We start from the raw sequence: 57,671 nt of genomic DNA, 5'->3' as shown, positions 1-57,671 counted from the left end.
CACCCCGTGGGGAGAAACTCTGTACACCGTTTATGAGCGCATGGTAATGGCGGCAAAGACGGAAACAAAAAATATGTACAGACGCTACGAGCTCTTTGCCAATGCCGAGGCCTACCTGATTGACAACGCGTTTGTCATACCCTATGGCCGGGGAGGCGGCGGTTATATCGCCTCGTGGCTGGATCCTTTTGAAACGGCCCACTCGCCCTTTGGTGTTGCCTCGGATCGGTTCAAAGGTCGGCGCATTCTCCCAAAACCGATGGGGATGGATGAATATCAGGAACAGTTGGCCAAATGGGAAGAAGAACGCAAACGGGCATTACAAGCTGAATAATTACTGATTTCTAGCAACAAAAGGATTTAACGCCCCCCAGTTCGAATAGTAATACATACCAGACTGGGAGGTGCTGAAGTGATTAAGAAATCCTTGATAATTGCCCTGCTCTTTGGCATGATGTTAGTTATAAGCGGGTGTATGCCCGGCAACGCGGGCTATGCAGAAAAACCCGCCGGCTTTTTCTGGGGTGTATGGCACGGCTGGATTGCTCCCCTTTCTCTGATTGTGCAGCTTTTTAATCCACTGGTCCGTGTGTATGAGGTCAATAACACGGGATGGTGGTACGATTTTGGGTTCTACATTGCCATCCTTGGCGGTTTCGGGGGAATCTCCCTGACAAGAAAGAAAAACCAACATGATTGACTCTCGCATCCGGGTTCTTCCCGGATGTTTTTATTAATAGAATATGAAAAGACACGGACATTGGGGGGATGGCCATGCTCAGCTATGTTCTCAAGCGGTTGCTGATGTCATTGGCAACTCTTTTTATTGTGGTGACAATTGTCTTTTGTCTGCTGCGCCTGATGCCGGTGGAGGGTTTTCTTGGCCCTGACTTCGAAAAGCTTGACCCGGCGCAACAACAGGCGATTCTCGATTCGGCGGGGCTTTTGGACCCGCTTCCAGTCCAGTTGCGTAACTTTTTCGCCGGACTGCTGCAGGGTGACCTGGGTACATCCACCCTCTACCGCCCCCAGGTCCCGGTGCGGGATATCATTGGGCCGAAAATCCCCTACTCACTGGCCCTGGGTCTTGTTTCAGTGATGATCTCGGTGCTGGCCGGAATCTCCCTGGCAGTGCTGATGGTACGCTTCAAAGGTGGCATCTGGGACAAGGTGGGAACTACATATATCGTGGTAATTAACGCGGTGCCGGCAGCGGTTTACTATTTGTTTCTTCAGCTCTACGCCACCGAATGGATTAATGTCCCGGTGCTCTTTGATGTGAGCCGACCGGCAAGTTGGATTCTGCCTGTGTTTTCCATGGCCCTGGGCAGCACCGCCGGCTATGCCCTGTGGATGCGGCGATATATGGTTGATGAATTGAGCAAAGACTATATCCGCCTGGCCCGGGCCAAGGGCTTTTCTTCCGGGAAGATAATGGTCAAACATGTGCTCCGCAACGCGTTTGTGCCCATGGCCCAGTACTTGCCAATGTCGATTCTGCTTGTAATCGGGGGCTCGCTGTACATTGAATCCCTCTATTCGATTCCCGGCATGGGGGGGCTTCTGGTGAATGCAATCAAGGCCCAGGATACGCCGCTGGTTCAAACCCTGGTGCTGATTTACGCTGGACTGAGCATATTCGGCCTGTTCCTGGGCGATGTGCTGATGGCCCTCTTTGACCCTCGCATCCAACTGGACGGCAAAGGCGGTGACAATCAATGAAGCAGGACCGCGCCCTATTTACCTTCGTCCAGCACCAGTCAGAGGCCAGTGAACGAAGCGGTTCTGTTAGCTATTCATACTGGCAGTCCACCTGGCATGTGTTCTTGCGGAACCGGACAGCAGTATTGTTGCTGCTCTTGGTCTCAGCCCTCGTCTTATTCACTATCATCCAACCCCTGCTTCCCAACCAAAATGCGCCAACGGAGATTCATGTTCACCCTGAGACCGGGCTGCAACTGCGCAACCAGCCCCCGGGGGGCGAGTTCATCATGGGCACCAACGCTATCGGCCAAGACTTGTGGGCGCGCCTGTGGAGCGGCACGCGGACATCTCTGTTCATCGGAGTCAGCGTTGGGCTGTTTGAGGCCGTGGTGGGAATTGTTGTTGGCTCAATCTGGGGATATGCCCGGCGCCTGGACCGGCTGTTTACCGAGCTCTACAATGTATGGAATAACATCCCGACGACGATTGTCCTTGTGCTCTTGGCGTATATAATGCGCCCAGGCCTCTTCACCCTGATTTTCGCCATGTGCATCACCGGCTGGCTGGGCATGGCCCGACTAACCCGGAACATGGTAGTGATTCTCCGGGATCGAGAATATAATCTCGCCTCCCGCTGCCTGGGCACACCAACCCGGCGGATCATCACCCGGAATTTGCTGCCCTATCTGGTGTCGGTGCTGATGATGCGCATGGCCCTGGCAATTCCGGCGGCCATCGGCGGCGAGGTTTTCCTCACTTACATCGGCCTGGGACTACCAGTGAGCATCCCATCCCTGGGCAACCTGATCAATGAAGGCCGGATTTTCATGATGAGTCCTGCTCTCCGCTACCAGCTTTTCTTTCCGGCAGCGATTGTCTCACTGATTACCATTTCCTTTTATGTCCTGGGCAATGCCTTTGCCGACGCATCTGACCCGCGCAACCATGTTTAGAAAAAAGCCCTGAGTGCAATTACTCAGGGTTTTGCTGTATGGAGGATGCTGCGTGAGCGTAAGCCCCAACTCCGTTTTTCATGGTTTTGATTGTATGGCGACAGATTATCATTGGTGCTGCTAATGATTATACTCTGCAAGTATCGCTTCGTATTCTCCAATTCTATCCCTGTGATAAATATAAAGCGGCAATGGTACCTCAGCAGCAAGAGTGGCTTTAAACTGCAACACATCATCAATACTTAATTGCACACTGAGGCCACTCACACCAGCAAATTTATCTGGGCCGGTTACTTCATAAACATAAGTGCCATAGTCACTGGTATCAGACCACTTTTCCCCTGCTTCCCAAGGCAAAAATGTTGCCAGCATAAAATCGTCATTCATGATGGTATTTTCCACCGCTGGCACCGCCTCACTATCGGCACGCATAAAGGAAACCATCAATTGTCCAAATGAATCGATGGGTGCACAAGTCACGGTCCCTGAGATAGATTCGTCTTCGTCCCACATCATCGAATACTCATAGGTATACAGCTCTTCCGCTTCCTCAAGAATTGTCAGGGTAAACCATCCCTCGTATGAGCCACGGGATGAATTCTCCTTTAGATTAAAACTGAATTCCTGACCAGGCTCAAAATCAAAATAATACTGATTACTCCAAGGCTGTAGCGCATCCTGTTCAGGCGCAGCGGTTTCTGACTGGCAGCCAACAGTGGCGATAATTACCCAAATAAACAATATGCCGATTACCCTTCCCGTCTGACGGAAAATACCCATTTCCCTCTCCCTTTACCCAATATTTGCATTTAATATAGCATCTTCTAAACTATCTAACAAGCAAAGCCCACAGGAAGAAGTTCTCCCCAGCCAATTAAGGAATAGGATAAAAAAGAGCATAGACATCTAACAGCAAGCTGGGGGTGCGATTATGTCTATTCAGCAACTGCGAGCGACATATGCGGTAAAACCAAAGATCCTCACCATAAGCGACCTGGTGGTGAAGTTCCGCGTACGGGGCAGAATCCTTACCGCCCTGCGGGAGGCAAGTCTCGATGTCTACCAGGGGGAATGCCTCTGTATTGTCGGGGAGTCCGGGTCGGGGAAATCTGTGCTTGTTAAATCACTCACCGGTCTCTTGGATGAGAACGGCTGGACGGCAGGTGGCAGCATTCTATATAAACAATTCAATCTGGCCCGCTTCCGCAAGGAGCGCCAGTGGCTGCAAATCCGTGGCAAACAGATCGCGATGGTGTTCCAGGACCCAATGACAGCCCTCAACCCCTTAAAGACCGTGGGCCATCAAATTCAGGAAGCGGTGGAGTTGCATCAAGGACTCCGGGGGAACGCGGCGAGACGGGCCGTGCTGGATATCCTGTCCAGCGTGCAAATCCCCAATCCTGAGACACGCTACCACCAATATCCGTTTGAACTCTCCGGCGGCCTGCGCCAGCGAGTCGTGTTTGCAATTGCCATCGCCAGCCGCCCCCGTATCCTAATTTGCGATGAACCGACCACAGCCCTGGACGTAACAGTCCAAGCGCAGCTCCTTGAACTACTTGCCCAGCTTCAGCAGCAATACAAGCTGACTGTTATCTTTATTACCCATGATCTCGGAGTGGTGGCGCGGATTGCTGATCGGGTAGCGGTTATGTATGCCGGAGAGGTCATCGAGGTGGGGTTGACCGAGGAAGTTTTTTACAATCCCAGACATCCATACACGATTAATTTGCTTCTTGCCCTGCCCCAACTGAAAGAACAGGGTAAGCCCCTGTATGCGATTAAGGGAGCGCCGCCCAGTTTGTTTGAGGAGATAAAGGGCGATGCTTTTGCGCCCCGTAACCCCCGACCGTTACGCATCGACTTTGTTCAGCGGCCGCCCTGGTTCCGGGTCAGCAGCACCCATAAAGCCAAGACCTGGTTGCTAGATCCCCGGGCGCCAACGCTGGAATTACCCCGTCCCCTGCGGGAGCTGGCACAAAACAAAGGTGCAGGCCGATGAGTGCTAACTTACTAAGCGTCCGCAATCTGACAATTGAGTATGGCAGCGGACGCAAACGCCAGCGGGCCGTGGACAATGTCAGCTTCGAGATTCAGCGTGGTGAGACATTGGCCCTGGTAGGGGAGTCCGGTTCTGGCAAAACAACAATTGGCAGGGCGATTGTACGACTGGTTAAAGTCAAGAGTGGAAAAATTCTTTACCGGGGCAGCAGAATTAATGGGCGCATCGGCAGAAAAAGGGCACGGGAACTGACTAAGAAGATACAAATGATTTTTCAGGACCCAATGTCTTCACTAAATGAACGGGCCAAGGTGGAGTACATTGTCTCTGAGGGTATGTTGAATATCAGGAACTATCGCAGCGATTCGGAACGGCTGTTCAAAGTTCACCAGGCGCTCAGCGAAGTCGGCCTGTTGCCCGAATTTGCCGACCGCTTCCCCCATGAATTCTCCGGTGGGCAGCGACAGAGAATTGGCATTGCCCGGGCGCTGGTCATGGAACCGGAGTTAATTATCGCCGATGAACCAATCTCTGCCTTGGATGTATCAATACGGGCGCAAGTGCTTAACCTCCTGGACCGGCTCAAGCGAGAACGCAACCTCACATATCTGTTTATTGCCCATGACCTGGCGGTAGTCAGGCAGATTGCGGATCGGGTGGCAGTAATCCATCAGGGCCAGCTGGTGGAGCTGGCCCCTACCGAGGTGCTGTTTAGGTCCCCCCTTCACCCATATACTCGGGCCCTGCTCTCGGCTATCCCCCTCCCTGACCCGCGGCGGGAGCGAAAGCGGCAACTGCTCACTTACAAACCCGTGGAAGACCGGCGAGATAGAAAGCCACCCAAATGGGTGGAAGTTACGCCCGGGCACTTCATTTTGGCCACGGCCAGGCAATTACGAGAGTTCAGACCTAAATGAAACCGGCCACTGCAAGCAGCGGCCGGTTTTGTATGGGTAATACAGAGGAGGCAACAAGCTGTTACTTTAACTCGAAAATCCCCTCAATCTCAACTGTAACGTTCATTGGCAGTTGATTAGTGCCTACGGCTGACCGGGCGTGCCAGCCCTCGTCGCCAAACACGTCAATCAGGATTTGGGAAGCGACATTGATTACAAGGTGTTGCTTGTCAAAACCATTGTCGCTTTGGACCAGGCCGAAGATTTTTAGGACACCCTTTACCTTGTCCAGGTCTTTTACGTAATCCTGAACAGCCGACAACATATTATAGATACAAATGCGGGCCGCCTGCTGCGCTTCTTCCAGCGTACGCTCGTTGCCAACCTTGCCGGTATAGGCAGGCTTGCCATCAACCAAAGGAATTTGCCCCGAAACATAGAGAGTGGTTCCACTCTGCTTTACAGGTGTATATAAGGCGCCTGCCCCCAGGGGCTTAGGCAATACAATACCCAGTGCTTCTAAACGCTTATTGACACTCATTGGTTTCCCTCCCTTTACAGGTTACTTAAATTATATATAGTCACCGGTGGCACTCCAACAACCAAAATGGCTGTTGTCAATCCAACCAAATAACCAGCTAAAAAAGAAAAAGGCCACTGCCTGCGGCAGAGACCACATCTATGGGAACAAAACACAAGTCGAACATATAAATCATTAACCCTTACCCGGACACTTGCTTACCCAATCCCATTACCCGGACTTTTGTCCGTCAAATCTGCCGAAGTCACCCATAACTTGGCCAGATCTGCGATAGAAAACTAGTTGAGAATGTCAGGCTTCTTGGGGCTGTAGAACCAACCCATACACATCGGGGATACAACACCCAGCGTAGCAACAAAAACCATCAATGCACCAATACCTCTGGTTATGTTCCTCACCTAATTCACCCCCCTGTTGATTTGTAATTTATTTTATCATCTTGAACAGGAAAAATGTTGAACTTCCGGTGAAAGTGTATATTTTCCCGGTGAAAGTGCACTTTTTGACATAATTCGACATATTTCGCCTCACTTTATGGCAAGATTTACCACATAAAAGAACAAAAAAACCGCTCGTTAATACGGCGGTGTTGAAGAATTATAGCTCAAATATGAATAATTTTCATAAACTTGTCAGCAATATTGACAACTACATCCCCCGGTTTTGTCGCCATGAAGGCTTGGACTAACATACCACTCGCAGTAGCCAGCATCATATTTGTCAAAAACATATTATCAAAAAAATTGGCAGCCACAGTTGTAACTACTGCATATAGCAATATGTACATCGTCATTTTCTTCTTAACTCCCAGCAGAAAAATACAAGCTGCAGCAAAAAAACATACTGAAATGATTAACACAATCTCTGGTGTCTGTGTTGTAAGAATGAAATTTAAGAGCGCTGAAAGTGGTATAAAAGTCAAGAGAGTAAAGATCAGACAACGGTCATAACTGCTACAATGCGCACCGCCAGTATTCATCCTTAAAACCAAAGCTGAAATCATCATCAAAAGGGTAATAGCCACAGTTCCCAATAGCAGTGAGATAAGCAGCGCCAGTGTAAGCTCAATTGCTACCCCGAAACTTATGCTGAACCCATATTCAATTTTCGCTTTTTCAACCGCATCCATATCGTAATCAGCATATAATTTCTGAGTAATCTTGTTGGCGATGTATTCAATATTTATCATATACACTCCTCCAGACGATGTTTAGGCAGTTCAATAACCAAAAAGAACCAACCGTTATCTGTTTTAATTTGGTACTCGCCTTCAAAATAATTTACAGTTTTTTTGATAATTGACAAACCTTCCCCTCGTCTATTACCTTTTGAAGAGTAACCTTCTATAGCTAATTTTTTCTCTAGGTCAATCGACCTATCATAAGTGTTGGAAATAATAAATGTATAATCCACCGGGTCGACCTTAATTTTAATGTCCAATTCTTTCTCAGATGTCTTTTCACATGCTTCAATAGCATTATCCAGTGCGTTAGAAAGAATTGTTATCAAACTAATAATGTATTTCTGGCAACAAGTAACGGTTGAATGACAAGAAAAGCTGACGTCTACCCCTTTTGTGGTTGCTTCAGAAATTTTTGTGTATATAAGAACATCTAGTTCTTGCAAACCAGTGTCGACAGTTACAATACTCCTATTAAAAGCAGCAACATAAGAGGACAGATAGTTTCTCAAACGTTCAAGTTCACCCAACTCAGCCAATCCAGATATAATACTTAAATGATTGTTTAGATCATGCCGGTGTTGACGGTAAATACGATTTTGCTCCTCAATGTGTTTGAATTTCAGCATGTCAATCTTAAAGCGTTGAGACCTAATACTACTGGTATATAGGTTTCTAATAATGAATATCGCACCAATATTGAGACCAAACACCGCAATGCCAACAAAAAGCTCAATCATTTCGCCCTTAAAAGGCTGAAAAAAATCAAAGCGTCCCATCAACATGTTGTTAATCAACATGGCAAGAAGAATAAGCTGCACGGCAAACATTATTATCGCGGAAAGATAATAATTCTTAGACATAGGTTATTCCCACTTGTCTTTATGATCAAACAAAGTTATCTTTTTCTTTTGGAGTATCAACGCAACTAGCGAGACAATAATTATCTGAGGTAAGAACCATAAGAAACGTGTAAAGATATTGTCAACCATGACAGTCAAAGGGTCAACTTGCAGTATTGAGCTAATAATGGTTATATTTAAGAACTCCGTAACTATGTATATTGACATAGACAATGCCACAGAAGTTAAACGCTCCCAAAAGCTTGCAACTTTAAAAAGACTTAACATCAGTACTAAAGCAAAGCCATAAATTATTACATTTAACAAATACACGTCTATTAGAGGACGAATAAGTACAAGACAAACCCCAACCAACACGCCAATTAGCAAAATTCTCTTAAGATCCACCTTGGCCCCTGACAGAACATACACCAACCAAGTGACTATCATTGCCTCTGGGACAGAAAAAAGAATCATTTGAAATATCATTGTCCCTCTCCTTCAAATTCAGTTTGATTGGTTTCCTTCACTCTACGCCGGAATTCTTGGTAATAAGTCTTGGTTAAATAAGCGATATAGTCGCTCCCGTGGAAGTGAACCACAAAGGACTTACGTGAACAAGTTTTTATAAAGCTCACCTTCTGCACATTGACCAGATAAGAACGACTTGTCCTGACAAAAATGTCTCTGTCCAACAAGGCCTCTAATTCCTTCAAGGTATAATTGGCTTCAAATATACGCTTATCGGTGTATATCTTGGATTTATCATCAAAGGCTTCCGCCATGTAAATCTCACTTTCTTTGACTAGCTTGGTTTTGTAGCCAGAACGAAATTGTATAACCTTTTCGTTAGAAAGATATCTATTCTTGAGGCGCTCAAGTGTTTTCTTCAACCGAGCAATATTTAGCGGTTTGGTTATATAATCTGCGGCGTAGAGCTGAATCGCGTCTCTGACATATTCTTCATGGGATGTAACAAAGATAATTTCTATGTTCGGATAGTCGGCACGCACAAGTTTTGCAGTCTCTATTCCCGACATTCCGGTCAAACCTATATCGAGGAATACAAGATTAATGTCTTCTTGCTTGAGTATCTCTAGCAGTTCTTCACCGCTGTCAATGCAATACTCAATATCGATGCCACCAAAGGAATGGATTATCTGTAGCAATTTAGTGCGAAAGTATTCGTTATCCTCGACTATTACTCCCCTAAGCATTTACATCACTCCAAGATTGATACTATTAGAACCACCCCAAAGACTGTCCACCTGTATATATTCAATACAAGCTTTGCGAACTCCTGCTGGGCATAAATAAACCCGGTCGGAATCCGACCGGGTTCGCTTATTTTACATGCTGATACAGGTCCGTGTCCACGGATTTCAACATTTCAGGCAATTTTTTGACATAGCCGATAAATACTTGTTTCTGGGCCCTGGTCACCACGGTGTAGACAACCTGCTCGCGGTTAGCCGCCTCCAGCTGCTCATAGTCGTTGAGCCCCAAGACCACAACATAATCAAATTCCAGCCCTTTAACCTGGTGGTAAGTGGTGACAGCCACTTTGGGCGAAAACTCCCAGTCCCTTCTCGAGGCAATATAGGAATCAATGCCCGCTTCAGATAAAGTCTTGTCAATCCAGTTGAGGTCAAAATTCCGATAGCTGAGCACGGCCAACGAAGCTTCCGGTTCGCGATCTTTTATTTCCTGGACAAAGGAAACTGCCTTTTTGAGGGCGTCGGTGCGGCTGCGGCCACAGCTGACCACGGGCTTGAGACCGCGGCGGCCAACGGTTGTGGATTTAACCTGATCGCCGGACGGGTGTAGCATATCGTTGGCGAATAAAATCGTCTCCAATGTCGAACGATGACACATAGTCAGCTCGTGAGTGCGGTCAATCTTGAGATCAAATTCCTGCCAGGAATCAACTCCATACTGATAGATTTTCTGGGTGACGTCGCCGACAATGGTCATGGAGTTCTTATGCAACTGATTGATTAGGGCCATTTGCACTGGCATGAAATCCTGGACTTCATCGACAACGATGTGGTCATAATAGCCAAAACAATTGGCGCCCACTTCTTCGGAAAGTCGGTAAACCATCCAGGCAAGGATGTAAAGATCCGAGGCCTCAATCCGGGCAGTCTTGACATACTTACCGCGACCAAAATCATCTCTTAGTTTAAGATGTTGGATAAAGGGCTGGTATACGTAGAGCTGGTTGAGGATCTTCAGGCCGTCGATGGCAAGCTCGTCCATCATCGGGTCAAAGTCCACCAAGTCCAGCAACCGACGCTTATTTTCGGTGTAGAACTTTTCCAATACCGGTAGCATCGCTGCCCTTGTCCTGGCGAACCGCAAGTCATGATCTTCTTTATAATTGATGCTGTCAATATTCGTTACATACCGGACAGTGTTGAACAGCCAATCATCCAAGCTGTGGACCTGAACGCCCGGGATGTTCAATTCCTCCAACATATTGGACAGGTATTGCTTAAGGGCGACATTAAAACAAAACACGGCAATATTGTCCTGGCGGAAATCATCGGGAAATTCGCTGGTCAGGTAAACAATCCGATGAAAGGCAATATTTGTCTTGCCGCTACCGGCCGCCCCTTTCACCAAGGTCACACCGCGGGCAGGGGCGCGCATCACCAGATCCTGCTCTTCCCGCATCTTGGCGATAATCTCGCCCAGAACATATTTTTTCTCGTCTGTTTCCGTTTGCGGCTGCTGGAATTGCAAGGAATCTTTATCGACGGTGATATCCTGGGCCTGTTCTTCGGCCACCAGTTCTTTATACTTTTCAGCGTCACAGATAAAAGACCCGTTTGTATCGTGATGGGTTAGCTCCATCAGTCGGGCATCCTTGATTACCAACTGTTGCTTCTCCCGAACTTGATGCCGGAAGCCATTGACTTCCGCGCTTTCACCAATCTCCCGGTAGCGGAGCGAGGCAATCGGGGCCGTATATTTTACGACATTCCTGTCCAGGTCGGTAAAATGCTTGGAGATGAAAAACCCCTCATCGGAAGTAACCTTAGCAAAGTAGGGATTTCCTGCGCCCTCCCTGGAGGCACGAATCTTCGTTTCAACCTCGGTCAAGCGTTGATTGAGGCTGCCCAGTTCCTGCAGCAGGCTGACCTTATCGCTGCCGGTGGCATATTTAAGGTCATCCCGAATTTTAGCAATCTGCTGGATAAGGTCGTCTCGGAGTTGGATATCTTCCTGACTTGCCGTCTGCACCCCCTGGGAAATATGTTTGAGGTCGGCAACAGCTTGTTGCCAATGCTGTAAATAATTGTTCATTCTGACTCTCCTCCCCTGAAGTGATGACGAAAATATCATAGCACAGTCCGATGACAGAACATGCACGGACCCTTAATAATTTCAAGATAAATGGCTATTTTTTCTGCCCCCAGGGAGGGCTGATGATACTATGACAATTCAGCCGCCAATTCGGCGATGGACGGAAAGACAAAGTCCGGTTGGTGAGGAGACCGAGATAAATCAGTAGCCGTAGCCTCGCCGCTCAGCACCAGTATCGAGGTAATTTCTGCCGCCTGGCCCATGGCAATATCTGTATATAGCCGGTCGCCGACAACCGCCACCTGCTCCCGGGGGCAAGTGACACGCGTAAGCACAATATCGACAATTTCCCGGTTTGGCTTACCAATCACCTTGGGTTTTTTGCCGGTCGCCGCCTCGATAAAAGCTATCATAGCGCCGGTATCGGGCATGTACTTGCCACCGGGCAAGGGGCAATTAAAGTCCGGATGGGTTGCTATATACGGGGTGCCGGCCCGCACCAAATCACAGGCGTCCCACAGTTTTTGGTATGTCAGAGTGGTGTCGAAACCAAGCACTACATAGTCCGGGGACTGATCTTTGGTCACCAGTTTGAACCCGCGTTTGCTAAACTCGTTGGCCAGTTGCGGGGTGCCCAGTAAATACACTTTTGCCCCTGGACACTGCTCGTCCAAATACAGGGCAGTTGCCTCCCCAGAGGTAACCACTTGGCGGGGTTCAGCGGGAACCCCCAGCTTGTTCAGCTTAGAAAGATACGCAGACCGGTCCCGGGAGGAATTATTGGTCAAGAAAATATAATTTGTTCCCCGCTCCCGCAGCGTTGTAATAAATTCTCTGGCGCCGGGAATTAATTCATCCCCGAGATAAATTGTCCCGTCCATATCCAATAAAAAACACTCGATAGCCTGTAGCTTAGTCATGCTACACACCCAAAACGGCCTTGATATGTCTAATTCGAGACTCACTAATTTCTCCGTTCATTCCGCCTTCCCGGACAGCGCTGCCCAGATGGTACCAGCTGGCGCCGACCTGGGCATGAACTGCTCCAAGGTTGCCGCCGGTTAGCCCGCCTCCCGGCATAATCTCTATTTTTCCGGCCGCGTCGGACATCGCCCGGATAGTTTCCAGATTGTCCAGGATGCTGCCGGTTCCCCCACCTGTAAGTATGGTGGTGATCTGAGAATAATTGGACAGGAGCGCAACGGCAGCCACCGGGTCCTCTACCTCATCAATCGCTTTGTGGAATGTTATGTCCAGGTTCTGGCAAGCAGCCAGTAAATATTCCAGAGAGCGGATGCAAATTTGCTTGTCCCAGGTCAATGTTCCCAAGACAACGCCGTTGGCGCCCATTTCCCGGGCGATGACGATATCTTCTTTCATTGCCGCCAACTCATAATTACTATATACAAAGGACCGGGAATGGGGCCGAATCATTACATTGACAGGAGTATCCACCAAGTTGACTACTTGTTTTATCATTCCATAGGACGGAGTCAACCCTCCTTCGGACCAAGCGGAAATGAGTTCGATGCGGTTGCCACCGGCGGCCTGAATTGCCAGCGCTGCTTCCGGACTGGTGGCGATTATTTCAATCATAATTATTCCTCCTCAATAAAGGTAGCTCTTTCAAAGATATCAAAAACCGGGCGCAGGGCCCGGTGTTCAGCTGGCGGGAAGCAGGGCAGCATCTTGTTCAATGCGTCTTTCTTCGATGTACCTCTCAACCTGCTCCTCCAGAACTGACAAAGGCATTGAGCCGTTTAACAGCACAGTGTTGTGAAACTCTCGGATGTCAAATGCGGAGCCAAGCTCGGTCTCCGCTAATTCTCTGAGCTCGCGGAACTTAAGCATTCCAATGTAATAGGCGAGCACCTGACCGGGGCGGGCAATATAACGGTCCACATCGTATTGCCTGCCGGTAAGCTCATATAGGTATTCAAAGGCCTGGCGACGGGTCCACTGTTTGTAGTGAATGCCGGTGTCGACCACCAACAGTGCTGCAGCAGTAAGCTGTCCTTCCAACCAGGCAAGCTTCGCCTCAAGATCCTCGTCCAGTCCTGCGTCCAAGAGTAGACCCTCGGCATACATCGCCCATCCCTCTTCGAAGGCAGTGAAGGAGAACAGATCGCGGAACAAGGGAATCTCGGCCTGTTCGCGCTGCAAGGCGATTTGCAAATGATGCCCAGGAACAGTCTCGTGATAGGCGAGGTTCTTCATTTGATAACGGAAATGGGGGCCATGCAAATTGACATTAAACACCCCCGGACGGCTGCCGTCCCGGGCGGGAATCACATAGTGGCTGGGGTAGGAAACCGACCGGTAATCAGGCATGGGACGGATTTCCACCGCGGTCTCGGGTAGTGTATCAAACAGTTCGGGAAGCAGCGCCTCGGTTTCGGCAAGAATCTCCCGATAGATTGCCAAAATCTCCTCTTGATCTTCCACGACCCCTGCCCAAGCCACCTCCTGTAAAGCGGCAGGAATATCTGCCGCCGGATAGCCCAGGCGCATCAACACTGCCCGTATCTCCCGCTGTATGCGCTCCACCTCCGCCTGCCCCAACTCAAATATCTCCTCTGGAGTTAGGTCGGTGGTGGTATAATAGCGCACCAACTCTTGGTAGTAACGATCGCCATCTGGCAGTTCCCAGACACCGTGGCTAACCCCCTGACCCCGAAAGGTTTGGATATAGGCGCCTAGCCGCTGAAAGGCGGGATAGACGCTTTGCTCAATCTCTGTCTCCAGGCGACGGTAAAGACCATCCCGCACAGAGACTGGAGCATCCTCCAGCCGTTGCATCTTTTCTGCAAAGTCGATGAACAAGGGATTATCCTCCGGTTCATGGGCAATGAAATCTGCAATTGCCGCCAAAACAGATTCGATTATATAGTCCGGTGGAATAATGCCCATGTCGGTCTGGATTTTTATGCCGGTGATGTATTGCTCCATGACTTGCGGAAAAGCTTCGATACGGCTGATATAATTCTCGGCATCGGTAACAGACTCAATTTGGTGAACGTTTTCCATAAATGTCGGGAAACTTGTATGCAATCCGCTGTGCTGATTGACCAGATAGCCGTGATACATGAATTCAGCATCGGTGGCCAATGAGGCTTCCATAATTGCCTTGTTCAGGCGCTGTTGCTCGCTGAGCGCTTGGTCAGCAAATCCAGCCAAGACTTGGGCGGCCGCCTGGTCAAAGGCCAGCTGCCATTGCATATAGCCGTAGGAATAATCGTTCAGCTCACCGTCGCGCCGCGGCAAATCTGCTGCGTCGCCCAACACAGACAGAAACTGCGGGTTGGTGCGCACAAGTTGGCGAAAATACTCATCGAAGAAATCATCGATATCGACAGCGGAAAATCCATACTCCAGGTCGGGAACCCGGTCCTCGACAAAGATATAATCAAAGCGGCCAAAGGAGCCGACATCGCTGCCGGAGCAGGCGAAGCTGAAAACAATCAGAAACACACAGAGTACAAGTGAAAGCTTACGCATCCAAAATCACCCCTTGCCGCTAATTATTCCCCGAACCGGCGCCGGTCACACCCGGAGATTTTTGCCGGGTCAGCGGATTCGCTTGACCAGCCCTAATTTTTCGACCACGCCGAGCCACTTCTGGACAAATTCGGGATGCCAGGCGCCGGTCTCCAACTCCACCAGTTCCAGAACCTGTTGTAGAGGTCTTTCCCCATCCAAGCGGTATTCAATAAATGTGTCGTAACCTGAGGGCACTTGCGCTTTCTTTGCAAACTGATTCCACGCGACTAGTTCCGCTGCCGGCAAATTCAAAAGTTCCAGATTGAAATTAAGCGGGCCGGTGTAAACCCGGGCATATACCCGGTCAGCCCAGTCAGCTGGCAGTGCTTCCCGACTTTCATCAACAACCGGGCTCACGGCCGCCCGTTCCTGACACCAGACTGCCAGAGCTTGTTTTTGGTTTTTCAGCTGCACTTTTGCCCAGTGAATTTTTGCTGGCAAGTTAGTAAATTCCCGGAGTTCGGCATACGCAGCCAAACTATCCAGCGCTTTTACTTCAACATCAGTGTAAAAATCCAAAACTTGCTGCCAGCGTCCGGCCAGGGCTGGTTTGGTCAGGGCCCATTCGATGATTTTGGCCACATGGCTGACCCGGGTCGGCAGGTCCCGAAGCAAGAACTCCAGCCACTGCTTTTCGCTGCCGGCAGCGAGGCCCCAGGCGTAAAGCGCCGTCACCCGGGCCACCAGGGCCAGCATCTTCGGGTCCAGATTCACTGGATGGTCCAGTGATGTGTGGTAGTTCTTATCCGGCCACTGGATCAGCATCGGACAGGGAATCCCCAGCGAAGGGTCCGAGATAATATAGTGGTCGCTGCCCCCGGAAAACCGGGTCTGACGATAATAACAGGTGCTGTAGCGGTCGGTGCCGCTGAAATTTGTGATATTCCTAGCAATATCGTCCAGAGCCATGTAGGCAAAGCGGTCAGCAAAGGTTGGCGTGGACAATGGAGGCTGCTCGACACAGAGGGGGCCGCCGCCCTGTTTCTGGTCTGCGCCCACCATGTCCAGGTTCAGAGCCGCCAGCGTCCGTTCACGATTGGCAGGATTTGTAAACCAGGCATAGGTGCCGGTCATTTCCGGCACCAGCAAAAACCGGATTCCCAGCTCCGGCTGGGGCAAATCACCCCTGTCCAGCATACGACGCAGAGTCCGCATAACTTCCATAAGCACCGCCGGCCCCGAGGCATTGTCTAAGGCGCCAGGGTAGGGATGGCAGAGATGGGCCACCAACAACACTTCTTTGTCCAGGCGTCCGGGGATAAAATATTCAACATTCTCAAACTCACCGTCCACCAACTCGGCCTCGACGCTGGCTTCCAGCATCACCGTTTCCCTGGTTGCCCGGGCCCGCAATTCTTCACCAACCCGGGGTGAAACAGCAAAACCAAAGACCGGCCGCTGGGGCCCAACCCACCAGAAAGAAGTATATTGAATAGCATCTGGCATGTCTGCCCGAGTGCGCAAAGGCGGGTAGTCATTGAGGTTGTCAAAGATGAGGCCAATCGCCCCTGCCTGTTCCACCGCCAACGGATATATGTTCATCGGCGCGCCCCGCACCAGTGCAATTTTCCCATTCAGGTCGAGGTCCTTGTAACTCGCCGGGTCTTCGGCATCGTTCACAACAACCATTTCTGCCCGCACCGGCGGTGTTGGCCCGGAACGCTGCACCAACGAAACTTCGCTCTCCTGGTAGCGAGCCAGGCGCCGCTGGCGTTCATCCTCCGAGAGCAGCCAGAGTTCACCGGAGTGGCAGCGCCACTCCTGGAAGGACTGTTGCGCGAGGATGCGCTCGCCCCGTCGGGCCGGATAAGTATGGATCTGGGCCTCTACTCCCTCGGCCTGGAGAACAGAGACAATTTCCTCTGCAGCCTGCCGATAGCCCGGAGAACCTTGAATTCGGTTATGCTGGGCAATTTTTTCTGCATAACGCCAAATCTGCCTGCCGGCTATCTCGGCGCTAAAATTTTCGCTGACCATAGACCACACTCCTAAGAAATATTTCGGATATCTAAAATATTCGACGACCACGTTTGTTTTCCTTTATGAATCAGCCACCGGTGAAACCCGGTGGCTGATGGTTACTCCAAACTATTGACTATCTGTTCGCAGATTTTGTGGGTGATTAGGGAGTCGCGGGCCGAGGGATTGGGAGTGTTTCCGGCTGCGACCGAGGCGAGGAAATGTTCCAAGATAGAGTTGAAACCCCGGCGGAAGAGGACCGGTGTCCAGTCCCCGAAGTTATGAACCTGCTCCTGATTGGCAGTATTATGGATAGTTTTAGTCAGTCCTTCGATCCGCCACTTATTACCGGGAGAGGTGACCTCAATGATTTCTTCGTTGACGCCGAAATCCCGGCCCATACTGGCTACACAGATAAAGCCGTCGCCGGAGAGCTTCGCCAACACGTGTTTGAGATTACCCTCCTCCACCCGGCCATCAAACGACCAGGTCTTCACCGGACCGGGACAGAGAAAGCGGACGGTGTCGAGAACGTGGACAAAATCGTCATATACGACATGGCGCACCGAGGCTGGATGATTGGGCCGGTTCTTTTGGATTATCACCGAAGTCCGGTTGTGAATCTTCTTCATATCGGCAACCATTGGCGCAAAGCGGCGGTTAAATCCCACCATCAAGATTTTTCCCCGCGCTTCTGCGAGCTCGACCAGTTCCTCACATTCCTGGTATGTATAGGCCAGAGGTTTGTCGACATAGACATGAACACCGTGTTCCAGCAGCGTGCGAACAATAGGGTAATGGGCTTCGGTGGCCGTGTGCACAAAGGCCGCTTCGATACCGGTGTCGAGCAAGGCATCAATATCCGCAACCTGATTGGCGATGCGATATTCACGGCCAATCCGCTCCCGTGTCTCTTGCTTGCGGGTGCATAACACCAGTTCAAGCCCGGGCATGCGGGTAATCACCGGCAGATACGCCTTTTGCGCGATATCCCCGAGGCCAATAATTCCACACTTCATCAGACGAATCTCCTCTCTAATATCTTTCTTTCAATTATACTAAACTTTTTGGGTAATATCAGTGCAAAAAAAAATTACTGTGATATCTGTCACTGAATCCCGACTATTTTACTTGGTATTATTGACTTAGAAAAAACTGAGGGGGAATTTTCAATGAGCAATTTTTCCGGTTGTCCCGGTTCGCAAGCAATGAATTTCGGAGATAAGCCCGGCAAAGGCGATGAAAGTGGTGTCCGTCCCAGCCAATTGCGGCAATGGCCGGTGCAGCTGCATCTGGTTTCGCCGGAAGCGCCATACTTCCAGGAGGCTGATGTCTTGCTGAGCGCCGACTGTGTGGCTTATGCCATGGGCGATTTCCACAAAGAACATCTCAAGGGCAAGAGCTTGGCAATTGCCTGCCCGAAACTGGATTCTAATCTGGATGTATATATCGAAAAAATCGCGGCCCTGATTGATAGCGCACAGATCAATACACTAACTGTCATGGTTATGCAGGTTCCCTGCTGTTCCGGTTTGGTCCAGATTGCCCAGCGGGCGCTGGAACAGGCAGAGCGGAAGGTGCCTGTAAAGGTAATGGTTGTTTCCCTGGAAGGGGAAATCCTAAAAGACCAGTGGCTCTAAGGAGGCGTGTGCTGTGGATAAACATTTGAACAGAGGCGTCAAGGCGGTAATCGATGATTATCCGGAAGTCGGGACAATTCTCGATGATTTTGGCGTCGGCTGCACCAATTGCGTAATTGGCACCTGCCTGCTTAGGGATGTAGTCGGCATCCACAACCTGGGCCCCAATACTGAGGCGGAACTGATGTATCAAATAGAAAAGGCCATTTATCCCGACCGTGATGTGCAAAAACCTGAGCTTTCCGGCGCGCCGGAAGATGAAAATCGGGAACTCACCTATTCACCGCCGGTGCAGATGTTGGTGGATGAGCATACTGTAATCAAGCGCTGGCTAGCCCTAATTCCTGCGGTAACTGATGCTCTAGAGACGCGGCCCGATGAAGCCTGGGGCTGGGTTGAGCAGGGAGTGGCCCTGATTCGCGAATACGCCGATCGATACCACCACGCAAAGGAAGAAGATATTCTCTTCGGCTATGCCGACCAAGATTCAGAGATCATCCAGGCGATGCATGAAGAGCATGAAATCGGCCGCGGCCATGTGCAGGAAGTACTGACGGCAATTGCCGACCGGGACGCCGCTAAGGCCACCACTCATCTTCTGGCCTACCGGGAACTGCTCAGCGAGCATATCCGCAAAGAAGACGAGATTCTCTACCCCTGGTTGGATCGTGGATTATCTGTCACCCAGGTGGGCGAGATGTACAGCAAATTCGGGGCCGTGGATAATGAAGCCACCACCGACCCCGAAAAACACATCGAATTTATCGAAAATCTCGAAGGCATTTTAGCCTAAACCATATACCCTCTTAGTGCGCCCGGCCAAACGGCCGGGTATTTTTTATCCGTGGATATGCTGTCCCGGACGCTCAACACTGCGCCCACCGGGGCGAACACTGCCTCCCCGCATCAGCATCTCTGCAGCCAGACGGCACTTCCCTTTGGCTTCTTCTAGATACTCATCAGCGCGTTCAGGGTGTTGGAACATCCCTTCAACAACAAGCGACTGAATTTCGGTTACACCCATAAACGCAAGAATTGACCGTAAATACCGGTCGCCCAGCTCAAACTCGCTCATCGGCCCCTCGCTGTAAATTCCGCCCCGGGCCTGGATATGGATTGCGTTTTTGCCCTGCAACAGCCCCCGTGGCCCCTCGGCCGTATACTCGAAGGTCTTGCCGGCGATGCAGACAGTGTCAATGTATGCCTTGAGCATCGGCGGAATCGAGAGATTCCACAGGGGTGAAACAAAGACATATTTATCTGCTTCGATGAACTGATCCACCAGCTCGTCAATTCGCTTTAACTTCTGCTGCCCTTGGGAATCTAAATCCCTGATAGAACAACCGCCGTGCAGGCGATCCCAACAGTCCAGAACATCTCGATCTAAGAGGGGAATATCATCGCTATATACATCGAGATTGCTGATTCTGTCGTCTTTAGATAATTGCCGGTATTCATCCATAAAGGCCTCAGCCAGCTTTAGGGAAAAGGATTTTTCCTTCGGTCGGGGGTTGGCAGTTATACACAGTACCTTGGACATTTACTCACTTCCTTTACGCTATTCTTTCCTTAGCTTTCACCCTGTTTTAAACGCTTATACACTCCGAGAAACTAATTGGGAAATTATGCATAATTACGTATGGAAGCGAAAATCATTGAAAAATAGCCCAAAACCTAGCATTTTAGTCGGATATTTACCTTTATTGACTTTGACCAATACTGACCTTAGGTTTATAATTTAGTTAAACAAACGACAACAGGCCAATTCACCGGCCTGATGTATATAGATATCTCACATTTAAGGAGGTGCAGCTTATGTTTGAACCAGTAGTTTATAATCGCAACCGCCTGTTTCCCCGTTCCTGGTTCCGCGATTTCCTAAACGATGATTTTTTCAGCAACCGTCTGGCATCAATTAAGGCTGACATCTTCGAGGAAGATGGGAATCTAGTCATCGAAGCAGAATTACCAGGCTTCGAAAAGGATGAAATCAAAGTTCAGGTCAATGACAATCAATTGACGATTTCGGCGGAACGCAACCAAGCCACTGAAGAAAATGCGGAGAATTATATCCGCCGGGAACGGAGCGTAAACCAGGTATGCAGAACATTCATCGTCGAGGATCTGGATGCGGAAAAAATTGCAGCCAAGTTTGAAAATGGTCTGCTGAGGCTCACGGTGCCAAAACCGGAACAAGCGCAACCAGAGTCCAAAGAAATTGAAATCAACTAACGCTTCCCCTCTCCCTTGCCCGCCCCATCTTTGGGGCGGGTTTTATTTTAGGGATGTGCTGCCAATTGGCAAACTCTCGGCAGATAAATAATTCAATTATGTGAGTTCAGCGCCTGTGCCGGCGTAGAATACGCTGGCCAACAGGCGCTGGTTGTTGATTGATTGGACGCGTTATGCCGGCTCAACGGCGAACTCAACACAGTCCGCTTGCCGGCAACGGGCAAGGATTAAATCGGTGTACACCGCTTCAGCCCGGAGCTTTGCTTGCTGCACCGCTGGGTTGTTTTCACCGCAAACGGCAGGCACCGGACAGAAGCCATAGGACGGAACCAGCAGTTGGACAGGCGTCTGGACGCTGAACAAGAGGTGCAATAGCGCCGTGACCAGCACTGTTCCGTCCTCCAGTTCCGCTACACACTCGCCCCGGGAAAGAAGATGGAGTTCACGTTGGCCGGTATCAGGGATACCTGGCAGCAAAAAAGTTTTGGTAAATTGATGTTCAAAGGGCTGCGTCTCCACTTCTGTGTCATATTCCAGAGTCAGCATGCCCTGAAGCTCTATCGTTGTGGTCACTCTCGTCTTACCGCTGGTCTCGGCAGCAAATTGATAATCCACCAGCGAGATTGCAGTCAACTGACAGTCGAGCACAGCCGTAGGTGGCCGCACCAACCAGGGTTCAAACAACACCCTGTCGCTGACCGGGTCACCTGTTCCCTGAGGATTGAGTTCCGAATGGAAGGGTCCGCTGTTGGCGCCCCACCAGTTGAGAGTAGCGTCGACGATCCCGCTTGTGGCATTGAACACTCCCCATGTGTTGTCGACCAGATCATTATTGTGAATCTCTGGATTGGCGTTACCCGGGCTGAAAAAGAATAAATTGCTTATATAGACTCCGGCCCGGCCATTGTCCAATACCTGGTTGTTTGTTATCTCCGGAGTCAGAGGATAGGGATCAGGGGGTAGAAAACCACCAGGTCCCTGGCTGAACAGGTAAATCCCATCCCGGGAACTTTCCTGGATTACATTGCCGGTAATCAAAATTTCCGGGGCCGGTCCACTGGTCGCTACCCAGCCCCAAAAAATCCCGGATAAACGATTGTCAATTATCGTATTATCACTTATTTCCTCGGCTACAGATTGAATGATAACAATCCCACCCTGTTCCTCAAATGTTCCTGTGCCGTTATCTTCGATGTGGTTATTGGTTATCGATACATTCTGCTCGTCCCAGGCAAGGGTGATACCGCTAAGTGAATGTCCGCTGATTACGTTGGCACTGATAGTAAGCCCTGCGCTGCTAGCCCGGGCAAAGATCCCATCAAAAATATTGTTCCGGATAATGTTATCTCTTATAATCGTGTTCCCGTGGGGAAACAGAAAAATCCCCGCGCGACCGGTGCCGGTAGTCAGACCATTATTTTCAATCAGATTATCCTCAATCAAAAGCGAAGCATTGTTAATTGTATCGATCCCTGCCCGCCCGTGACCGCGAATAATATTGCTCTTGATGACGATTCCCGTTAAGTTCGGATTGGCAGCGTCGCCGACCCGAATTCCCTGGAGCGGCCCATTGCGAATGGTCAAACGCTGCACTGTGACATCGTTGGCCAATATATGAATGACCGGCACTGCCGCCATACCGCCGGCGTCGATGATTGCTTCTCCGGAAGCGGGGCCGGTTAATGTCAGCGGTTTATCGATAATTAGCTGCTCATTATAGGTTCCGGGTGCAACAGCAACGGTTCCGCCTGGCGGAGCAGCATCGATTTTAGCTTGGATACTCATCTAACCCACTCCTGTCGGTTTCAGATAGTACAGTTTACTCCTGATTTTGGCGGTCTGGAATAAGCCTTCCGCCCAATCCCCTAGGCAGGCCGTCAATAATTTTGTTAAAATGTTAGGTGGAGAGGATGAGTGTTTATGAGTAACAAGCTGAGCCAATTTTACATAGAGAATGTATTTACCTGCACCACCTGCACCCAGGCAGTTATGAACCCCTACCTGCATCATAATCAAAAGCACGATACCAAGACTAATATGCACTTGAATCGTCGCAAGTTCTTGCTTGCCTGCCTGGAGCAGAAAACAGAAATTGACCTTGTTTTTGTTGGCGAAGCGCCGGGATTAGATGGGTGCGGTTATGGTGGTATCGCGTTTACAGGCGAATATAATGCAATCCACGACCTGGGACTGGACGACTATCACCAAAACCAAGGAGCTTTGCAACGGGAACGCTCGGCCGACTTAATTTACGGTGGTCTGCGGGAATTTTGCCGTCAAAGCAATATTCCGGTTTCTATAGCCGCCCGCAAGATTTATTTGACCAATGCTGTGCTCTGTGTCCCCCTGCAAGCAAACGGCAAGTCGATTACCGCACCCAACAAGACAACCCTACATAATTGCGGCGTTAACCTGCGAACCCAGTTGGAAATTATTCGCCCCCGGGCCGTTGTCACATTGGGCGGTAATGCCCTCTCGGCGATGGCTTCCGCCTTTGAGTTTACTTACGAAGACAAGCTTACCAACATGGTGAGCAGACAGCGCCAGCAAAAATCGCCGCTTATCTCCCATACTGGATTTGAGATTATCCCCGAAATCCACCCTTCCCCCAGGAATCGGGTCCTGGGTTCATTATATTCAGAGCTCCCGTCGCGCTTGGTCAACTTGTATGCCACTTATATCGGTTGAACCCGGCACCTGGATAATTTTCCCATATGGAAATCCTAGATGCCTGTAGAATACTATAATCCAGAAACCATTTGACGAGGTGAAGGGTTGAGCTAGGCCTGGCAGCGCTATTACTGATTGTCGTCACAACCGTCGGCGCATCTATCGGCTCACCGGCTACTCCCGGCGTGGGGATCATAATCCTCGCCATGGTACTAAACAGCGCCGGCATTCCGCCTAGCGGTGTCGCGCTGATAATCGGCGTCGACCGCATTCTCGACATGAGCCGGACCGCAATCAATGTCAGCGGCGATCTGACCGCGGCAGTGGTCATGAACCGGTTGGTGGACGGTAAAGGTTCTGAAGCAGATTGTCATGAGGAAAATTGCTAATAAAAAATCCACCGGGAAAATTAATCCCGGTGGATTTTTAAATCCGGTTATTCGGCCGGGCCAGCGGGGACAGGTCCCGCTGGCTGAGAGCGGCTGGCGATGGTGGCGCCAACTGCCAGGATCCCGAGAATAAAGGTTACAACGCCAATGCCCGGGACGGGCAGCAGGCGCAGGGCGCCAATCAGGACAGCGCCTACGGCCACAGTCGCCACCGGTTGCTGATTTTGCCTCAGCAAAGCGGTACCCACCAACATGGCGAGAGCGGCATAGCCAAACTGCACCGCCACCCAGAGTCCGATACCGACCAAGATGGCCAGCGGAATGCCGATAATAGTGATCGCTGCGATTATCATCACTGGTATCGCCACAATCCAGGCCAGAAGCCCGTATCCAAGGGAAGCCCCGGTTCTGGTCTGGATGGCGACTTGCACCCGCCCCAGTGCCTTGGGAAATACTGCCGCAATGAATACGGCGACCAATAGTCCCATCAACAGCCCCATGGTTCCCTGGAAGGGGTTGGACGGTATATAACGATTTACGCGTCCAAACTGAGCGGGCATTTCCCGCCAGCTGAGATTGTAGCGGTTGCTGGAACCAATCAGCGAGACCACCGAGCCATTGACGGCGCTGTGATTGTCCGCATCAACACCGCCGATGATGGAAACAGCGTCCCCCTGGATGCTGCCCTCTGGGCCGAGAATTGTTTTACCCACTATCGTCACTACATCGCCGTTCACCTGGCCATCGACGGTGACATTGCCCATGATTACGACGACATCGCCATCTACTACCTCCCCGGCTAGAATATTGACATTGCCGGAAATTCTGACGATGTCACCGCTGGCTGCCAGTGCGGTGCCCGTCAACAAAAATACCATTATCAGTGCAAGCAAAATTGTTTTTTTCATTAGAAATCTCTCCGTTTCACTACTCACCATTATAGACGGGCGGCGAGCGCAAAAGTCTGCTGCCAAGTGAAATGTAATTTAACGGTAACAAACGGAAAACAAACGGGGCATTGGGTAACGTCCCCGTGGCGGCCTTATAAAATCGGCTGCGGGTCGGCATACTAAAATGAGATATATGCAAAGGAGTGTTGAGATATCAGATCCGTAATCATGGCCGGTGGCAAGGGCACCCGTTTGCGGCCGCTCACCTGCGATATTCCCAAGCCTATGGTGCCGGTTGTCAATAAACCGGTGATGGAGTATGCCGTCGATTTGCTCAAACGTCACGGCTTGACTGAGATTGCTGTCACCACCGCCTACCTGCCTGAGGTAATCAGCGACTATTTTGATGACGGTTCGGCACACAGTGTGCGCATGAAGTACTTTTACGAAGAAGAACCGCTTGGCACAGGCGGCAGTGTGCGCAATGCTTCGGAGTTTCTGGATACGACATTTGTGGTGATCAGCGGCGATGCCCTCACCGATTTGGATATCAGCAGCGCCATGGAATTCCATCATCAGCGGCAATCCCGGGCGACCTTGGTGCTAAAACGGGAGCCGGTTCCCCTGGAATACGGCGTGGTGATAACTGATGATGAAGGCCGCATCATCCGCTTTTTGGAAAAGCCCAGTTGGGGCGAAGTGTTCAGCGACACAATCAATACTGGCATCTACATATTGGAGCCGGAGGTGCTGGAGTATTTCCCCCGAGGGGAGAATTTCGATTTCAGCAAGGACCTCTTCCCCAAATTACTGGCGGACGGGGTGCCGATATTCGGATATGTCACTGATAGCTATTGGTGCGATATTGGCGATTTGCGTTCCTATCGCCAGGCCCAGTTTGATGTGCTTACAGGTAAAGTACGGGCCGAGATTCCGGGTGAGCAAATAGAGCCGGGCATCTGGCTCGGCCATAATGTAAGCATCGGCCGCAATGCAGAATTTCAGGCACCCGTTTTCATCGGCGACAATTGTCAAATCGGCGACGATGTCCGCATTTCTCCCCATACGATTATCAACAGCAATTGTCAGGTGGAAGACAGGGCCACCCTCAAACAATCAGTGCTCTGGCGCAACGCCAGGGTAGGGGTCGGAGCTGAGCTGCGGGGCGCCACTGTCTGTAAAGGCGCCGCCGTAGGCGCCGGCGCTGTTATCCTGGAAAACGCAGTGCTGGGCGATAAGAGCATACTCCGGGATCGTGCACTTGTAAAGCCGGATGTGAAAATATGGCCGGAAAAGGATATCGAGGCCGGCGCCCGGGTGAGTGCGAATCTGGTCTGGGGTACCCGGGCCCGCAAGACGCTGTTCGGACGGCGAGATATCCATGGAAAACTAAATGTAGACATCACACCCGAACTAATTACCCGCCTGGGCGCTGCTTTCGCTACCACCTGCCCGCCTGATTCGGCCCTGATGCTGGGGGTCGACAACAGCACCGCCGGTCAGGCCCTGGCCGGAGCGCTGGCGGCAGGCGCCCTGGCCAGCGGCATCGCGGTCCAAAGCGCCCGCAATATCGCCGCACCGGTGACCCGGTTTGCTGCCAAACACTATCATGCCGGTGGCGGGGTGCACATCCGGGTGGATGGCGATGAAGCCCATCTGGACTTTATCGATGAAAATGGCGCCAATATCGACCGGTCCCGGGAACGTAAACTGGAGAACTTGCTGGCCAGCGATGACTTCCGCTTGGCGCCTGCAAGTGATTTTCGCCCCTGGGTCTGGCGGGACGAGGTATTGACGGCTTATTATAACGCCGGCACCAGACTTTTGGCAGAGCCACCTGTTCGCCCACCGCGGGTGGTGATTGGCTCTGCCAACGAGCACATAACCTTCCTGGCGACGGGCTTTCTCAGCGCCTGCGGCTGTGAGCCAAGTCCTGATTACGCTACCGGAGTCACGCCTGAGACCTTATCCCGCCAGGTGCTGAACCGGGGTGCAGATTTCGGAGCATTTATCAGCGCCGACGGGGAAACAATCACTTTGCTTGACAATCAAGGGGGAATTGTATCTGGGGAGCAATATCTAGCCATGCTAGCCCTCTTCACCCTCGCTCATAGCCGGCGTCTGGTCTTGCCCCATACGGCCCCGGAAGCGTTGGCCCATCTGGCGGACAACGGCGAGCTGGTGCGCACCAAATCGGCCCTGTCGGAACAAATGAAAGCCCTGGTCGCGTCACCGGAAAGCGAACTCCAGTATACACTCCAATTTGACGGCATTCGGGCGCCGGCGATTATCGCCGGTCACCTGGCCCGGCACGGGCGAACCCTCACAGAGGTATTGGCCGAGTTGCCGCCGATTCACTATGCCCACCGCCAAGTAGAATGTAGCTGGCATGACAAAGGCCGGGTGATTCGGGAACTTACCACCCCCCGCGACTCAGAGGATACAGAGCTGTTTGAAGGGGTGCGGGTGCGAACTAAACGGGGCTGGGCGCTAATTCTTCCCGACAGTGAGGAGCCACTTTTCAATATTTATAGTGAAGCAGATGATGCCGAATACGCCCGGGAATTGACCGATATCTTTGGTGAACGGGTGCGAAGCCTATTAAGACACTAATCCCGGAAAAAGGGTGATGAAAATTGGAACTCTTGCTGCTTGCCCTGTTGGCAGCGATATTGGCAACGCGCTTAATCTGGCAACAATACCGGGCGCCGACACAGTTTAAACATGCCTGGTTTAATGATGTGCTGCTGAACTCAGAAGACCTCGTCAAGCATGCCCGTGAATTGGGGCGGTCCCATAAGCCGGACATCAACAAAAAGCGTTACAATATATTGCGAACCCGGCTGCAGGACAATTTCCAATTCATTTCCTACGCTTACCGGGAAGCGAACAGCGACGCCAGAAGCAAAAAGATCGTTTCCCATTCCGCTCAATGGCTGCTGGACAATTTTTATATCATCGAAGAACAGGTCAAGGAAATCCGACAACAGTTTACACATAAACAATACCGCGACCTGCGGGTGCTCAAGAACACCGTCCTACGGGGTTATCCCAGGGTTTATGTGCTTGCCCTGGAGTTGGTCTCCCACACCGATGGCAAGCTGGATGAGCAGACGCTGATTGATTTTGTGAACGCATATCAGTCGGAGGCCAAACTGACCACCGCCGAAATCTGGTCTCTGTCGCTGATGATTCGGATTGCCCTGGTGGAAAAGATTCGCTTTGTCTGTGAGCGCCTGGAGGCCGCCGACAAACAGTGGAAACAGGTGCAAAACGATTTAGAGCGCCTGACTGTGGGGCACTGGCCCGAGTATATCAACACCTGGAATGATTACAGCTCTGCCTATGTCGAACATCTTTTAGAACGATTGCGCCGATCCAAAACCGATACCAGGGAAATCACGGTCGCTTTGGAACGCAAGCTCCAGGAATTTGACACTGACATCAATTCGGTTGTCCATCGGGAACATCAGGCCCAGGCGGCCCGCACCATCGCAATGAGCAACTCAATCATCAGCCTGAAGCTGGTGGGCAGCCTGGACTGGAATGATGTGTTTGAAGCGATGTCGCCGGTGGACAAAATCCTCAGTTCTGACCTCTGGTACAAGAAAATGGATTTCGAGTCCCGAGACTACTACCGCCACCGCATCGAGGATTTGGCCCGCCGCTTCCGAACATCGGAGACCCGCATCGCCAGGAAGCTGATGAACTGCCGGCAGCCTGAGGCGGCGGAACCGCGCCTGGCGCACGTGGGCTACTACCTGTTGGACAAAGGCCGCGCCAAGTTATTCCGCGAGTTGGGGCAAAGCCCAGGTGCCCGGTGGCGCCCGGGAATCGGCAGTTACTTGCTGCTGATTGTGCTAATCAGCTTTGCCCTCACCTGGGCCTTGGGTCTCTGGGTATTTGGCTCGCTGGCTTGGCGGCTAGAAATCCTGGCGCTGTTGTTGGCGCTGGTGCCGGCATCGGAGCTTGCAATCACTTTTGTCAATTGGGTAATTACCCACAGCCTGCGCCCGGCCATTTTGCCGAAATTGGAGTTTCGTGACGGTCTGCCATCGGAAGCGGCGACTTTAGTGGTGGTCCCGGCGCTTTTAACCGACGCCAAACGTTCCCGGGAGCTGGTGGAACAACTGGCGGTCCATTACTTGGCCAATCCTGAGGAAAATCTGTTTTTTGCCCTGCTGGGTGATTTCAAGGATTCGCCGGATGAAACCAGCGCCAAGGATCAAGAGATAATCGACATTGTCAGGGCGGGTATCCGGGAACTCAACGCAAAATTCGCGCCGGAACAGGATAAGTTTTTCTACCTGCACCGGCGTCGCGAATTCAACAACAAACAGGGCAAATGGATGGGCTGGGAACGGAAGCGTGGCGCGTTGGACGAATTGAACGCTTTGCTCACCGGTTCCGGCGAAACCAGCTTTGTGGTCGGAAAAGATGATTTGCAGGGCCTAAAAATCCGCTATGTCCTAACCCTTGACGCAGACACCCGCCTGCCCATGGATGCGGCGCGGCTATTGGTGGGGGCAATTGCCCATCCCCTACACCAGGCGAAAGTGGAGCGAGGCTTGGTGCGAGAGGGCTATGGGTTGATTCAACCGCGGATTGGGGTCAGCGCTGAAAGCGCCAACGGGTCGCGGTTTGCCCGGATAATGGTGGGTAGCGGCGGCATCGATGCCTATACTACCGCAGTTTCCGACTTGTACCAGGATTTATTTGGCGAAGGAATCTATACGGGAAAGGGCATATATGACGTCCAGGCCTACCAGGCTGTGTTGGCAGGCACTCTGCCCGAAAATCGCGTGCTCAGCCATGACTTATTGGAGGGCAGTTTTCTACGCACCGGCCTGGCCACCGATTTGGAGCTGATTGATGACTTCCCCGGGCGCTACAGCGCCTATATGATGCGCCTGCACCGCTGGACCCGGGGCGATTGGCAGCTTTTGCCCTGGCTAGGGCCCCACGTGCGGGACCAGGCCGGCAAGCGGCGTCGCAATCCGCTCACCCTCCTATCCCGCTGGAAAATTGCTGATAACTTGCGCCGGAGCTTGGTTCCGGTCAGTCTGATAGCGCTTTTTATTCTCGGCCTTACACTGCTGCCCGGGATTTTGCCCTGGCTGCTTTTGCCGGCTGTGACCCTGGCATTGCCTGCTCTCTTGGCGCTGTTGGACCGCGGCCTAATGCCTGGCAGAGTCGTGGGGCCCCAATCGTCGCTGCTTACCGGCCCGGCAGCCGCTGTCAGTCAGTTGCTATTGCAACTGGCCTTCTTGCCCTACCATGCCTACCTGATGACCGACGCGATTTTACGCACCCTGTGGCGGCTGTTGGTCAGTCGCCGGAATCTGCTGGAGTGGACGACGGCTGCCGATGTGGAGCGGACGCTGAAGAACGACAGCGCCAGCTATTTACGGCGCAACCGGCCAGTCCTGATCTTCGTCGGCCTTTCTGCGCTGTTATTCTTTTACATCGCGCCGCTGCATGTTATCGCTGCGCTGCCCTATTACGCCCTCTGGTTGCTGTCGCCGTTATTGGCCACGTGGGTCAGCGGCAACCGGCGGCAAACACAATTCTTAGAAGAGGCAGATATTCGCCTCTTACGGCGTCTGGCCCGAAAAATCTGGAACTATTATGAGGATACCGCCGGCGCTGAAGCAAACTGGCTGCCCCCGGATAATCTACAGATTGAGCCACCCAATGGAATTGACAACCGAACCTCACCGACCAATATCGGATTTCTGCTGATTTCTGCCCTGGGTGCTCGAGATATGGGCTACATCTCAACCACCCGGGTGACAGAACTGGTGGACCGGACGCTCAGTAGTGTGGAGAGGCTGGAGAAATGGCACGGCCACTTGTTCAACTGGTATGACACCAACTCGCTTAAAGTTTTGCGACCCCGCTATGTTTCGACTGTGGACAGTGGCAACCTGGTGGCGTTTTTAATTGCGCTCAGGGAGGGCTTACAGGAGTACCTGGAGGCGCGGCTGGTGGACAGCCGGCTCTGGAAAGGACTTGGCGATACTGCCGAGTTATATGCTGTGGAGCTGCCCCCGGTGGGAATCAGCAACCATCTCGGGGACTGGCTCAACCTATTGGCAGATCTGCCCGAATATGGGGTCAGCCGCCTGGACCAGATGATTGCCGACTTCCGCAGTGAAGTAGCGGAGCTATTCCCCCATACCGAAATCCTCATCAGTCCGCCCGCGTTTTTGGAACAATCTCCATTTGCTGAGCTGCGGATATTGGTGACGGCGCTGGCAGACAACCCGACGCCCCTGAATATGTGCGAGAAGTATCAGCAGATTGTCGCGGAATGCGACAACTTGCTCCAACAGGAGATTAGCTCTGAACAGCAGGAATACCTGTTGGTCCTGAAAAACGATTTGACGGTGACCAGGGAGAACTGCACGCGGTTGGTGGAAAGGCTGAGAACGCTGGTTGAACGCATTGACACGCTTGTGGCCGCCACCGACTTTGCTCCCCTCTATGACAACAAACGGCATCTGTTTTCAATTGGCTATAGTGTTGAAGCCGAAAAGCTCACAGACTCAAGCTATGACTTGCTGGCATCCGAGGCCCGGCTGGCCAGTTATCTTGGAATTGTGCAACGGGCGGTGCCGAAAAAGCACTGGTTCAAACTGGGGCGGGCCCTCTCCCGGATTAACGGCCAGCGGGGCTTGGTATCCTGGGCCGGGACAATGTTTGAGTACCTGATGCCGCCACTGGTGATGAAAAACTATGCCAACACTCTGCTGGCCGAGACTTACTCGGCGGTGATCAAGGCGCAAATAGAATACGGCCACGCCCGGAGAATCCCCTGGGGCACATCGGAATCCGGCTACTACGGCTTTGACCTGCGCCTCAATTATCAGTACCAGGCCTTTGGCATTCCGGAGCTGGGCCTGAAGCGCGGCCTGATTAACGAGGCTGTGGTCTCGCCTTACTCAACCCTGTTGGCGCTACCCTTCGCTCCCCGGGAGGCGCTGGACAATATCCGCCGCCTGCAGGCCGACGACCTAGAAGGTGATTACGGCCTCTACGAAGCGGTGGATTATACTCCCGAACGCTTGCCCGCCGGCGAGAAACGGGGGGTTGTCCGCTCCTTCATGGCCCATCACCAGGGCATGGGATTTGTGGCGATTCTCAACACCCTTCTGGGGGAGATTATGGTCAGACGCTTCCATGCCAACCCGCAGGTGCGGGCGGGCGAGCTCTTGCTCCAGGAGCGCATCCCGACCCGGGCGATTATCACCAAGGAAAACAAAGAGTCTGTTGAGCCGCTGACCGCCTATAAGACTCCGGAAACGGCGGATTACTCCAGGCACTTTGGCCGCCCCAAGACCTATTATCCCCGTTGTCACATTCTCTCCAACGGTCGCTATTCAGTGCTGCTTACCGACCGCGGCACCGGGTACAGCAAACTAGACCATATCCAGGTAACCCGCTGGCGGGACGATCCCCTAGCATTGTATGGCAATCACATCCTGCTGCGCAATCTAAACAACAACTACAGCTGGTCAGCCTGCTGGGAACCGCTGGAGAACCGGACCACCTATTACCGGGCCCGCTTCTTTCCCGACAGGGCGGTCTATATCCGGGAGGATGACGGCATCGACACCCGCACCCAGGTTACAGTTTCTACCGAAGATAATGTGGAAGTCCGAACGGTGACGCTTGCCAACCATGGCCTCCAGACTGTAACGATTGAACTCACCAGCTACACTGAACCGGTTTTGACCCACCGGGCCGCGGATATGGCCCATCCCGGGTTCAGCAACCTGTTTGTCCGTACAAAATTTTTGCCTGAGCATAACGCCCTCCTGGCCTCTCGCCGACCGCGCACCCCCCACGAACAGCAGGTGCATGCCTTTCATTCCCTTACGGTGCAGGGAGAAGCGGTGGGCAGAATCCAATTTGAAAGCGACCGCAGCAAATTTCTTGGACGCACCCGTCAGATTAACAATCCTGCGGCCCTCAGCCAACCACTGACCAACAGCGAGGGGGCGGTTCTGGATCCGGTTCTGAGCCTGCGCCGGCAAATCCGGCTCCAGCCGGGAGACACCGCAACAATTACAATCGCCACCGGCATTGCCTTCAGCGAAACTGAGATCAAAAAGTTGGCTGCCAAGTATGCCGATACCCGTGCCAGCGAGCGTGCCTTTGCCCTGGCGTACACCCGCAGCCAGGTGGAGGCCCGCTACCTGAACATCAGTCCCGACGAGATGAAGACTGCCCAGGAACTTGTGGCGCCGCTGCTTTTTGCCTCGTCGCTCCGCCGACGCCAACAGCAGGCGATTGAGGACAATACCCGCTCCCAGCAGGCGTTATGGGCCTATGGCATCTCCGGAGACAACCCGGTGATTCTGGTCATTATCAGCGAAGAAGACGAACTGGATGTCCTGCAGGAAGTGGTTCGCGCCCATGAATAGCTAAAAATGAAGGGGTTTATTGCCGACCTGGTGGTGCTCAATGCCGAGGTGTCCAGCTATCTGCAGCCACTCCACGAGCTAATTCGGGAGACGGTGCAAACGCACCAGTTGAACGATGTTCTTGATTCCCCCGGTGGAATCTTTTTGCGCAGTATCAATCAGGTCGCGCCTGAAGATGTGCAGCTCTTGCAGGCTGTGGCCCGAGTCACCCTCAGAGGCGATGGCGGGCCCCTGGCAACACAAATCAAATATCCGGCGCCGGAGTCGCTGCCGGAAGCCAAGCAGTTTCGGGAACGCAATCAGTCCTTCCTAAGCAGGGAAACACCGGAAAAACTTCAGTTTGCCAATGGTTACGGTGGCTTTAGCGCTGACGGCAGTGAGTATATCATCCGGCTCCGAAGCTATAACAATACCCCAGCGCCCTGGGTCAATGTCCTGGCCAATCCTGAATTTGGCACAGTGGTCAGTGAAACCGGTTTGGGCTACACCTGGGCCGGCAACAGCAGGGAAAACAAGCTTACTCCCTGGTCAAATGACCCCGTCTCTGACCCGCCCGGAGAAGTGCTATATATCCGGGACGAAGAAACCGGCGTCGTCTGGACACCGACCCCGCTGCCGGTGCGTAACAAACATACGTATACAATCCGGCACGGCGCTGGCTATACCAGCTGGGAACAGCACAGCCAGGGGCTGGGGCAGGAACTCACCTGCTTTGTGGCAAAGGATGCCCCTTACAAACTACTGACTTTGAAAATAAGTAACACATCTGGCCTCCAGCGCCAGCTCAGCTGCACATACTATCTGCGCCCGGTGCTGGGGGTTAGCGACGAGATCACCCATCCCCATGTTGTCAGTGAATATGAAGACGGTGTCCTCTATTTCCGCAACCCGTATAACGGGGATTTCCCCGATCAAGTGGGCTTTGTCGGCGCGTCAACGTCACCAATGTCCTATACCGGCGACCGGGAAGAGTTTATCGGCCATGGCGGCAACCTGGCCCGTCCCCTTGGCCTGACCCGCGACCGGCTTTCGGGCAGCACCGGCGCCGCCCTTGACCCCTGCGGGGCGCTCCAGGTTGGGCTCAAATTGGCGCCTGGCGAGGAAAAGGCTTTGGTCTTTATGCTGGGAAAAGCAAAAGATAAAGCAGAAGCCAGGACTCTGCATCGAGATTACTGCACAGTGGAAGCAGCTCAAGAAGCTCTGGAAGCGCAAAAACAATTCTGGCGGCAACTGACGGCAACCCTGCAGGTCCAAACCCCAGATCAGTCCCTGAACCTGATGCTAAACCAGTGGCTGCTGTATCAGACCCTCTGTTGCCGCATTTGGGCCCGGAGCGGTTTCTATCAGTGCGGTGGCGCCTTTGGCTTCCGGGATCAGCTCCAGGACACGATGAATTTGGCGCTAATCAAACCGGAACTGACCCGCGGGCAAATCCTCCTCCACGCCGCTCAACAGTTTGAGGAAGGCGATGTTCAACACTGGTGGCATCCCAACACCGGCAATCGCGGCGTCCGCACCCGATTTTCCGACGATCGCCTGTGGCTGGTGCTGGCAGCCATCGAGTATATTCAGCGCACCGGGGATTATTCCTTGCTGGAAGAAGAGGTTCCATATTTGACGGCGCCTCCTTTGTCCGGAGACGAGGATGAACGCTACGGAGTGCCTGAAGTCTCGGGAAAAACTGAGTCTCTGTATCAGCACTGTCTGCGGGCGCTGGAGATTTCGCTGCAATTCGGCGAGCACGGGCTGCCGCTAATGGGCTCGGGCGATTGGAATGACGGCATGAGCACTGTCGGTAACAAGGGACAGGGTGAATCCGTGTGGCTGGGCTGGTTCCTTATCCACATCCTACGCGGGTTTGCGCCTATTTGCCAAAAAAGGCAGGATGAAAAACTGGCGGAAACATTCCTTGCCCACGCGGATAAGCTGTTGGCAGCGATTGAAGAAAACGGATGGGATGGCCAATGGTATCGACGGGCCTATTTTGACGACGGCACACCGCTGGGCTCGGCGGAAAACCAGGAATGCACAATTGATTCCCTGGCCCAATCCTGGGCGGTTTTAGCCGGTGGCGACGAAGAACGGGCGCGTCTGGCCATGAGCGCAGTGGAAGATTATCTGGTCCGTCGCGATGCGGGCCTGGTGCTTCTGTTCACGCCGGCCTTTGATACCAGCAATCTGGAGCCGGGCTATATCAAAGGTTATTTACCTGGTGTCCGGGAAAACGGCGGCCAGTACACCCATGCCGCAGTCTGGGTGATCAATGCAATTGCTCGCATGGGCAAAGGCAATATGGCCTGGGAGCTGTTCCACATGATAAACCCGGTTAACCACACCCGCACCAAAATTGAATGTGCAACTTATAAGGTTGAGCCATATGTAGTAGCCGCCGATGTCTACAATGTTCAACCCCATGTCGGCCGGGGAGGCTGGACATGGTACACCGGCGCTGCCGGCTGGCTCTACCGGGTGGGAGTCGAAGAAATCCTCGGTTTCAAAAAGCGAGGCGAGCGTCTATACCTGAATCCCTGCATTCCCCGGGACTGGTCGGGCTTTGAACTGGAGTATCGATATGAAAACAGCATCTACAAAATTGAGGTCCAGAACATAGGCCGTGTGAAACAGGGAGTCAAAGAGATTCTTGTAAATGGCAAACCCAGCGAATACGTGCCGTTGCAAGCAAACGCAGGCGAAAACACAGTCTTGGTTCGTCTCGGCACCAATTGAAAGCGGGCTTCCCCGGGAAGCCCGCTTTTGTATGTAGTTAGAAAAACATGAAGCTTACCAGGGCATACCGCCAACCCAAGTAAATCCCCAGAGACCAAGCATAATCAAGGCATAGCTTAGACAGAGACCAGCCAACACCAAGAAGTGGCGCCGTCTTTTACGCCGGTTGGAAAAATCGCGGATTACAACAAACATAAATATTGGTAATGTCAACATCACCAAAGCGCTGATTATAAAGGTTATAAATTGAATCCACACAATTTCCGCCTCCCTTGCAATACGTCCCTGTTGTTAGTTTAGCTGATTGACCAGGACTTGTAAACATAGTCATACAGTTGAAAAGATACAGACGCAACAAGCCTGCTCTGATTTTCGCTATCAAATGACAGAGACATAAGCTGCACGCTCTTTCACAGACAGCCGCATGTCGAAACCAGTCGAAAATCCTTGTCAGGATCTTAATCTTACCTGTTAAGTCCACCCCCAAAGTCCGGACATGGGCTGCGTATACTTTATTGACCCAGAAATCATCAGAACATTTAAAAATTAGCAGACTGCACTCCGGCAATCAGAAAGCTGATGTGTTATACAAAAAATGCATATTTTTTCCGGCAAGGAAATAAGATTGCATGAACCAATTGTGAGGAGGTGTTAATGGATTAACTTGGTTCGGTTCCAGATGCATGAAAAATCGAAAAAGGGGTGTTATGGTGAAGAAACTGGTTAGAAAATCCTTGATCCTGACGATGGCAACAACGTTGGTCCTGGCGTTGTTTATAAGCGGCGCCTTGGCCGTTCCCCAGGAACAGATAGCAACTGAGCTTGAATTAGCAACTTTATATGGAAAGTACGATGCCGCTTCTGATAGTCCTGTTACTGTGCTTGTCGAGTTGGAAGCGAAATCGCAGGTAGAGGCGAAGCATGCGGGCGAAACGCAAACCAAGGCAAGTCTAAAGAGTTTAAGAGCACAAATAATTGAAGCTGTTCAGCATCAAATCAACAACGCAAAAGTTGGCAGGGAGTATGACTACCTGTTCTCTGGATTTGCGTTGACATTGCCCGAAAAAGACATCTTCAGCCTAATTTCAATCCCCGGGATAAAAGCTGTTTATCCCAATGTTCGTTATCAGGCAACTTCTGTTGGCGAAGTGATCCCCTGGGAGTTCGTAAGTCCCTATATGCAAGACAGCGCTCCCTTTATTGAAGCTGATGAAGCTTGGGATGCCGGCTACACAGGCGCCGGCGTCACAGTGGCCATCATCGACACCGGCGTCGATTACACCCACCCGGACCTGGTTCACGCCTTTGGCGACTACAAGGGCTGGGACTTCGTTGACAACGACGCGGACCCCCAGGAAACATCCATCGGTGATCCGGAACTTGATACTGATCATGGAACCCACGTCGCTGGCACAGTTGCCGCCAACGGCCTGATTAAAGGCGTGGCTCCGGATGCGACCCTGCTGGCCTACAGGGTGTTGGGACCGGGCGGTAGCGGTACCACTGAAAACGTCATTGCTGGCATCGAGCGCGCTGTTCAGGATGGCGCCGACATCATGAACCTCTCCCTGGGCGCCAATGTCAATAACCCGGACTACGCCACCAGCATCGCCCTGGATTGGGCAATGGCTGAGGGCGTTGTCGCTGTGACCTCCAATGGCAACAGCGGCCCGGCCAACTGGACTGTCGGCTCCCCCGGAACTTCCCGGGAAGCAATTTCCGTGGGCGCGACCCAACTGCCGTATAACGTCTACACGGCTGACATCTTTACATCCGAGGCGGTCAATTATCCAAGCGCCGAAGTGATGGGGTTCCCCAATGACGAAGCCCTCACTGCTTTGGATGGCGAGACACTTGAAATTGTCAACGCAGGTCTCGGTTATCCGGAAGACTTTGTCGGCCTGGACTTCAACGGCAAAGTTGCCCTCATCAGCCGCGGCGAAATTCCCTTCGTCGAAAAGTCGGATAACGCCAAGGCGGCGGGTGCTGTTGCCACTATCATGTACAATCATCTTGACGGACAAATCGAGCACTACGTTCCCGGAATTTCCCTGCCGACCATAAAACTATCCAATGCCGATGGCCAGAAGCTGCTTACGGAATTGGAGGCAGGTATCAATCAGGTCAGCTTTGAAATCGAGTTCTCTCACCATGTCAATGAAACAGTGGCTGACTTCTCATCCCGGGGCCCGGTAATGGACACCTGGATGATCAAGCCCGATGTCTGTGCCCCCGGTGTTGGGATTGTAAGCACGATTCCCACCCATAATCCGGAGGATCCCCACGGCTATGCCGCCTTCCAGGGCACCAGCATGTCCTCGCCGCATGTTGCCGGCGCAGCGGCGCTGCTTTTGGAAGCACATCCGGACTGGGGCGTCGACTATGTCAAGGCGGCGCTGATGAATACAGCCGTCGATATTTTCGATGAAAACGGAAACATCTACCCACACAACACCCAGGGCGCCGGCAGCATTCGGGTGATGCAGGCAATCAATACCAAAACTCTGGTAGTTCCGGGCAGTCACTCCTTCGGCGCTTTCCTGCATACCGAAGACAAGGATACCAGCAGACAGCATTTTCGAATCCACAATCTCTCCAACCAACGGGTTCGCTACGATATCGATTTCGTTGGCAATGAGGGTATCAAGGTGTCCACCAGCAATAACCTCCAGGTACAACCTGGCCACACACAAAACCTGAACTTCGTCGTCCAGGTGGACAGCAACCTGGAGCCCGGCTATTATGAGGGTGCCTTCCTGCTCAGCAATGGAACCGACAGCGTGAAGGTGCCGACCATCCTCTTCGTAGGCGAACCGGATTATCCCAGTGACCCAATCCAGGGCGCGTATTTCGGCAAGAACGATGACGGCACATATTATGTAGGCGCACTGGTGCCCTTTGGCGTCGATGTCCTGGAGTACGACATTCATTACTTCACCGGCGGTATTGGGCCATATATTGCTACAATCGGCGCCTTTGAAGATGTCCCGGGGCCGACCCACTTCTTTGATTGGGATGGCCATGTATATGGCCAGGAGCTGCCCAACGGACAGTATGTCCTGGTAATCTGGGCCTACTATCACGGGGCGTGGACTTACAAAGCATATCTGGTGAACAAAGAATAAACCACAGACTTAAACAGGACCAGGCGACGCCTGGTCCTGTTTAATACACGGAAAACGGGAATTGGCCTCTGTGCACGTCTCTGGAAATCCTATCGAATTTGCCCAAGCAACCTCCGTCCCCGGGTGGGCAGTTATGCGAGGGCTTGGTCTAAATCGGCGAGGATGTCTTCGACGGCCTCCAGGCCGATGGACAGTCGGATCATGCTTGGCGTCAGGCCGGCGGCGGCCAGTTCTTCGGGGCTATAACTGCGGTGGGTCATGGCGAAGGGGTGTACCACAAGGGTTTCGCAATCGCCGAGGCTGACTGCCAGTTTAATCAGCTGCAGCTTTTCCACCACCTGCCGGGATTCTTCGACGCTGCCGTCCAGGTCAAAACTGATCATGGCGCCAAAATCCCGCATCTGCCGGCGAGCGATGTCGTGGCCGGGGAAATCAGGCAGACCCGGGTAATAGACTTTGCGCACCCGGGGATGCTGCTGGAGATAACGGGCCACCGCCAAGGCATTGCGGCAGTGTTCCCGCATGCGCAGGCCCAGCGTTTTTAAGCCGCGAAGCAACAGCCAACCATTGAACGGGCTCATGACGCCGCCAAACTCGCACATAAAATCAAATTTTAGGCTGTTGACATACTCCTTGTCCCGGGCCACCGCCAGGCCGGCGACAACATCGCCGTGGCCGCTGATATACTTGGTGGCGCTGTGGACCACCACATCGGCCCCCAGTGCCAGGGGTTGCTGCAGGTACGGGGTGGCGAAGGTATTGTCCACCACAACCTTAATTCCCCGCTGCCGGGCGAGATTGCAGACCGCCTCAATATCAATGATTGCCAGATTGGGATTGCAGGGAGTTTCGAAAAACAGGACCTTGGTGTCCTCGGTAACTGCGTCCGCCAGCGCCTGGAGATTGGTAAAATCGACCCGTCGGCTTTTTATATGGTAGCGCGGCAAAATGCTGTTCACCACATTGTTGGCGGAGCCGTAGAGAACGTTGTTGGATAAAAGCTCGTCGCCGGGGGTCAGGAGCGAAAACAGCGCAGTGCTGATTGCAGCCATGCCTGAGGCAAAGGCCACCGCCGCGCTGCCGCCCTCCAGTGCGGCTATTTTTTCTTCCAGCACCCGCAGCGTCGGGTTGTTGCCCCGGGTATAGATATAATTATCGGTCTCATTGGTAAAGGTATATTCCGCCTCTTCGATGGAATCAAAGCTGAAGGTTGAGGTCATGAAAATTGGATAGTTCAAGGCGTGCTTCGGGTTCTTGCGCTTGCTAGCGCCATGGATAGCCAAAGTGTCAAATTTCGGTGTTTTGCTGGTCACTGTCTGCCTCCTACTCCCCGCCAAGGCGCCGGGCACAGCGCCGGGCTTCATGGAGGATTTTCTCCTCGTCTATACTGAGAACTTCTCCGTTTTCCACAAGTATCTTGCCGTCCACCATCACCAGGTCCACATCCGACGCCTGGGCCGCATAGACAACGGCAGCCACCGGATCTGAGTCCGGCACCAGGTGGGGCCGGTCCATATCAATCAAAGTCATGTCTGCTTTCATGCCCGGTTCTAACTTGCCCAGCGAGTCCAAGAACAGGGCGCGGGCGCCATGCTCGGTGGCCATCGCCAGGGCCGTATCGGCGCTGATCAGCGTTGGGTCTTCAGCAGTTCCCTTATGCAGCAGTGCCGCCAACCGCAGCTCCCGCAACATATCGAGATTGTTGTTGCTGGCGGCGCCATCGGTGCCCAGGCCGACGGTAATGCCTTTGGCCAACAGCGCCGGCAAAGGCGCAATGCCGCTGCCCAGTTTAAGGTTGCTGCCAGGATTATGGGCGACCCGCACATCGTAATCAGCCAGAAGCTGGATATCCCGCTCGCTTACATGCACACAGTGGGCAGCCAGGACAGGAACTTCAAACAGGCCCAAATCATGGACATATTCAACCGGCGTCTTGCCATAGTCCGCCAGGGAGTCCTCCACTTCTTTGCGGGTCTCACAGAGGTGAATCTGAAGCGGCAACTTCAAGTCTCGGGCAGCCGCAATTACCTGGCCCAAACTTTCCGGTGTGTTGGTATACGGGGCATGGGGGCCCAGCATCGTTGTAATCCGTCCATTTGCGGCCCCGTGCCAGGTGCGGGCAAACTCAACACTCTCGTCAAACTTCTTCAGGGTATCCGGCCCGAGACCGACAAGCCCCCGAGAGAGTACCGCGCGGATGCCGCTTTCCTCCACAGCCCGGGCCACCGCATCCTCAAAGAAGTACATGTCAGTGAAGGTGGTGGTTCCCGATTTAAGCATCTCCAGAATCGCCAACATCGTGCCCCAATAGACGTCGTCTTCGGTCAGCTTGGCTTCCAGCGGCCACATCCACTGCTCCAACCATTCTTGCAAAGGCAGATCACTGCCCACGCCCCGGAGCAAGGTCATGGCGGCATGACCATGGGTGTTTATAAAGCCAGCGAGCGCCAGATGACGGGAACAGTCGAGAACCCGGTCATACGTATGCTCCGGCTCCAGCGGAGCAAAACGGTTGTCAACCACCGCCAAATCGGTACGCTGATTGCTGCCGGCAAGCAGCAGGTTTTTAAACAGTATTCGCATGCAATCTCCCCCTATCGCTGCCCATACTGATGCAGATAGTATGTGCGCATCGCCTGAATATCCGACTCTGCCAGTTCAACTACACCGCCAACCGCCTGGGCGGCGAGGGTGATTTTGGCTGCCTTCTCAATAATCTTGCACACGGTCAGTGCCTCCGTCAGCGTCCGTCCGCAGCCGATTACGCCATGGTTGGCCAGCAAAGCGCCGTTGCGGCCTTCCAGCGCCCTGAGGGTGCATTCCCCCAATTCCTCGGTTCCAGGCAGACAATAGTCTGCCACCCGCACTGCGCCACCGACAATCTGCACCAAATCTTCGACACAGGCCGGAATTGGTTTACGCGCCACGGCCAAGGCCGAAGCATACACCGAATGGGTGTGGACAACGGCCTGGATGTCTGGCCGCCCCCGGTAAATTGCCCGGTGCAGCGGCTGCTCGCTGGAAGGCTTGCGGCTGCCCTCCCGGACCTGGCCGCCCAAATCCATGATCACAATATCTTCTGACTGCAACTGCTCATAATCCATGCCGCTGGGGGTAATCGCCATCAACTCCGGTTCCACCCGGCAGCTGATATTGCCCCAGGTCCCCACCGCCAGGGCAGAGCGAGCCATCTCCCGCCCGGCTTCAACAACGGCCTGACGCTTTTTTATGTACATTACGCTTCCCCCTTTGCCAACCGGGCAGCGGCCTCAAGACTGAGCCCAATCCCGTCGCTGACCGCCTGATGCACTGCCTCCCGATGGGGGTTATAAGCATCGGCGTCAAAATCAATTGCCATGCCGTCGATGGCCAGCACTGCTCCGGCTTGCACACCCTTAAGGGCGGCAATTACAAACAGGGCCGCACACTCCATTTCCACTGCCAGGCAACGGGCTTTGGACATCAAATTATTGGGCAAATCCAAGAGTGCTGGATAAAAGGCCGCCACCGTCAGCACTATCCCCGTGGGGCACTGCACTCCCGCTTTCCGGGCGCTCTCCTCCAGGGCCCGGGTCACGCCAATGTCTGCCACTGCCGGAAAAGAAAGCGGCACCAACTGCTCAGTGAGCCCATCTTCCCGCACAGCGGCGCTGGCGATAACTAAATCTCCGTCCCGGATCTCCGAACTCAGAGAACCGGCAGTGCCAACGCGGATTAGCCGCCGGGCCCCGGCCCGAATCAGTTCCTCAAAGCAAACGGCTGCCCCGGCGGCGCCAACGCCATGGGAACATACGGCCAGAGGCGCCCCCTGGTAGCGGCCGATAAAGGTGCGGTATTCCCGGTTGTATGCCAGTTCCTCCGTCTGCTCCAGTTCCCTGGCAATCGCTTCTGCCCGGGCCGGATCACCGCAGACCAGTACATCGGGTGGCAGAGAATCAACCGGTATTTTAAGAATCGGCAGTATTTCCTTCATCGCTTTTCCCTCCCCAATTTGCCAATACTTTCATCAAAAGGCGGACGCAATACGCCGACTTCTGTAATAATACCGCTGATATTCGCCGCCGGCGTAACGTCAAAGGCCGGATTGTAAACCGCAACGCCCTCAGGAGCTATGCGTATGCCTCGGATATGGGTTAGCTCCTCCGCAGCCCGTTCCTCAATCTCAATCCCGGCGCCGCTGGCAGTCGCAAAATCGATGGTGGACACCGGCGCCGCAACATAGAAGGGGACATCAAAACGCCGCGCCAGTTCCGACAACATATACGTCCCGATTTTGTTGGCGGTATCGCCGTTGGCGGCAATCCGGTCCGCGCCCACCAGCACCAGGTCAATTTTACCGTCCCGCAACAAAGTGGCTGCGACGCTGTCGGCAATCAGCGTGGCGGGAATTTGCTCGCTGACCAGTTCAAAGGCGGTGAGGTTCGCCCCCTGGAGCCGGGGCCGCGTCTCATTGGCAAATACCTTAATCTGTTTGCCGCTATGATGGGCTTCCCGGATTACCCCCAGGGCGGTGCCATAGCCAACGGTGGCCAAAGCGCCGGTATTGCAGTGGGTGAGGATCGTTGCCCCCGCCGAGACCAGCTCATTGCCAAAGCGGGCCAGGCGTTTGTTAATCTCCACATCCTCCCGGGCAATTGTCTCCGCCTCCTGCTCCAAGAGCTGTAAGAGCACCGGGACAGTCTTTTCAACATTGGTGTCCAGCACTGCCTGCATCCGCTGCAGGGCCCAGAAGAGGTTGACCGCGGTGGGCCGGGATGCGGCCAGTTCTTTGCCTGCCTGCACCAGGGCACTGACAAACTCCTCCCGGGGCAATTCCTGATGCTCCCGGGCGGCAACGCAGAAACCATAGGCAGCTGCGGCGCCAATTGCCGGTGCCCCCCGCACCACCATGTCCCGAATCGCAGCTGCCACTTCCCGGCCACTGGCCGCCCGGACATATTCAACCTGTTCCGGAAGTTGGCGCTGGTCCAAGAGTTCCAGGACCCCGTCGGTGTATTTAAGCGTCGGATGTTTCATGACGACCCCCCATTCTCTCGTTATATTCTTAGCATGCACATTCTGGGAAATATTTCGGCATGGAAACTGCATATCCCTGCAAGGGATTTTCCACCGGGCTTGAAACAAAGGTTACAGCTTAGTTCGGGACAAGGATTTTTCCCTGCTGTAGAGAATATGGTAGTAAGATTGTATTGAAAGGAGCTCGCCGATGAAAGAACAGTTGCAAGACATCCTTAGCTTGCTTACAGACCAGGGGGCCGATTATGCCGACATCCGGGTCCACGACATCCAAGAGGAGAACATCGCCACCGAAAACAACAAGGTGCAGTCGCTCTCCACCGCCCATACTTACGGTTACGGAATCCGGGTGTTTGTGGACGGCGCCCTGGGATTCGCCGGTTCCCAGGAGTTTGAGAACATGGAAGCCACGGCCAAACGGGCGCTGGCGATAGCCCGGGCAAGCCGTGGTGCCCAAAAGCAACCGGCACGCCTGGCGCCCCGGCAAGCAGTGGTTGACGATTATCAGACACCGGTTAAAATTGACCCTTTCACTGTTTCCAAGGAACAGAAACTGGCCCTGCTCTTTGCAGCGGAAGCTGAGATGCGCAAGGCCGTGCCCGACCTTTTCAAGACCTTTGGCTCCCTGCTCTTCCGCCGGGAGGAAAAAATCTTCGCTGACACAGAAGGCGCTTATATCACACAGACTCTGTTCATGTCTGGCGGTGGCATCGAAGCAACTGCCGCTAACCAGCAGGATGTTCAAAAACGCAGCTTCCCCAACTCCTTTAGGGGAGACTATGGCACAGCCGGTTATGAGTATGTTGAAGAACTGGGGCTGGTGGAAAACGCCGCCCGGGTCGCCCGGGAGGCCAAAGCTCTGCTGGAAGCAGAGGAGTGTCCCTCGGGGCACTTCGACCTGGTGATTGACAGCGACCAGCTGACGCTGCAAATCCATGAAAGCATCGGCCATCCGATTGAGCTGGACCGGGTGTTTGGTCACGAGGCAGGGCTGGCGGGCACCAGTTTCCTCAATCCGGATAAACTGGGCTTCCGCTACGGCTCAGAACATGTGAATGTAGTCGCCGACGCCACTGTGCCCCAGGGCTTGGGAACCTTTGGCTACGACGACGAAGGCGTCAAGGCCCAGCGCACTCCGATCATCACCAAGGGGATTTTTGCAAACTTCATCTCCTCCCGGGACACCGCATCCGTTCTCAATCAGCCCTCCAACGGAACCGCCCGGGCTGACGGGTGGGGGAGGATTCCGATTGTGCGCATGACCAATATCAACCTCTTGCCCGGCGATAAGGAAGTGGATGAGTTGATTGCCGGGGTTGAATATGGATTTTACCTGGCAACTAACAAGAGCTGGAGCATTGACGACAAGCGCCTCAACTTCCAATTCGCCTGCGAGATCGCCTATGAGATCAAGGATGGCAAACTGACCGGGAAAATCTTTAAAAACCCAATCTATACCGGCATTACTCCCGAGTTTTGGAACGCCTGTGACGGTGTTGCCTCGGAAAAACACTGGCAGCTCCATGGAACGCCCAATTGCGGCAAAGGCGAGCCGATGCAAGTTGCCCGCGTGGGACATGGCTCCGCTCCCGCCCGCTTTAGAAATATAAAGGTAGGTGTAGCCGATGTTAAGTAAGGAGCAGCTCTACGCCATCATTGACACCGTCGTCGCTGCCGCCAAGGGATATAATGCTCAGGTTCTGGTGATGAATCAGGCAGAGGGCCTGACCCGCTTCGCCAACTCGGAAATTCACCAGAATGTCCACGAAGATAAGACGGAAGTGACCATCATCATTACCACCGCCAATAAACGCAGTGAAATCAAGACCAGTCTGTTTAGCGAGACCGGCCTCCAAGAAGCGACGGCAGAGGCAATTGCCAACCTGAAATTTTTGCCCGAAGGCGACGAACAACCGCCGCTGGTGGACTCGCCGGCAGAAATCACTGCCGACAGCTTTAATCCCCAATTGGAAGCAGCCTGTGGCATCGAAGAGCGGGCGCAAAAGGTGAAGGAATGCCTGGATACCCTGGACAGTGACTATCTGGCCTATGGCGCCCTCACCTATGCCGAGCATCAGATTGCCGTTGGTAATTCGCTGGGCATCCGTCGCTTCGCCCGAGGCAACAACGCCAACTTCTCAGTGATTGTGGCCGGCCCCAAAGGCTCCGGCTATGGCGAAACCATGGCCAATACGCCTGAGGATTTCGAATACCAGCGTGCCTTTGCCACCGCCTGTGAGAAGGCGCGTTTAAACCAAAACCCAGAGGAACTGACGCCAGGCGCCTATACGGTTATTCTCGAACCGGTGGCGGTCGGCGACCTGATGACCTTTATTTCGTACCTGGGTTTCTCAGGCAAGAGCGTGCTCAACCAGTTCAGCTTCCTGACCGGCAAGCTGGGCGAGCAGGTCTTTGACCCCCGGGTGACAATTGTCGATGACTGTGAGAATCCAAACACCCTGCAGCTGCCCTTTGACTTTGAAGGCGCCCCCCGGCAGCAGGTAAAGCTGATTGAGCAAGGTGTGGCCAAGGCCCTGACCTACGACATGGCCAGTGCCCGGCTCGCTGGAACGGAAACAACCGGTCACTCAGTAAACATGCCAGATATGGGGGGCCTGCCCCTAAACCTGGTGATGGACGGCGGCGACGAAAGCCTGGAGGAGATTATCGCCAACACCGAAGAGGGCTTGCTAATCACCCGCTTTCACTATATGAACCCAGTGAACCCCCGCAACGCCCAGCTCACGGCTCTGACCCGGGACGGCGTGTTTAAAATCAAGCATGGTAAGATTGTCGGTTCGGTAAAGACAATGCGCTTCACCGAGAGCATGCTCCAGGCCTTCAACAATATTGAAGCCATCTCCCGGGAACGCCAGCGCACCAGCTTCTTCTTCGGCAATTACTATGTGCCGGCCCTGAAAATTAAAGACTTCCACTTCACCGGCAACGCCGACTAATAAAACGCCACCTGGGACGTATCCAGGTGGCGTTTTTTAACGGAAGAAACTCATGGGATTGACATGATTGCCATTGCGGCGCACTTCCCAGTGGAGATGGGGCCCGGTGCTAAAACCGGTGCTGCCCACATAGCCAATCAGCTGCCCCCGGACAACCCGGGAACCCACGGAAACATTGCTGGCGAAGCTGTTAAGGTGGGCATAGAGGGTTGAGTAGCCGTTGCCGTGGTCGATAACAAGGTAATAACCGTAGGATGATCCGTATGTTCTTGTGCTCACTCTCCCATCGGCGGCCGCGTAAATCGGTGTGCCCCGGGAGGCGGCAATATCAACGCCCAGATGCGTCCGGGAGCCCCGGGATGCACCAAAGGGACTGGAAATGCGTCCGGTGTTCATAGGAAAGCGGAACATGCCGGTGGGCGTCTGGGGCCAGTGTCCCCGGCCGGGCATGATGATGCGATCGGTTGGTTGCCGGGTGACATCCACCGCAACCTGGGTGCGGTTCACTTCCTGCCCGTTAATGCGCTCCACTTTATAGACCACATCCCGGCTTCCGTTGCTGCCGGACTGGATTACCTGATCGTTTCGGACCGAGAGATCCGGGTTACTCTGATAACGGGTGGTATATGGTATTGTTTCGGTGACCCGCAATTCCTCCACTGTCTTAACCCGCAACTGGGAGGAGTTTGTTTCGAGATTCAACACCTGACCAATTTGAATCGTATCGCCAGAGACATCGGGATTTGCCTCCCGTAATTGGGAAACAGAAACGCCACTGCGGCTGGCGATGCCCGATAGGGTATCGCCCCGGCGCACTATGTATGATGAGACCTCTTTTTGCCCCGCCAGAAGCAAATTAAAGGCCTGCTCTTTATTTACCAGATCCTCGGGTTCCACCGCCCGGCGCACTGTCCGGACATCATCGAGGATTTCTACATTCAACAATTCGCGGTTGTCTGCCGTCGGAAGGTATTCGTCCTTCACTGCGTCCAACAGCTCTTCGGCCTCTTCCTGGGAAGCAACCACCACCACATCCTTGCCGTTTACCTGCAATGCCCAACCGCTGGTGATATAATCAGCATTGTGTTCAATTTGTGCCGTGACCAACTCGGGCGCAAGCCGGGGTTGCCAAAGGAGTTCCCTAGATGCTGTTAGCTCCTGGGTCATAATCAAGTCGCAGCCCCATTTGGTCTCGGCCTCGCCATGCACTGATTCCACAATTTCGGTATACTCATCAAGGGACTCGACATACCCCAGAGATTCCCCGTCCATGGCCACTTCATAAACATAGAGTGGCCTGTACAGTGTAAAGGCAGCGCCGACAAGGACGGCGACAACTGCCAGCAACGAGACCACTGCAGTTATGGTTTTGATGTTGCGAACAATAGACGGTTTCACTCTACCACGCTCCCAATTGAACTGCTGTTATATGTTTCGCCACTGACCAACCGAATCCTCCCAAATTAATTGGGCAACCTGTGTAATTTTACTATATTTTGCTTACCAATACCAGAGGCAAAAAAAATGAGCACCCCTGAGGCGCTCAACTTATTTTGCGATTCCTTTCGACGGCGGGACCAAAGGTCTCCCGATAGGCATCCAGCGTTTCCCGCCTGATCAGGACAAACCGGATTTTACGGACGAATTTTAATTCGGTGGCCAGCTCGTTAATGACTTCTTTTGCCAGCCGGGCTACTTCATTGCCGGGAACCAACGCTGGAATTGCCAGCGATTCCAAACCCAATTCTTCCGCAATCTGCAGCACATTCCGAAAACATTCCCGCAGCTTGCCGGGGGTGCACGCATGCTTGTTCACCGGCACCACACAATGTACCACTCGCCGGCAAGGCAGACGGTAGCCTTCCGTTACAAAGGCTTTGCCAGGACTGACCAGACCGGCCGCCCGGCACTCCTGGTAGAGATCCGGACCGGCTGCGGCGTGGATTGAGCCGCTTATCCCCCAACCTGGCGAGAGTTGGGGATTGGCCGGATTGACGATGGCGTCCACATCACACTGCTCCGTAATTTTGCCCATTCTGCATTCAACTACTAAACGCTTTTTAAAATTATGCAACCCTTACCCCTCCCATTGTTCAGTTGTTACATTATTCGCAGCACTGGTCAATTTTCTGTCCGGACCCGCCAGGGAAATAAATGGAAAAACAGCTGATTACCAGGTAATCAGCTGCTGATGTTTTGCAGTATTTGTTCACATTCCTCAATCGAATTGTACTCAATCCCAACCAACAATTCCTGATACCGGTCGCCCGGCGCGTAAATATCCAAAACCTCGACTAGAATCCGTTCCTGATTATAGATTGCCAGCTGGCCGTTATGGATGCCAATCACACCCGTCTCCGGCCACAGGTCTTGGCATTCGGGACAGCGTTCGGGAGCGGCGTGAATTAGCACCTCATCGGGCCGGAAAGAAACCAAATTCCAGGTGGCATGGTCGCTAGATAATACTTGTTTGAGTTGTTCACGGGTGTAGCCATACCATTGTCGATAAAATTCTGCGACTGGAAGCTGATTGTCCTGGTAACAAATCGGACAGAAACTGGTGATTTTGAGCAACGTATCTTCGGTGATAGTTTCCAGATTCAGCGTGGATTGAGGGTCAGGCAGTTCCGGGATGTCATCAACCGGACTGCTGGGTTGCTGGGTGCTGATAACAACTCCCGCCAGAATCAGCAGCGCCGCAACGCCCCCGGCCACAAATTTGAGATCCTTAAACATTGAATCACCCCTGAGTATGATAACCCAGGGGCGACAAACTTATGCATTTATTCCATATCTTCGGGCATATCCCAATTGGTATAGATATTTTGGACATCATCATGCTCTTCCAATGTTTCGATTAGCTGCATAAGTTGAGAATTCAACTCCCCCTCGACTTTGGTGAGGGTATCTGGAAGCATGGTGATTTCCGCCATTGCCGGAGCAATCCCTGCACCTTCAAGCTCTGCTTTTACTGTCTCAAACTCTTCGGGGCTACTGACAACTTCCCACCCCTCGCCGGCCGCACGCACATCTTCGGCGCCAGCTTCAAGTGCCGCAAGCATCAATTCATCTTCCGCCAGTGAAGAATTTTCCCTGCTGACCAGTATCAGTCCTTTGCGGTTAAACATCCAGGCAACGCAGCCCGATTCCCCCAGATTGCCGCCATTTCGGGAAAGGATATGCCGGATTTCGCCCACTGTCCGGTTGCGGTTGTCGGTGAGAATGTCCATAAGGATTGCAATGCCGCCGGGTCCGTAACCCTCGTACGTTATTTGTTCGTAATTCTCACCTTCGCTATCGCCGGAACCGCGGCTAATTGCCCGCTTAATATTGTCATTTGGCATATTGGCGTCCCGGGCCTTTTGCAGGGCCAGACGCAAGCGAAAGTTCGCTTCCGGATCGGGGCCGCCCTGACGCGCAGCAACCATCAGCTCCCGGGCAATTTTCGTAAAAATCTTGCCTCGAGCTGCATCCTGCCGCGCCTTTTTATGTTTGATATTGGCCCATTTGGAGTGACCTGCCATACTGACTCCCCCTCGTATTCTAAATCCGGTCTTATATTATCATAAACCCACGGAAACAGGCAAAAAAAATACGCAGCTCTCCGGCTGCGTTTATAAAATGAGAGGGGGTTAATTTAAGAAGTCTGGTCACCCTTAGTATACCCTCTCAGAGCAAATTATGTGTTAAAAAGCACTTACAGTTACAATACAATTAAATTACAGATAGCATATAGGCGGCTGGGTCAGTTTATGTTGCACTTTGCTATTGAGGTCCCTGATTTTCGGCTCAGCTTCCGGGTCGGTAGCGCCAGTGAGAATGTATTCATCCAACTGGGCGTACGTGAAGCCCAATTCGCCCTCATCGGTCTGGCCGGGCCACAGGCCGGCACTGGGCGTTTTACTTATTACCTGTTCCGGGATACCGAGGTGGCGAGCCAATTCCTGGACCTGGATTTTAACCAGATCGCCAATCGGTTCGAGGTCAACGCCTCCGTCGCCATACTTTGTAAAAAAGCCGGTGAAAAGTTCAGACTTGTTACCAGTCCCCGCCACCAGATAATTATTCCGGGCCGCCAGGTAATAAAGGGTTGTCATCCGCAAACGGGGCTTGACATTGGCAAGGGCGAGGTTATCCGGACCCAGTTCTAGGCCTCCGGGCTCAGCAGCTGTGACCAGTGAACGATAGGCTGCTTCCAGGTCAATAACTGTTGTTTCAATCTCCAGCTTCCTGGCCACCGCCCAGGCATCTTCCAAATCAACTGAACTGCTTTCAATCGGCATGATTGCTGCCAAACATTCGGAACCAAAAGCACGCTTAATCAACGCTGCTGTAACAGCGGAATCGATTCCGCCGCTGAGGCCGACCACAGCGCCACGGCACTTTGCTTCAGCGACCTTTTCCCGGAGCCAGCTTACGATCTTTTCCGTTACCAGACCATAATCCACCGCCAATCCCTCCCAAGGCAAATACTCTTCGCTAAATAACTCCAGACCTTCCCGGGCTAGAGCTGCGGCGGTCACTCCCTGTCCGCGGCCGGCGGTGCCCGAAAAGCTGCCATCATAAATCTGCCGCACCCCGCAACTGGGGCTGCGTTCCTTTAAAAGCGCCGCCTCTGCGTTCAGTTCCCGGGCTTTGCACACCGCGTGTTTAGCGCCGGTGATAAACGCCGTTGTTACATCAGCTCCCTCCCGGGTCAACACCCGGCTCTGTCCAGCAAGAACATCTTCACCGCTGCCGCAATAGATTTCTGACGCCGGTCGGGGCGTGGGGAGGCCACCGGCCTCCTCGGGACAAATAGCAAGCACTTCCTTATCCTCTAAAAACCGGACAACAGCGGTGCTATAGTTATCGCCACCATTATATTTGCATTTCTCGCCCAACAGACAGGCGCTGACCAAAACCCGTTTCATTAGCCCAGCGAACGAATCACTGCCAACGGCGTCTGGGCATTTTCCTGGCCCATTGGGTTGTCCCGGAGAATGTCGGCAAAATCCTGCTTTTTCAGCCCGGAATCAGACCAACCTTTAATGCTGCCGCCAATATCATTAATGTCTGCCACCACAACCGGATAATCACAGGCAGCGGCTAGCTCCCGGGCTACCTGATTGGCATCGGGCAGAGGCAGGATAACCTTGGTCCAAAAGGGACCATCAGGACCGCCGCTCTGTCCGTCGATGGAACGGACCGCATCACCGGCAATCCGATAAAACCAGCCTTTGAGGCCAAGGGGGCGGGTGAGGGCGGCCACGAATGCAGCCAATAAAATTCGCCAGAGACCGGCAAGCTCAATCGCCACCTGCATCTTCTCCGGGGTGCCGATACCCCGGCCATGTTGAGTTGGCTTGACAAATTTATAGAGCCTCTGGGCCCACCACCCTGGTTTGATTGTGGATTGATCCACAGCCAGGCCCCGGGCGGTGGCGGCGCATTTTTCGCTAATCACCACAGTGTCCCCATGTTGATAGACAGGTTCAACATATTGGCGAATAACTTGACCTAAATTTTCACCTTCATTGATAAAATGTGTTTTGACTAAGATTCGTTTGTATTTTTTTCCCTGACTCTCTATGTCTGTTTCGAAAGTCTGTCCAACTGCCAGCGTCCTGCCACTGCCTTCGCTCATGCGGTCACCCCTTACAACACTTTTTCCCCCTGATTATACTCTTTCAGCGCCATGAATTAAAGGCAATCGCCCAACTTATTTAAATTTAGAAAGGGCATCATGCTCACGCTGAATATGTTGCTCAAGTTTTTCCGCCAAGACCGAGCAATTATCAACAATGATTTCCGGCGAAGGGTTGTCGCCCAACAGCTCCTCTTTCAGACTGTTATGAGCCTGCTCAATTGTCCGATGCTCATTCACCATGTTGTCCACATCTGCCTGACGCTGGGGGTCGTCTTTTACCAACTTAGGATATAGACTTTCTTCTTCCTGGGAGAAATGCTGGTTGCGGGTCTGCTCCATGAACTGAGAAAACTCCAGCAATTGCTCCCGCACCCCATCCAAGCTTTGGCCGGCACGGATCCGTTCCAGACTGCCTTCCAGTTTGTCCAACATCTCCAAAGTTGCCAAGTGTTCAGCGGTTAGAGTTGCAATCATTTGTTTGTTCATTTTCATCACCTCACTTAAATTCTCCCCCTGGCTCAGCTTCCTATTCCGATTGTCTGTAATAGCTAGCTGTGATATATTTGAGTTTGGAATATATTGCGTTTCTAAAGGAGATGAACCGATGTTAACCAGTGGCATTGTTGGCCTGCCCATGTCAGGCAAGACCACACTCTTCAATCTGCTTACCAACACCGAACCAAGCGAAAATAACCGGGCGCCGGTGACAGCTATGGCCACCGTCCCGGACCCCAGGGTGGACAAACTGAGCGCCCTCTACCAACCCAAGAAGACCACCTATGGCCAGATTCAACTCACCGATGTGGCCGGACTAAGTGAAGGGGCCGGAAAATCGGCTGCTTTCCTCGATGCAATTCGCATGTCCCAGGCCCTGGTCCATGTGGTCCGTGGCTTTTCCGGTGACTTTCCCCACCCCCTGGGCTCAATCGATTTGGTGCGGGATTTCAATATTGTTAATAATGAACTACTACTGGCAGATATGGCCCTGGTGGAAAAACGCCTGGAAAAAATCAAAACCAGCGGTAAAATCAAGGGCCCGCAAAAAGAACAGTTGCCCGTCCTGGAGAAATGCCTGGAACACCTGATGGAAGAAAAGCCGATGACTGCGCTTGCATTAAGTGAAGCAGAACGGGAAACCCTCCAGGGTTTAATCTTCTTCACCGACAAGCCCCAACTGGTGGTGGTCAATCTCGATGATGCAGACCTGGGCAAAGATTTACCCGGAATTGTAGAACTCACCCAGCTTGTTGAGGAACAGGGTTGGCAAATTCTCACCCTCTCGGCCCAGATCGAAGTGGAAATCGCCCAACTGAGCGCCGAAGAGCAAGCTACCTTCATGGAAGACCTGGGCATTAACGAACCCGGCACTGCTCTGGTCGCCCGACAGGCCTATAAACTCCTGGGCCTAATCACCTTCTTTACGGTGGGCAAAGACGAAGTGCGGGCCTGGGAACTGCGTCAGGGACGCACCGCTGTCGACGCCGCTGGCACAATCCACTCCGACCTGGCCCGAGGGTTTATCCGCGCTGACGTGATGAAGACAACAGACCTCCTGAAGCTGGGGAGCGAAGCCGCCGTCAAGGAAAAGGGGCTTTCGCAGCTGGTGGGCAAGGATTACATCGTCGAGGACGGCGACATCGTCCACATCAGATTCAACGTATAAGGACAGGGGGACAGGTCCCTTGTCCGGATTTCCATGGATTCAACTAAAGGGAATAACGTTTCACCCTGTTTAAAAGAACCTGGCCACACGGCCAGGTTCTTTAGTTTCTAGATTAACTGCGGAACAGCACCTGCTCCTTACCAAACAGGTAAACTGTCACGGCCAGAGAGATGACAATATAGAACAGAGAGCTGCCGGCCACCAGGGCCAGGTTTTGCCAATTGACAATACCCAGTAACAGTTCCTTAGTGGCAAAGATGGCATTGAAGATTGCAAGACATAATACCATACCGAAGCTGCCTCCACTTCAACCATCTGGGTCATTACCGCCGGAATGACAACAATGATTGAGAGCGGCGACAAGTATGTCTGGGCCTCCTTAAAGCTGCGGGCATAAACGCTGAGGGCAATCTCGATAGGGCTGGCCCAACCGGCAGTGAGCACGGCCACAACCAAGAGCAGGAAAAACTGCGCCGCGCCGATATTCATCGCCACCTCAGTCAAGACTTCACTGTTTTCACCAGCTAATGCCGGGGCAATAACCTGGACACTGACAAACATCGAAGTGAGTGAAATCAACGCTGCCCCCACAGAAGTGACAACCACGGCAAGGAATTTACCAAACACCAATTGGAACCTACTTATCGGACTGATCAACAAGGCCTCTAAGGTCAGACGCTCCTTTTCACCGGCGGCAACATCAATTGCGGTGTACATACCACCTAGAATCGCCCACATCACCAGCATCATCGGCACAATCATTGCCATAAACATGCCGCCCATCCGTTCTTCCGACGCCATGTTGCGGCGTGTAATTGCCAGCGGGTTAAGCAACTCCTGCTCGACACCACGTTCCGTCATCCGCTCTTCAACAACTTCTCCGGACCACCTGCTGAGCAGGGCCGAGAGGTGGGAGAGGGTGCTGCTGGAACGCATGCGACTGCTCGAAAGCGATATCCACCGAAACTGTCCGACCGGCAGCCACCTGCTCCGAGAAGTCTGGGGGCAAGGTTAACAGCGCTTCAATCTGCCCATCAACGAGACTTTGCTCGGGATCGTCAACTCCCACCAAAGCGATGCGTCCATCCTGCTCCAATAATGCGGCCAGCTCTGGCGCCTGCTCCAAGCCAATAACATGCACCCGGGCTTCCGATTCTTCCACCTGCTCAAACTGGTTGTGCATCATGAAGGGCAGGCCAATCATCACAGGCATTAAAATCAGGGGAACGATAACCATCATCGTAAGGGTTCGTTTATCCTGGATAGTGTTCAGTACCTCTTTCTTCCAGACCAATAGTATATTCATCATGCGCTTTCACCTGCCAAATGGACAAACAAGTCCTCAAAATTATCGAAACCATGCTTCCCTTTCAGTTCTTCAACTGTACCCCGGGCGAGCAGTCTACCCTTTGAATAATGCCAATGGTATCACAGAGCTGCTCGACCTCGTGCATGTTGTGGCTGGAGAAGACAATCGTTTTGCCCTGGTCCCGGCAGAGGCTGACAAATTCTTTGACACCTTGGAGCTCATAACATCCAAGCCGCTAGTGGGTTCATCGAATAACAGAACCTGGGGATCGTGGAAAATTGCCCGGGCAATGTTGACCTTTTGCTGCATACCCTTAGAGAATCCGGCAGTGCGCCGGTGCAGATAATCATGCAGACCGAGGATCTCCGTTACTTCCTCAGTGCGGCTGGAAATTTGCTTACGGCTCATTCCATATAGCTGCCCAAAATAGGCAAATATCGCCGCCGGAGTCATGCGGTCATACAGACCGGTGTCTGCAGATAACACACCCAAAAGGCCGCGCACATTCTGTTGGTTCCGGACTACATCGTAACCATGCATCGTAATTGTACCGGTATCCGGCTTTAGCATCGTTGCCATAATCCGTAAAGTTGTCGTTTTGCCGGCGCCGTTTTCCCCCAAAAGCCCAAATATCTCTCCGGGCTGGCACTGGAAACTCACGTCTTGTACGGCCTTGACCTTACCAAATGATTTACTCAAATTACTGACTGTAATCATTATTTCACTGTTTTTGCTGAGCCATATAGCCTATAAGGGGCATTATGGGTTAGCAGTTACACTATAAACTTAGACAAATTATTGTTACAAATAAAGAACAAACCTGCCCGGACAGGGGGACAGGTTCCTTGTCCGGAAACTCCAGCCAATGACAAATATCTTCGCAGACGGGGATTGTGGAATATAATTAAAAGAACTTGGCCAAGCGGCCAAGTCCTTATAAAGCTGGCAGAGGGGCAGCCCCCCCAGACCAAATTGCTAAGCGAACAGGCTCATTGTTCTAGGCACCCAGCAAGTGGGAAAACCGGACAAGGAACCTGTCCCCTTGTCCGAGCTATTTTCTGGCCATAAACGAATCCCGGGGACAGTTCCTAGAGCTCATGTCCGATTTCACCAACTGTCCAAAGCAACGGCCCTGTTGGTTACTTTCCGGCACAAAGTTCACGCAGTCTCTACATCTAGTCACGCTTTCACCTCCGCAAAAATTTTGCTTCTCTTGTCAGTTTTTCCCGTGTACAAATAAAATAAACCTGCCCGCGGGCAGGTTATTGGTTAATCCAAAGAGCTTTAGTCAATAGGCTCAGAATCATCGCCATCTTCCTCGCCTTCCTCTTCATCCTCTACTTCGCCAACCGGCAGCTCCTCTACAGAGACAGTGGCAAGCACAGCCCCCTGAGGATTCACAAACAGCGCCGTCTCGGGAATGTCCCCTGCCGAACCACAGGCAATCACTGCGTGGGGGTAACTGATAACCTGGGTAACCATATCCCAAGGTTTGGGAGCAACAAACTCCACACTGACCTTAACACCGGTGTCGGTATAATCCAAGTCGCCCAGCTCCACGCGATAGCCACCTGTTGGCTTTTCTCCGGCCCTCACCGTCAGGTATATCGCACCATCAACCAAAAAAGCGTTATATCCTGACTGAGCTCGGTTAGCGTCCAACCAAAGCAAGAGTTGGGGAGGAATATCACCGTCGGGCAAACAATCTAACTTATCTTCAATCATTGGCTCACTCCCACCGAAGGCTGTAACACTCAATACAACCAAAAGAGCCACAACCAGTGCTAAACTCCCGGTAATTCTCCACTTCATAGGAATTCCCCGCCATTTATCCAGCAATCCCATTCTGTCCCAAAGTTTCTTCATCTTGTTCCACCCCAGTCCAGCATCTTTGTGCATTATTATACTACTATTTTCCTCTGCTGCCAACGTCGGAGCACCACGCTAGTTTAACAGCACCGCTGGGAAAAGGATACCGTAATCCCTTGTGGCATAAAGCTTCAAGGGTATATTTTTTTGTTTTTCTTTACTTATTTATGTGGCATAACATGGCACAATGTGGTATAATG

General features: G+C 52.7%; 50 protein-coding genes and 1 pseudogene (1 of these 51 running past the window's edge). 18 read left to right on the top strand and 33 right to left on the bottom strand.

The features are described 5' to 3' along the window. The 4 genes from FH749_02395 to FH749_02380 form a co-directional block, all read left to right on the top strand. Nucleotides 1–334, top strand: the final stretch of a protein-coding gene (locus tag FH749_02395) for a peptide ABC transporter substrate-binding protein (GenBank protein ID MTI94324.1). Its footprint begins 1,484 nt before the window's first position; 334 of the gene's 1,818 nt are visible here — the last part of the coding sequence; the start codon falls outside the window, past its left edge; its stop codon occupies nt 332–334. Nucleotides 335–415: 81 nt separating this feature from the next. Further along, the gene (locus FH749_02390; GenBank protein MTI94323.1) at nt 416–700 is read left to right on the top strand and encodes a hypothetical protein; all 285 of its coding nucleotides are present in this window, start codon (nt 416–418) and stop codon (nt 698–700) included. Nucleotides 701–774: 74 nt separating this feature from the next. Further along, the gene (locus FH749_02385; GenBank protein MTI94322.1) at nt 775–1,722 is read left to right on the top strand and encodes an ABC transporter permease; all 948 of its coding nucleotides are present in this window, start codon (nt 775–777) and stop codon (nt 1,720–1,722) included. Then, nucleotides 1,719–2,657 (top strand): ABC transporter permease, encoded by a 939-nt coding sequence (locus FH749_02380; GenBank protein ID MTI94321.1) that lies wholly within the window; start codon nt 1,719–1,721, stop codon nt 2,655–2,657. Before FH749_02385 ends, FH749_02380 begins: the two co-directional genes overlap by 4 nt. A gap of 120 nt (nt 2,658–2,777) precedes the next feature. Here FH749_02380 and FH749_02375 read toward each other — a convergent pair whose 3' ends face one another. Next, nucleotides 2,778–3,437 carry a hypothetical protein gene (locus tag FH749_02375; GenBank protein MTI94320.1) on the bottom strand — a complete coding sequence of 220 codons (660 nt, stop codon included), beginning with the start codon at nt 3,435–3,437 and terminating at the stop codon, nt 2,778–2,780. A 151-nt stretch (nt 3,438–3,588) separates the two neighbouring features. Here FH749_02375 and FH749_02370 point away from each other — a divergent pair, with 151 nt between their 5' ends. Both FH749_02370 and FH749_02365 read left to right on the top strand, forming a co-directional pair. Next, complete coding sequence (locus tag FH749_02370) at nt 3,589–4,659, top strand: ABC transporter ATP-binding protein (protein MTI94319.1); 1,071 nt, start codon at nt 3,589–3,591, stop codon at nt 4,657–4,659. Then, nucleotides 4,656–5,576: an ABC transporter ATP-binding protein gene (locus FH749_02365; GenBank protein ID MTI94318.1), complete on the top strand. Its 921-nt coding sequence runs from the start codon at nt 4,656–4,658 to the stop codon at nt 5,574–5,576. The genes FH749_02370 and FH749_02365 overlap by 4 nt, the downstream gene beginning before the upstream one ends. A gap of 61 nt (nt 5,577–5,637) precedes the next feature. Here the strand turns inward: FH749_02365 and FH749_02360 are convergent, their stop codons facing one another. From FH749_02360 to FH749_02305, 12 genes are all read right to left on the bottom strand, one after another. Then, a complete protein-coding gene (locus FH749_02360; protein ID MTI94317.1) occupies nt 5,638–6,096 on the bottom strand; it encodes a RidA family protein in 459 nt (152 codons plus the stop codon). A 278-nt stretch (nt 6,097–6,374) separates the two neighbouring features. Further along, entirely contained in the window at nt 6,375–6,461 is an 87-nt protein-coding gene (locus FH749_02355; protein MTI94316.1) for a cyclic lactone autoinducer peptide, read from the bottom strand. 239 nt (nt 6,462–6,700) lie between these two features. Then, nucleotides 6,701–7,285: a hypothetical protein gene (locus FH749_02350; GenBank protein ID MTI94315.1), complete on the bottom strand. Its 585-nt coding sequence runs from the start codon at nt 7,283–7,285 to the stop codon at nt 6,701–6,703. Further along, on the bottom strand, nt 7,282–8,139 hold the full coding sequence (locus tag FH749_02345; protein MTI94314.1) for a GHKL domain-containing protein: 858 nt from the start codon (nt 8,137–8,139) through the stop codon (nt 7,282–7,284). Before FH749_02345 ends, FH749_02350 begins: the two co-directional genes overlap by 4 nt. Before the next feature lie 3 nt (nt 8,140–8,142). Beyond that, nucleotides 8,143–8,607: a hypothetical protein gene (locus FH749_02340; protein ID MTI94313.1), complete on the bottom strand. Its 465-nt coding sequence runs from the start codon at nt 8,605–8,607 to the stop codon at nt 8,143–8,145. Then, nucleotides 8,604–9,335, bottom strand: coding sequence for a response regulator transcription factor (locus FH749_02335; GenBank protein ID MTI94312.1), 732 nt, complete (start codon nt 9,333–9,335; stop codon nt 8,604–8,606). The genes FH749_02340 and FH749_02335 overlap by 4 nt, the downstream gene beginning before the upstream one ends. Before the next feature lie 127 nt (nt 9,336–9,462). Continuing rightward, nucleotides 9,463–11,466, bottom strand: a complete 2,004-nt coding sequence (locus FH749_02330) for a hypothetical protein (protein MTI94311.1) — start codon at nt 11,464–11,466, stop codon at nt 9,463–9,465. 89 nt (nt 11,467–11,555) lie between these two features. Continuing rightward, on the bottom strand, nt 11,556–12,347 hold the full coding sequence (locus tag FH749_02325; protein MTI94310.1) for an HAD-IIA family hydrolase: 792 nt from the start codon (nt 12,345–12,347) through the stop codon (nt 11,556–11,558). 1 nt (nt 12,348) lies between these two features. Continuing rightward, nucleotides 12,349–13,023 carry a copper homeostasis protein CutC gene (locus FH749_02320; protein ID MTI94309.1) on the bottom strand — a complete coding sequence of 225 codons (675 nt, stop codon included), beginning with the start codon at nt 13,021–13,023 and terminating at the stop codon, nt 12,349–12,351. Between the two features lie 66 nt (nt 13,024–13,089). Further along, the gene (locus FH749_02315; GenBank protein MTI94308.1) at nt 13,090–14,925 is read right to left on the bottom strand and encodes a DUF885 domain-containing protein; all 1,836 of its coding nucleotides are present in this window, start codon (nt 14,923–14,925) and stop codon (nt 13,090–13,092) included. Nucleotides 14,926–14,994: 69 nt separating this feature from the next. Continuing rightward, on the bottom strand, nt 14,995–16,944 hold the full coding sequence (locus FH749_02310; protein ID MTI94307.1) for a DUF4910 domain-containing protein: 1,950 nt from the start codon (nt 16,942–16,944) through the stop codon (nt 14,995–14,997). Nucleotides 16,945–17,045: 101 nt separating this feature from the next. Further along, nucleotides 17,046–17,945, bottom strand: coding sequence for a Gfo/Idh/MocA family oxidoreductase (locus FH749_02305; GenBank protein ID MTI94306.1), 900 nt, complete (start codon nt 17,943–17,945; stop codon nt 17,046–17,048). A 153-nt stretch (nt 17,946–18,098) separates the two neighbouring features. Here FH749_02305 and FH749_02300 point away from each other — a divergent pair, with 153 nt between their 5' ends. Both FH749_02300 and FH749_02295 read left to right on the top strand, forming a co-directional pair. Beyond that, complete coding sequence (locus FH749_02300) at nt 18,099–18,566, top strand: 4Fe-4S ferredoxin (GenBank protein MTI94305.1); 468 nt, start codon at nt 18,099–18,101, stop codon at nt 18,564–18,566. 13 nt (nt 18,567–18,579) lie between these two features. Then, entirely contained in the window at nt 18,580–19,359 is a 780-nt protein-coding gene (locus FH749_02295) for a hypothetical protein (protein ID MTI94304.1), read from the top strand. A 45-nt stretch (nt 19,360–19,404) separates the two neighbouring features. Here FH749_02295 and FH749_02290 read toward each other — a convergent pair whose 3' ends face one another. Further along, entirely contained in the window at nt 19,405–20,106 is a 702-nt protein-coding gene (locus FH749_02290; protein ID MTI94303.1) for an FMN-dependent NADH-azoreductase, read from the bottom strand. Nucleotides 20,107–20,381: 275 nt separating this feature from the next. On the opposite strand from FH749_02290, the gene FH749_02285 reads away from it, so the two are divergent. Then, on the top strand, nt 20,382–20,798 hold the full coding sequence (locus FH749_02285) for an Hsp20/alpha crystallin family protein (protein MTI94302.1): 417 nt from the start codon (nt 20,382–20,384) through the stop codon (nt 20,796–20,798). Between the two features lie 171 nt (nt 20,799–20,969). On the opposite strand, the gene FH749_02280 is transcribed toward FH749_02285, so the two are convergent. Next, nucleotides 20,970–22,583, bottom strand: coding sequence for a hypothetical protein (locus tag FH749_02280; GenBank protein MTI94301.1), 1,614 nt, complete (start codon nt 22,581–22,583; stop codon nt 20,970–20,972). A gap of 135 nt (nt 22,584–22,718) precedes the next feature. On the opposite strand from FH749_02280, the gene FH749_02275 reads away from it, so the two are divergent. Both FH749_02275 and FH749_02270 read left to right on the top strand, forming a co-directional pair. Further along, nucleotides 22,719–23,486, top strand: a complete 768-nt coding sequence (locus FH749_02275) for a hypothetical protein (GenBank protein ID MTI94300.1) — start codon at nt 22,719–22,721, stop codon at nt 23,484–23,486. A gap of 98 nt (nt 23,487–23,584) precedes the next feature. Then, nucleotides 23,585–23,857, top strand: coding sequence for a dicarboxylate/amino acid:cation symporter (locus tag FH749_02270; GenBank protein MTI94299.1), 273 nt, complete (start codon nt 23,585–23,587; stop codon nt 23,855–23,857). A gap of 47 nt (nt 23,858–23,904) precedes the next feature. Here the strand turns inward: FH749_02270 and FH749_02265 are convergent, their stop codons facing one another. After that, entirely contained in the window at nt 23,905–24,765 is an 861-nt protein-coding gene (locus FH749_02265) for a hypothetical protein (protein ID MTI94298.1), read from the bottom strand. Between the two features lie 210 nt (nt 24,766–24,975). On the opposite strand from FH749_02265, the gene FH749_02260 reads away from it, so the two are divergent. The 3 genes from FH749_02260 to FH749_02250 are packed head-to-tail and all read left to right on the top strand — an operon-like array spanning nt 24,976 to nt 35,903. Then, entirely contained in the window at nt 24,976–27,360 is a 2,385-nt protein-coding gene (locus FH749_02260; GenBank protein MTI94297.1) for a nucleotidyl transferase, read from the top strand. Between the two features lie 23 nt (nt 27,361–27,383). Further along, nucleotides 27,384–33,176 (top strand): hypothetical protein, encoded by a 5,793-nt coding sequence (locus FH749_02255; protein MTI94296.1) that lies wholly within the window; start codon nt 27,384–27,386, stop codon nt 33,174–33,176. 6 nt (nt 33,177–33,182) lie between these two features. Beyond that, nucleotides 33,183–35,903, top strand: a complete 2,721-nt coding sequence (locus FH749_02250; protein MTI94295.1) for a hypothetical protein — start codon at nt 33,183–33,185, stop codon at nt 35,901–35,903. A 54-nt stretch (nt 35,904–35,957) separates the two neighbouring features. Here FH749_02250 and FH749_02245 read toward each other — a convergent pair whose 3' ends face one another. Next, on the bottom strand, nt 35,958–36,161 hold the full coding sequence (locus tag FH749_02245) for a hypothetical protein (GenBank protein MTI94294.1): 204 nt from the start codon (nt 36,159–36,161) through the stop codon (nt 35,958–35,960). Nucleotides 36,162–36,649: 488 nt separating this feature from the next. On the opposite strand from FH749_02245, the gene FH749_02240 reads away from it, so the two are divergent. Then, nucleotides 36,650–39,028, top strand: a complete 2,379-nt coding sequence (locus FH749_02240; protein ID MTI94293.1) for a peptidase S8 — start codon at nt 36,650–36,652, stop codon at nt 39,026–39,028. A 131-nt stretch (nt 39,029–39,159) separates the two neighbouring features. Here FH749_02240 and FH749_02235 read toward each other — a convergent pair whose 3' ends face one another. From FH749_02235 to mtnA, 5 genes are read right to left on the bottom strand one after another with little or no spacing between them, the layout of a single operon-like run. Then, entirely contained in the window at nt 39,160–40,392 is a 1,233-nt protein-coding gene (locus FH749_02235) for an aminotransferase class I/II-fold pyridoxal phosphate-dependent enzyme (GenBank protein MTI94292.1), read from the bottom strand. Beyond that, a complete protein-coding gene (locus FH749_02230) occupies nt 40,352–41,611 on the bottom strand; it encodes an amidohydrolase (GenBank protein ID MTI94291.1) in 1,260 nt (419 codons plus the stop codon). Before FH749_02230 ends, FH749_02235 begins: the two co-directional genes overlap by 41 nt. Before the next feature lie 11 nt (nt 41,612–41,622). After that, nucleotides 41,623–42,264: a class II aldolase/adducin family protein gene (locus FH749_02225; protein ID MTI94290.1), complete on the bottom strand. Its 642-nt coding sequence runs from the start codon at nt 42,262–42,264 to the stop codon at nt 41,623–41,625. Further along, entirely contained in the window at nt 42,264–43,001 is a 738-nt protein-coding gene (locus FH749_02220; protein ID MTI94289.1) for a nucleoside phosphorylase, read from the bottom strand. Before FH749_02220 ends, FH749_02225 begins: the two co-directional genes overlap by 1 nt. Further along, nucleotides 42,998–44,044 (bottom strand): S-methyl-5-thioribose-1-phosphate isomerase, encoded by a 1,047-nt coding sequence (gene mtnA / locus FH749_02215; protein ID MTI94288.1) that lies wholly within the window; start codon nt 44,042–44,044, stop codon nt 42,998–43,000. Before mtnA ends, FH749_02220 begins: the two co-directional genes overlap by 4 nt. A 190-nt stretch (nt 44,045–44,234) precedes the next feature. Between mtnA and FH749_02210 the strand changes: the two genes are divergently transcribed. Further along, nucleotides 44,235–45,680 (top strand): TldD/PmbA family protein, encoded by a 1,446-nt coding sequence (locus FH749_02210; GenBank protein ID MTI94287.1) that lies wholly within the window; start codon nt 44,235–44,237, stop codon nt 45,678–45,680. Then, nucleotides 45,670–47,001, top strand: a complete 1,332-nt coding sequence (locus tag FH749_02205; GenBank protein MTI94286.1) for a TldD/PmbA family protein — start codon at nt 45,670–45,672, stop codon at nt 46,999–47,001. The genes FH749_02210 and FH749_02205 overlap by 11 nt, the downstream gene beginning before the upstream one ends. Nucleotides 47,002–47,037: 36 nt before the next feature. Here the strand turns inward: FH749_02205 and FH749_02200 are convergent, their stop codons facing one another. From FH749_02200 to FH749_02170, 7 genes are all read right to left on the bottom strand, one after another. Next, nucleotides 47,038–48,399: a M23 family metallopeptidase gene (locus FH749_02200; protein MTI94285.1), complete on the bottom strand. Its 1,362-nt coding sequence runs from the start codon at nt 48,397–48,399 to the stop codon at nt 47,038–47,040. Between the two features lie 145 nt (nt 48,400–48,544). After that, nucleotides 48,545–49,075, bottom strand: a complete 531-nt coding sequence (locus FH749_02195; GenBank protein ID MTI94284.1) for an RNase III inhibitor — start codon at nt 49,073–49,075, stop codon at nt 48,545–48,547. Nucleotides 49,076–49,182: 107 nt separating this feature from the next. Beyond that, complete coding sequence (locus tag FH749_02190; GenBank protein MTI94283.1) at nt 49,183–49,737, bottom strand: hypothetical protein; 555 nt, start codon at nt 49,735–49,737, stop codon at nt 49,183–49,185. A gap of 47 nt (nt 49,738–49,784) precedes the next feature. Next, on the bottom strand, nt 49,785–50,525 hold the full coding sequence (locus FH749_02185) for a YebC/PmpR family DNA-binding transcriptional regulator (GenBank protein ID MTI94282.1): 741 nt from the start codon (nt 50,523–50,525) through the stop codon (nt 49,785–49,787). A gap of 195 nt (nt 50,526–50,720) precedes the next feature. Continuing rightward, a complete protein-coding gene (gene nadE, locus FH749_02180; protein ID MTI94281.1) occupies nt 50,721–51,914 on the bottom strand; it encodes an NAD(+) synthase in 1,194 nt (397 codons plus the stop codon). Further along, nucleotides 51,914–52,627 carry a F420-0--gamma-glutamyl ligase gene (locus FH749_02175; GenBank protein ID MTI94280.1) on the bottom strand — a complete coding sequence of 238 codons (714 nt, stop codon included), beginning with the start codon at nt 52,625–52,627 and terminating at the stop codon, nt 51,914–51,916. The genes nadE and FH749_02175 overlap by 1 nt, the downstream gene beginning before the upstream one ends. A 75-nt stretch (nt 52,628–52,702) precedes the next feature. Next, on the bottom strand, nt 52,703–53,266 hold the full coding sequence (locus FH749_02170) for a hemerythrin domain-containing protein (protein ID MTI94279.1): 564 nt from the start codon (nt 53,264–53,266) through the stop codon (nt 52,703–52,705). Here FH749_02170 and ychF point away from each other — a divergent pair. After that, complete coding sequence (ychF, locus tag FH749_02165; GenBank protein MTI94278.1) at nt 53,235–54,293, top strand: redox-regulated ATPase YchF; 1,059 nt, start codon at nt 53,235–53,237, stop codon at nt 54,291–54,293. The genes FH749_02170 and ychF overlap by 32 nt on opposite strands. Nucleotides 54,294–54,449: 156 nt before the next feature. Here the strand turns inward: ychF and FH749_02160 are convergent, their stop codons facing one another. From FH749_02160 to FH749_02145, 4 genes and pseudogenes are all read right to left on the bottom strand, one after another. Next, on the bottom strand, nt 54,450–55,229 hold the full coding sequence (locus FH749_02160; protein ID MTI94277.1) for an ABC transporter permease: 780 nt from the start codon (nt 55,227–55,229) through the stop codon (nt 54,450–54,452). Continuing rightward, nucleotides 55,162–55,602: a hypothetical protein gene (locus FH749_02155; GenBank protein MTI94276.1), complete on the bottom strand. Its 441-nt coding sequence runs from the start codon at nt 55,600–55,602 to the stop codon at nt 55,162–55,164. Before FH749_02155 ends, FH749_02160 begins: the two co-directional genes overlap by 68 nt. Further along, nucleotides 55,599–56,319, bottom strand: a pseudogene (locus FH749_02150) (ATP-binding cassette domain-containing protein). The gene FH749_02155 and the pseudogene FH749_02150 overlap by 4 nt, the downstream one beginning before the upstream one ends. 567 nt (nt 56,320–56,886) lie before the next feature. Continuing rightward, a complete protein-coding gene (locus FH749_02145; GenBank protein MTI94275.1) occupies nt 56,887–57,501 on the bottom strand; it encodes a protease complex subunit PrcB family protein in 615 nt (204 codons plus the stop codon). Nucleotides 57,502–57,671: the final 170 nt, after the last annotated feature.

Source organism: Bacillota bacterium (genome assembly GCA_009711825.1).
GTDB lineage: Bacteria > Bacillota > Proteinivoracia > UBA4975 > VEMY01 > VEMY01.
The sequence above is the reverse complement of the archived record's forward strand: the minus strand, read 5'-3'. Positions and strand labels throughout refer to the sequence as shown.

Excerpts from the sequence above, each read along its gene's own strand:
- FH749_02355 (MTI94316.1), bottom strand. The coding sequence starts at position 6,461 with ATGGTTTTTGTTGCTACGCTGGGTGTTGTATCCCCGATGTGTATGGGT.
- mtnA (MTI94288.1), bottom strand. The coding sequence starts at position 44,044 with ATGAAACATCCGACGCTTAAATACACCGACGGGGTCCTGGAACTCTTG.
- FH749_02350 (MTI94315.1), bottom strand. The coding sequence starts at position 7,285 with ATGATAAATATTGAATACATCGCCAACAAGATTACTCAGAAATTATAT.
- FH749_02190 (MTI94283.1), bottom strand. The coding sequence starts at position 49,737 with ATGTTTAAGGATCTCAAATTTGTGGCCGGGGGCGTTGCGGCGCTGCTG.
- FH749_02220 (MTI94289.1), bottom strand. The coding sequence starts at position 43,001 with ATGAAGGAAATACTGCCGATTCTTAAAATACCGGTTGATTCTCTGCCA.
- FH749_02310 (MTI94307.1), bottom strand. The coding sequence starts at position 16,944 with ATGGTCAGCGAAAATTTTAGCGCCGAGATAGCCGGCAGGCAGATTTGG.
- FH749_02260 (MTI94297.1), top strand. The coding sequence starts at position 24,976 with ATGGCCGGTGGCAAGGGCACCCGTTTGCGGCCGCTCACCTGCGATATT.
- FH749_02210 (MTI94287.1), top strand. The coding sequence starts at position 44,235 with ATGAAAGAACAGTTGCAAGACATCCTTAGCTTGCTTACAGACCAGGGG.
- FH749_02335 (MTI94312.1), bottom strand. The coding sequence starts at position 9,335 with ATGCTTAGGGGAGTAATAGTCGAGGATAACGAATACTTTCGCACTAAA.
- nadE (MTI94281.1), bottom strand. The coding sequence starts at position 51,914 with ATGAAACGGGTTTTGGTCAGCGCCTGTCTGTTGGGCGAGAAATGCAAA.
- FH749_02290 (MTI94303.1), bottom strand. The coding sequence starts at position 20,106 with ATGTCCAAGGTACTGTGTATAACTGCCAACCCCCGACCGAAGGAAAAA.
- FH749_02300 (MTI94305.1), top strand. The coding sequence starts at position 18,099 with ATGAGCAATTTTTCCGGTTGTCCCGGTTCGCAAGCAATGAATTTCGGA.
- FH749_02145 (MTI94275.1), bottom strand. The coding sequence starts at position 57,501 with ATGCACAAAGATGCTGGACTGGGGTGGAACAAGATGAAGAAACTTTGG.
- FH749_02315 (MTI94308.1), bottom strand. The coding sequence starts at position 14,925 with ATGCGTAAGCTTTCACTTGTACTCTGTGTGTTTCTGATTGTTTTCAGC.
- FH749_02275 (MTI94300.1), top strand. The coding sequence starts at position 22,719 with ATGAGTAACAAGCTGAGCCAATTTTACATAGAGAATGTATTTACCTGC.
- FH749_02185 (MTI94282.1), bottom strand. The coding sequence starts at position 50,525 with ATGGCAGGTCACTCCAAATGGGCCAATATCAAACATAAAAAGGCGCGG.
- FH749_02380 (MTI94321.1), top strand. The coding sequence starts at position 1,719 with ATGAAGCAGGACCGCGCCCTATTTACCTTCGTCCAGCACCAGTCAGAG.
- FH749_02170 (MTI94279.1), bottom strand. The coding sequence starts at position 53,266 with ATGGGCAGGCCAACAATGCCACTGGTTAACATCGGTTCATCTCCTTTA.
- FH749_02240 (MTI94293.1), top strand. The coding sequence starts at position 36,650 with ATGGCAACAACGTTGGTCCTGGCGTTGTTTATAAGCGGCGCCTTGGCC.
- FH749_02345 (MTI94314.1), bottom strand. The coding sequence starts at position 8,139 with ATGTCTAAGAATTATTATCTTTCCGCGATAATAATGTTTGCCGTGCAG.
- FH749_02375 (MTI94320.1), bottom strand. The coding sequence starts at position 3,437 with ATGGGTATTTTCCGTCAGACGGGAAGGGTAATCGGCATATTGTTTATT.
- FH749_02330 (MTI94311.1), bottom strand. The coding sequence starts at position 11,466 with ATGATATTTTCGTCATCACTTCAGGGGAGGAGAGTCAGAATGAACAAT.
- FH749_02305 (MTI94306.1), bottom strand. The coding sequence starts at position 17,945 with ATGAAGTGTGGAATTATTGGCCTCGGGGATATCGCGCAAAAGGCGTAT.
- FH749_02370 (MTI94319.1), top strand. The coding sequence starts at position 3,589 with ATGTCTATTCAGCAACTGCGAGCGACATATGCGGTAAAACCAAAGATC.
- FH749_02230 (MTI94291.1), bottom strand. The coding sequence starts at position 41,611 with ATGCGAATACTGTTTAAAAACCTGCTGCTTGCCGGCAGCAATCAGCGT.
- FH749_02160 (MTI94277.1), bottom strand. The coding sequence starts at position 55,229 with ATGCGTTCCAGCAGCACCCTCTCCCACCTCTCGGCCCTGCTCAGCAGG.
- FH749_02155 (MTI94276.1), bottom strand. The coding sequence starts at position 55,602 with ATGATGAATATACTATTGGTCTGGAAGAAAGAGGTACTGAACACTATC.
- FH749_02340 (MTI94313.1), bottom strand. The coding sequence starts at position 8,607 with ATGATATTTCAAATGATTCTTTTTTCTGTCCCAGAGGCAATGATAGTC.
- FH749_02285 (MTI94302.1), top strand. The coding sequence starts at position 20,382 with ATGTTTGAACCAGTAGTTTATAATCGCAACCGCCTGTTTCCCCGTTCC.
- FH749_02365 (MTI94318.1), top strand. The coding sequence starts at position 4,656 with ATGAGTGCTAACTTACTAAGCGTCCGCAATCTGACAATTGAGTATGGC.
- FH749_02225 (MTI94290.1), bottom strand. The coding sequence starts at position 42,264 with ATGTACATAAAAAAGCGTCAGGCCGTTGTTGAAGCCGGGCGGGAGATG.
- FH749_02265 (MTI94298.1), bottom strand. The coding sequence starts at position 24,765 with ATGAAAAAAACAATTTTGCTTGCACTGATAATGGTATTTTTGTTGACG.
- FH749_02320 (MTI94309.1), bottom strand. The coding sequence starts at position 13,023 with ATGATTGAAATAATCGCCACCAGTCCGGAAGCAGCGCTGGCAATTCAG.
- FH749_02205 (MTI94286.1), top strand. The coding sequence starts at position 45,670 with ATGTTAAGTAAGGAGCAGCTCTACGCCATCATTGACACCGTCGTCGCT.
- FH749_02250 (MTI94295.1), top strand. The coding sequence starts at position 33,183 with ATGAAGGGGTTTATTGCCGACCTGGTGGTGCTCAATGCCGAGGTGTCC.
- FH749_02360 (MTI94317.1), bottom strand. The coding sequence starts at position 6,096 with ATGAGTGTCAATAAGCGTTTAGAAGCACTGGGTATTGTATTGCCTAAG.
- FH749_02280 (MTI94301.1), bottom strand. The coding sequence starts at position 22,583 with ATGAGTATCCAAGCTAAAATCGATGCTGCTCCGCCAGGCGGAACCGTT.
- FH749_02235 (MTI94292.1), bottom strand. The coding sequence starts at position 40,392 with ATGAAGCCCGGCGCTGTGCCCGGCGCCTTGGCGGGGAGTAGGAGGCAG.
- ychF (MTI94278.1), top strand. The coding sequence starts at position 53,235 with ATGTTAACCAGTGGCATTGTTGGCCTGCCCATGTCAGGCAAGACCACA.
- FH749_02325 (MTI94310.1), bottom strand. The coding sequence starts at position 12,347 with ATGACTAAGCTACAGGCTATCGAGTGTTTTTTATTGGATATGGACGGG.
- FH749_02175 (MTI94280.1), bottom strand. The coding sequence starts at position 52,627 with ATGAGCGAAGGCAGTGGCAGGACGCTGGCAGTTGGACAGACTTTCGAA.
- FH749_02385 (MTI94322.1), top strand. The coding sequence starts at position 775 with ATGCTCAGCTATGTTCTCAAGCGGTTGCTGATGTCATTGGCAACTCTT.